This window comes from Pseudomonas sp. NFACC56-3 (assembly GCF_900100025.1).
Classification (GTDB): domain Bacteria; phylum Pseudomonadota; class Gammaproteobacteria; order Pseudomonadales; family Pseudomonadaceae; genus Aquipseudomonas; species Aquipseudomonas fluorescens_AA.
On sequence record NZ_FMTK01000013.1, the window covers coordinates 112,761 to 167,270 of the forward strand.

At 61.7% G+C, this 54,510-nt stretch carries 52 protein-coding genes (1 of these 52 cut by a window edge); 30 read left to right on the forward strand and 22 right to left on the reverse strand.

Annotated elements, in window-relative coordinates; genetic code table 11:
* Positions 1-34, reverse strand: partial view of a hypothetical protein gene (locus BLO80_RS18310; protein WP_092329071.1) — the beginning only. Its footprint begins 521 nt before the window's first position; the window shows 34 of its 555 coding nt (coding positions 1-34); its start codon is at positions 32-34; its stop codon lies beyond the left edge, outside the window.
* Positions 35-193: 159 nt separating this feature from the next.
* Positions 194-1,225, reverse strand: coding sequence for an HTH-type transcriptional regulator GntR (locus BLO80_RS18315; RefSeq protein ID WP_092329069.1), 1,032 nt, complete (start codon positions 1,223-1,225; stop codon positions 194-196).
* A 216-nt stretch (positions 1,226-1,441) separates the two neighbouring features.
* On the opposite strand from BLO80_RS18315, the gene BLO80_RS18320 reads away from it, so the two are divergent.
* Positions 1,442-1,975, forward strand: a complete 534-nt coding sequence (locus BLO80_RS18320; RefSeq protein ID WP_092203878.1) for a gluconokinase — start codon at positions 1,442-1,444, stop codon at positions 1,973-1,975.
* A 90-nt stretch (positions 1,976-2,065) separates the two neighbouring features.
* On the forward strand, positions 2,066-3,418 hold the full coding sequence (locus tag BLO80_RS18325) for a GntP family permease (RefSeq protein ID WP_092329067.1): 1,353 nt from the start codon (positions 2,066-2,068) through the stop codon (positions 3,416-3,418).
* A gap of 167 nt (positions 3,419-3,585) precedes the next feature.
* On the opposite strand, the gene alaC is transcribed toward BLO80_RS18325, so the two are convergent.
* Positions 3,586-4,803: an alanine transaminase gene (gene alaC / locus BLO80_RS18330; protein WP_092329065.1), complete on the reverse strand. Its 1,218-nt coding sequence runs from the start codon at positions 4,801-4,803 to the stop codon at positions 3,586-3,588.
* 208 nt (positions 4,804-5,011) lie between these two features.
* Between alaC and BLO80_RS18335 the strand changes: the two genes are divergently transcribed.
* On the forward strand, positions 5,012-5,674 hold the full coding sequence (locus BLO80_RS18335; RefSeq protein ID WP_092329063.1) for a LysE family translocator: 663 nt from the start codon (positions 5,012-5,014) through the stop codon (positions 5,672-5,674).
* Positions 5,675-5,754: 80 nt separating this feature from the next.
* Positions 5,755-6,243 (forward strand): GyrI-like domain-containing protein, encoded by a 489-nt coding sequence (locus BLO80_RS18340; protein WP_092329061.1) that lies wholly within the window; start codon positions 5,755-5,757, stop codon positions 6,241-6,243.
* Positions 6,244-6,379: 136 nt separating this feature from the next.
* Here the strand turns inward: BLO80_RS18340 and BLO80_RS18345 are convergent, their stop codons facing one another.
* A complete protein-coding gene (locus tag BLO80_RS18345; protein ID WP_092329059.1) occupies positions 6,380-6,865 on the reverse strand; it encodes a GNAT family N-acetyltransferase in 486 nt (161 codons plus the stop codon).
* Between the two features lie 140 nt (positions 6,866-7,005).
* Between BLO80_RS18345 and BLO80_RS18350 the strand changes: the two genes are divergently transcribed.
* The 4 genes from BLO80_RS18350 to BLO80_RS18365 all read left to right on the forward strand — a co-directional run bounded on the left by BLO80_RS18350 (position 7,006) and on the right by BLO80_RS18365 (position 9,262).
* Positions 7,006-7,440, forward strand: a complete 435-nt coding sequence (locus BLO80_RS18350) for a YybH family protein (RefSeq protein ID WP_092329261.1) — start codon at positions 7,006-7,008, stop codon at positions 7,438-7,440.
* A gap of 68 nt (positions 7,441-7,508) precedes the next feature.
* On the forward strand, positions 7,509-7,853 hold the full coding sequence (locus tag BLO80_RS18355; RefSeq protein WP_092329057.1) for a YciI family protein: 345 nt from the start codon (positions 7,509-7,511) through the stop codon (positions 7,851-7,853).
* A gap of 27 nt (positions 7,854-7,880) precedes the next feature.
* Positions 7,881-8,024 (forward strand): hypothetical protein, encoded by a 144-nt coding sequence (locus BLO80_RS18360; RefSeq protein WP_371914582.1) that lies wholly within the window; start codon positions 7,881-7,883, stop codon positions 8,022-8,024.
* Positions 8,024-9,262: an RNA polymerase sigma factor gene (locus BLO80_RS18365; protein WP_092329055.1), complete on the forward strand. Its 1,239-nt coding sequence runs from the start codon at positions 8,024-8,026 to the stop codon at positions 9,260-9,262. The genes BLO80_RS18360 and BLO80_RS18365 overlap by 1 nt, the downstream gene beginning before the upstream one ends.
* 428 nt (positions 9,263-9,690) lie before the next feature.
* Here the strand turns inward: BLO80_RS18365 and BLO80_RS18370 are convergent, their stop codons facing one another.
* The 4 genes from BLO80_RS18370 to BLO80_RS18385 form a co-directional block, all read right to left on the reverse strand.
* Entirely contained in the window at positions 9,691-11,034 is a 1,344-nt protein-coding gene (locus BLO80_RS18370; RefSeq protein WP_092329053.1) for an imelysin family protein, read from the reverse strand.
* Positions 11,035-11,293: 259 nt separating this feature from the next.
* Positions 11,294-13,345, reverse strand: a complete 2,052-nt coding sequence (locus BLO80_RS18375) for a putative bifunctional diguanylate cyclase/phosphodiesterase (RefSeq protein ID WP_092329051.1) — start codon at positions 13,343-13,345, stop codon at positions 11,294-11,296.
* A 294-nt stretch (positions 13,346-13,639) separates the two neighbouring features.
* Positions 13,640-14,236 carry a superoxide dismutase gene (locus tag BLO80_RS18380; protein WP_003198616.1) on the reverse strand — a complete coding sequence of 199 codons (597 nt, stop codon included), beginning with the start codon at positions 14,234-14,236 and terminating at the stop codon, positions 13,640-13,642.
* 175 nt (positions 14,237-14,411) lie between these two features.
* Positions 14,412-15,014 (reverse strand): LysE/ArgO family amino acid transporter, encoded by a 603-nt coding sequence (locus BLO80_RS18385; RefSeq protein WP_092329049.1) that lies wholly within the window; start codon positions 15,012-15,014, stop codon positions 14,412-14,414.
* 97 nt (positions 15,015-15,111) lie between these two features.
* Between BLO80_RS18385 and BLO80_RS18390 the strand changes: the two genes are divergently transcribed.
* From BLO80_RS18390 to BLO80_RS18405, 4 genes are all read left to right on the forward strand, one after another.
* The gene (locus tag BLO80_RS18390; RefSeq protein WP_092329047.1) at positions 15,112-16,020 is read left to right on the forward strand and encodes a LysR family transcriptional regulator ArgP; all 909 of its coding nucleotides are present in this window, start codon (positions 15,112-15,114) and stop codon (positions 16,018-16,020) included.
* A 42-nt stretch (positions 16,021-16,062) separates the two neighbouring features.
* Positions 16,063-17,055, forward strand: a complete 993-nt coding sequence (locus BLO80_RS18395; RefSeq protein WP_092329045.1) for an NAD-dependent epimerase/dehydratase family protein — start codon at positions 16,063-16,065, stop codon at positions 17,053-17,055.
* A gap of 106 nt (positions 17,056-17,161) precedes the next feature.
* Entirely contained in the window at positions 17,162-18,037 is an 876-nt protein-coding gene (locus BLO80_RS18400) for an ATPase (RefSeq protein ID WP_092329043.1), read from the forward strand.
* Between the two features lie 230 nt (positions 18,038-18,267).
* On the forward strand, positions 18,268-19,110 hold the full coding sequence (locus BLO80_RS18405) for a cache domain-containing protein (protein WP_092329041.1): 843 nt from the start codon (positions 18,268-18,270) through the stop codon (positions 19,108-19,110).
* A 143-nt stretch (positions 19,111-19,253) separates the two neighbouring features.
* On the opposite strand, the gene rapA is transcribed toward BLO80_RS18405, so the two are convergent.
* Positions 19,254-22,100 (reverse strand): RNA polymerase-associated protein RapA, encoded by a 2,847-nt coding sequence (gene rapA, locus BLO80_RS18410; protein WP_092329039.1) that lies wholly within the window; start codon positions 22,098-22,100, stop codon positions 19,254-19,256.
* A 230-nt stretch (positions 22,101-22,330) separates the two neighbouring features.
* Here rapA and BLO80_RS18415 point away from each other — a divergent pair, with 230 nt between their 5' ends.
* The 3 genes from BLO80_RS18415 (at position 22,331) to ccoM (ending at position 23,189) form a co-directional block, all read left to right on the forward strand.
* Positions 22,331-22,672, forward strand: coding sequence for a hypothetical protein (locus tag BLO80_RS18415; RefSeq protein WP_060738828.1), 342 nt, complete (start codon positions 22,331-22,333; stop codon positions 22,670-22,672).
* A gap of 94 nt (positions 22,673-22,766) precedes the next feature.
* Positions 22,767-22,928: a hypothetical protein gene (locus BLO80_RS29975; RefSeq protein WP_003184513.1), complete on the forward strand. Its 162-nt coding sequence runs from the start codon at positions 22,767-22,769 to the stop codon at positions 22,926-22,928.
* Positions 22,929-23,072: 144 nt separating this feature from the next.
* Positions 23,073-23,189 carry a cytochrome c oxidase subunit CcoM gene (ccoM, locus tag BLO80_RS30475; RefSeq protein ID WP_025212288.1) on the forward strand — a complete coding sequence of 39 codons (117 nt, stop codon included), beginning with the start codon at positions 23,073-23,075 and terminating at the stop codon, positions 23,187-23,189.
* Between the two features lie 242 nt (positions 23,190-23,431).
* On the opposite strand, the gene BLO80_RS18425 is transcribed toward ccoM, so the two are convergent.
* Complete coding sequence (locus BLO80_RS18425) at positions 23,432-24,907, reverse strand: inorganic phosphate transporter (RefSeq protein ID WP_092329037.1); 1,476 nt, start codon at positions 24,905-24,907, stop codon at positions 23,432-23,434.
* 366 nt (positions 24,908-25,273) lie between these two features.
* Positions 25,274-25,474 carry a hypothetical protein gene (locus BLO80_RS18430; RefSeq protein WP_003184509.1) on the reverse strand — a complete coding sequence of 67 codons (201 nt, stop codon included), beginning with the start codon at positions 25,472-25,474 and terminating at the stop codon, positions 25,274-25,276.
* Positions 25,475-26,046: 572 nt separating this feature from the next.
* Here BLO80_RS18430 and pcaR point away from each other — a divergent pair.
* The 11 genes from pcaR (at position 26,047) to pcaC (ending at position 36,995) form a co-directional block, all read left to right on the forward strand.
* Complete coding sequence (gene pcaR, locus BLO80_RS18435; protein WP_072409756.1) at positions 26,047-26,889, forward strand: pca regulon transcriptional regulator PcaR; 843 nt, start codon at positions 26,047-26,049, stop codon at positions 26,887-26,889.
* A gap of 140 nt (positions 26,890-27,029) precedes the next feature.
* Positions 27,030-28,376, forward strand: a complete 1,347-nt coding sequence (locus BLO80_RS18440; protein ID WP_092253649.1) for a 4-hydroxybenzoate transporter PcaK — start codon at positions 27,030-27,032, stop codon at positions 28,374-28,376.
* 297 nt (positions 28,377-28,673) lie between these two features.
* Positions 28,674-29,534, forward strand: a complete 861-nt coding sequence (locus BLO80_RS18445) for a CoA transferase subunit A (RefSeq protein ID WP_092329035.1) — start codon at positions 28,674-28,676, stop codon at positions 29,532-29,534.
* Positions 29,531-30,310: a CoA-transferase subunit beta gene (locus BLO80_RS18450; protein ID WP_092329033.1), complete on the forward strand. Its 780-nt coding sequence runs from the start codon at positions 29,531-29,533 to the stop codon at positions 30,308-30,310. The genes BLO80_RS18445 and BLO80_RS18450 overlap by 4 nt, the downstream gene beginning before the upstream one ends.
* Entirely contained in the window at positions 30,307-31,512 is a 1,206-nt protein-coding gene (gene pcaF / locus BLO80_RS18455) for a 3-oxoadipyl-CoA thiolase (RefSeq protein ID WP_175459519.1), read from the forward strand. Before BLO80_RS18450 ends, pcaF begins: the two co-directional genes overlap by 4 nt.
* 37 nt (positions 31,513-31,549) lie before the next feature.
* The gene (gene pcaH, locus BLO80_RS18460) at positions 31,550-32,254 is read left to right on the forward strand and encodes a protocatechuate 3,4-dioxygenase subunit beta (protein ID WP_092144292.1); all 705 of its coding nucleotides are present in this window, start codon (positions 31,550-31,552) and stop codon (positions 32,252-32,254) included.
* A gap of 1 nt (position 32,255) precedes the next feature.
* Positions 32,256-32,822 carry a protocatechuate 3,4-dioxygenase subunit alpha gene (gene pcaG / locus BLO80_RS18465; protein WP_092329029.1) on the forward strand — a complete coding sequence of 189 codons (567 nt, stop codon included), beginning with the start codon at positions 32,256-32,258 and terminating at the stop codon, positions 32,820-32,822.
* Between the two features lie 206 nt (positions 32,823-33,028).
* A complete protein-coding gene (locus BLO80_RS18470) occupies positions 33,029-34,327 on the forward strand; it encodes an MFS family transporter (RefSeq protein ID WP_092203838.1) in 1,299 nt (432 codons plus the stop codon).
* An 87-nt stretch (positions 34,328-34,414) separates the two neighbouring features.
* Entirely contained in the window at positions 34,415-35,779 is a 1,365-nt protein-coding gene (locus tag BLO80_RS18475; protein WP_092329027.1) for a 3-carboxy-cis,cis-muconate cycloisomerase, read from the forward strand.
* Positions 35,780-35,791: 12 nt separating this feature from the next.
* Entirely contained in the window at positions 35,792-36,592 is an 801-nt protein-coding gene (gene pcaD / locus BLO80_RS18480; protein ID WP_092329025.1) for a 3-oxoadipate enol-lactonase, read from the forward strand.
* Positions 36,593-36,602: 10 nt separating this feature from the next.
* Positions 36,603-36,995, forward strand: a complete 393-nt coding sequence (gene pcaC / locus BLO80_RS18485) for a 4-carboxymuconolactone decarboxylase (protein ID WP_092329023.1) — start codon at positions 36,603-36,605, stop codon at positions 36,993-36,995.
* 209 nt (positions 36,996-37,204) lie between these two features.
* On the opposite strand, the gene BLO80_RS18495 is transcribed toward pcaC, so the two are convergent.
* Positions 37,205-38,458 (reverse strand): OprD family porin, encoded by a 1,254-nt coding sequence (locus BLO80_RS18495; RefSeq protein ID WP_092340954.1) that lies wholly within the window; start codon positions 38,456-38,458, stop codon positions 37,205-37,207.
* Positions 38,459-39,975: 1,517 nt separating this feature from the next.
* On the opposite strand from BLO80_RS18495, the gene BLO80_RS18500 reads away from it, so the two are divergent.
* Complete coding sequence (locus BLO80_RS18500) at positions 39,976-40,341, forward strand: DUF6124 family protein (RefSeq protein ID WP_092329017.1); 366 nt, start codon at positions 39,976-39,978, stop codon at positions 40,339-40,341.
* A 63-nt stretch (positions 40,342-40,404) separates the two neighbouring features.
* Here the strand turns inward: BLO80_RS18500 and adeC are convergent, their stop codons facing one another.
* Genes adeC through BLO80_RS18515 form a run of 3 tightly spaced genes read right to left on the reverse strand, consistent with a single transcriptional unit; the run spans position 40,405 to position 46,184 of the window.
* Positions 40,405-41,862, reverse strand: a complete 1,458-nt coding sequence (gene adeC / locus BLO80_RS18505; protein WP_092329015.1) for an AdeC/AdeK/OprM family multidrug efflux complex outer membrane factor — start codon at positions 41,860-41,862, stop codon at positions 40,405-40,407.
* On the reverse strand, positions 41,859-45,023 hold the full coding sequence (emhB, locus tag BLO80_RS18510) for an efflux RND transporter permease subunit EmhB (protein WP_092329013.1): 3,165 nt from the start codon (positions 45,021-45,023) through the stop codon (positions 41,859-41,861). The genes adeC and emhB overlap by 4 nt, the downstream gene beginning before the upstream one ends.
* A 3-nt stretch (positions 45,024-45,026) precedes the next feature.
* The gene (locus BLO80_RS18515) at positions 45,027-46,184 is read right to left on the reverse strand and encodes an efflux RND transporter periplasmic adaptor subunit (protein WP_139197040.1); all 1,158 of its coding nucleotides are present in this window, start codon (positions 46,182-46,184) and stop codon (positions 45,027-45,029) included.
* Positions 46,185-46,450: 266 nt separating this feature from the next.
* On the opposite strand from BLO80_RS18515, the gene BLO80_RS18520 reads away from it, so the two are divergent.
* Complete coding sequence (locus tag BLO80_RS18520; RefSeq protein ID WP_060738814.1) at positions 46,451-47,083, forward strand: TetR family transcriptional regulator; 633 nt, start codon at positions 46,451-46,453, stop codon at positions 47,081-47,083.
* A 214-nt stretch (positions 47,084-47,297) separates the two neighbouring features.
* On the opposite strand, the gene BLO80_RS18525 is transcribed toward BLO80_RS18520, so the two are convergent.
* The 4 genes from BLO80_RS18525 to BLO80_RS18540 form a co-directional block, all read right to left on the reverse strand.
* The gene (locus BLO80_RS18525; RefSeq protein ID WP_092329011.1) at positions 47,298-47,813 is read right to left on the reverse strand and encodes a hypothetical protein; all 516 of its coding nucleotides are present in this window, start codon (positions 47,811-47,813) and stop codon (positions 47,298-47,300) included.
* A gap of 321 nt (positions 47,814-48,134) precedes the next feature.
* A complete protein-coding gene (locus tag BLO80_RS18530) occupies positions 48,135-49,184 on the reverse strand; it encodes an alkene reductase (RefSeq protein ID WP_092329009.1) in 1,050 nt (349 codons plus the stop codon).
* 34 nt (positions 49,185-49,218) lie between these two features.
* The gene (locus BLO80_RS18535) at positions 49,219-50,385 is read right to left on the reverse strand and encodes an MFS transporter (protein ID WP_092329007.1); all 1,167 of its coding nucleotides are present in this window, start codon (positions 50,383-50,385) and stop codon (positions 49,219-49,221) included.
* A gap of 17 nt (positions 50,386-50,402) precedes the next feature.
* Positions 50,403-50,705, reverse strand: a complete 303-nt coding sequence (locus BLO80_RS18540) for an ArsR/SmtB family transcription factor (RefSeq protein WP_003198672.1) — start codon at positions 50,703-50,705, stop codon at positions 50,403-50,405.
* Between the two features lie 157 nt (positions 50,706-50,862).
* Between BLO80_RS18540 and BLO80_RS18545 the strand changes: the two genes are divergently transcribed.
* Positions 50,863-51,447: an acyl carrier protein phosphodiesterase gene (locus BLO80_RS18545; protein WP_092204384.1), complete on the forward strand. Its 585-nt coding sequence runs from the start codon at positions 50,863-50,865 to the stop codon at positions 51,445-51,447.
* Between the two features lie 113 nt (positions 51,448-51,560).
* On the opposite strand, the gene BLO80_RS18550 is transcribed toward BLO80_RS18545, so the two are convergent.
* Together BLO80_RS18550 and olsB are read right to left on the reverse strand one after the other, a co-directional pair.
* Positions 51,561-52,352, reverse strand: a complete 792-nt coding sequence (locus BLO80_RS18550) for a lysophospholipid acyltransferase family protein (RefSeq protein WP_092329005.1) — start codon at positions 52,350-52,352, stop codon at positions 51,561-51,563.
* Entirely contained in the window at positions 52,352-53,107 is a 756-nt protein-coding gene (olsB, locus tag BLO80_RS18555; RefSeq protein WP_092204386.1) for an L-ornithine N(alpha)-acyltransferase, read from the reverse strand. The genes BLO80_RS18550 and olsB overlap by 1 nt, the downstream gene beginning before the upstream one ends.
* A 146-nt stretch (positions 53,108-53,253) precedes the next feature.
* Here olsB and BLO80_RS18560 point away from each other — a divergent pair, with 146 nt between their 5' ends.
* Positions 53,254-54,126, forward strand: a complete 873-nt coding sequence (locus BLO80_RS18560) for an acyl-CoA dehydrogenase middle domain-containing protein (RefSeq protein ID WP_092329003.1) — start codon at positions 53,254-53,256, stop codon at positions 54,124-54,126.
* Between the two features lie 51 nt (positions 54,127-54,177).
* Here the strand turns inward: BLO80_RS18560 and BLO80_RS18565 are convergent.
* Positions 54,178-54,510, reverse strand: a 333-nt coding sequence (locus tag BLO80_RS18565) for a transposase (protein WP_139197042.1), incomplete at its 5' end; no start/stop codon positions are given.

Here is a 54,510-nt window from a genome sequence, read left to right on the forward strand (position 1 = left end):
AGACCATCGCTTGCTGTTTGGCACTGACCAACATGATGAACACCTGTAGGTAATGGCTGAGCGATGGGCAGGAGCAATTCCCATGCCGCCTGCGCGATGGCCGTATTCCGAGGGGTGTGGACAAGTGCGCGACGAGGGGGGCGGCCAACCCTTGCCGTTTGACGGCATGGATCGACCGCCTGAGCATGGCGCTTCAGGTGCTTTCGCGAACCTTGAGCTCGAAACCCATGTCCACCACCGGCTGCGCGATGCGGTTGCCGGCCATCAGCGTCAGCATCTGTTCGGCGGCGCGGCGACCGATGGCTTCCCGTGGGGTGCTGATGCTGCTCAGGCGCGGCACCATGTGGGCCGAGGCGGGCAGGTCGTTGAAACCGAGGATCGACACCCGCTCGGGGATCTTGATGCCGCAGCGCAATGCTTCGAGCAGGGCGCCATGGGCCAGGTCGTCGTTGCCGAAGAAGATCGCATCAACGTCCGGGTGACTGGCCAGCAGTTGCAGGAACAGCTCGCCGCCCAGGCCTACCGATGATGGACGCGGCGTCAGTACTTCCAGGTCCGGGTCGTACAACCCGACGTTCTGCAAGGCACGCCGGAAACCCTCGCCGCGCAGCAGGGTGCGCTGGTCCAGTTGCGCGCCGATGTAGGCCAGGCGCTTGCGGCCCTTGGAAATCAGGTGCTCGGCCGCCGTTTCGCCAGCCTTGAGCTGGGAAAAACCGACGCAGTTGAGCCCGGCACCGGGGTCCAGTTCCATCATGTACACGCACGGTATGTTGCTGGCCTCGATCATGCGCCGGGCGCTTTCGGTGCGGTCGAAACCGGTCAGCAGCAGACCCCGTGGCTGATAGGCCATGTAGTTGCGCAACAGGTCTTCTTCCTCGTCCCGGGAGTAGTGGTAGTTGCCGATCACCACTTCGAACCCCTTGGGCCGCAGCACCCGATGGATGGCTTCCAGGGTGTCGATGAACAACAGGTTGGACAATGACGGCACCAGCACCACCACCGAATGGCTCTGGGCCGAAGCCAGGGCGCGGGCGGCGGGATTGACGACGTAGTTGAGTTCCACGGCGGCCTGGCGGACTTTTTCCACCAGTTCCGAGGCGACGGTGCTGACGCCACGCAGGGCACGGGAGGCGGTGATAGGGCTGACACCGGCCAGGCGTGCGACTTCGTTGAGCGTGGGGCGACCGGTGGTGCGAGGATTCTTATCGTTTTTAGGGGCGGTCATCAGGGCGGCTTGCCAAACAAAAATCAAGGCACTAAGGTAGCGCTGTCTCGACGCCGCTGCAAATGCGTGAGCGGGGGTTGCCTGATCCCCCGTCCGTGGGTGTCGTGAACGAACATGCTGCAACCACAAAAATGACAAGAAGGCGTCGGCAACTTCTGCTTTTGCTGCGGTGTCATAACTGGCAAAGGTAGCGCTGTCTGCGCGCTGAGGTGTTACATGAACAATCCCATCTCCGCCCTGGTCATCATGGGCGTTGCCGGTTGCGGCAAAACGTGCGTCAGCCAGGCCCTGTGCCAACTGAGCGGCGCCACCGCCATCGAAGGCGACACGTTCCACCCCGCGGCCAACATCCAGAAGATGAGCGCCGGTATCCCCTTGAACGACGACGACCGTGCCGGCTGGCTCGACAGCCTGTGCGACGAGTTGCGCCGTGTCGATGCCACGGGCGAGCGCCCGGTGCTGACCTGCTCGGCCCTCAAGCACAGTTATCGTGAGCGTCTGCGCAGCGCCTTGCCCGGCCTGGGCTTCGTATTCCTTGAATTGACCCCCGAAGTGGCCGCCGACCGCGTTTCCCATCGTCCCGGCCATTTCATGCCGTCGACCTTGATCGACAGTCAGTTCGCCACCCTTGAATCCCCTGTCGGCGAGCCCCTGACCCTGGCTCTGGACGCGTCCAGCCACAGCGTTGATGAACTGGCACAGCAGGCTTACGTCTGGTGGTTGGCTCACGGTTTGAAGCTGGCCAGCTGAGTTTCAAAAATTTGCGTCAGAAAGATAGCGCTGTCCCGACGACTCATAAATAACTGCTTCAATAACAACAACAAATCAGGAGACACCTCCATGTTCGGCATGTCCCACGAGACGTTTCTACTGCTTGATGCAGTGGTCACGGTGATCGGACTCATCGTCCTCATCACCAAGTTCAAATTCCATCCGTTCATTGCGCTGACCATCGCCGCCGCGTTCCTCGGCCTGACGTCGGGCATGCCGACCGGCACCATCATCAAGGCGTTCCAGGACGGCTTCGGTGGCGTGTTGGGCTTTGTCGGCATCATCCTGGCGCTGGGCACGATGCTCGGCAAAATGATGGCCGAGTCGGGCGGGGCCGATCAGATCGCCCAGACCCTGATCCGCGCCTTCGGCAAGGACAAGGTGCAGTGGGCGATGATGTTCGCCGCGTTCCTGGTGGGCATCCCGCTGTTCTTCGAAATCGGCTTCGTGCTGCTGATCCCGCTGGTGTTCATCGTTGCGCGCCGCACCGGCGTGTCGATCATCAAGATCGGTATCCCGCTGCTGGCCGGTCTTTCCGCGGTCCACGGCCTGGTGCCGCCGCACCCGGGGCCGTTGCTGGCGATTGGCGTGTTTGGCGCCGACATCGGCAAGACCATTCTCTATGGCCTGATCGTCGCGCTGCCGACTGCCATCATTGCCGGCCCGATCTTCGGTACGTTCATTGCCAAGCACATCCCCGGCCATCCGAACCAGGAACTGGTGGACCAACTGGCCCGCGAAACGAGCGCCGCCGAGCTGCCAAGTTTCAGCATCACCCTGGTCACCGTGCTGTCGCCGGTGTTCCTGATGCTGCTCAAGACCTTCGCTGACGTGGCGCTGCCGGACGGCAACCTCTTCCGCGCCTGGATGGACATGATCGGTCACCCGATCTCGGCTTTGCTGCTGGCGTTGTTGCTGTCGCTGTACACCTTCGGCTACAAGCAGGGCATCGGTTCCAGCCAGATGCTCAAATGGCTGGACGCCAGCCTTGCGCCGACTGCCGCGATCATCCTGATCATCGGTGCCGGTGGTGGCTTCAAGCAGATGCTGGTCACCAGCGGCGTGGGCGATGTGATCGGGCACATGGCGGTGAGTGCGCAGATCTCGCCGATCCTGCTGGCGTGGCTGGTGGCCGCGGTGATCCGTATCGCCACAGGTTCGGCGACGGTGGCGACCATTACCGGTGCCGGTATCGTGGTGCCGGTGGTGGGGATGATGCCGGGGGTGAACCGTGAGCTGCTGGTGCTGGCGACCGGTGCCGGTTCGTTGATCCTGTCCCACGTCAACGATGCGGGTTTCTGGCTGGTCAAGCAGTACTTCAACATGACCGTGGCCGAGACGTTCAAGACCTGGACCGCGATGGAAACCATCCTGTCGGTGGTGGGGTTGATCTTTATCCTGCTGCTGTCGCTGGTGGTCTAACCGACAACCTATAACCCCTTGTGGGAGCGAGCTTGCTCGCGATAGCGGGCTTACAGTCGATACTTGGCTGACTGCTGTACCGCTATCGCGAGCAAGCTTGCTCCCACACTGGTTTCGGGTGCTCAGTAGAGCCAGGGCGGGAGCCACCCCCCGCCGCTGGTTTTAGGTCAGGCGTTAGGTTTGCTTACCAACCCATCCGCCCTGAACATCCCACGGATCCCACGCACCGCCTGGCGAATCCGGTCCTGGTTCTCGATCAGCGCAAAGCGCACGTGATCATCCCCATACTCCCCGAACCCCACCCCCGGCGAGACACAGACCCTGGCCTCGGCCAGCAGCTTCTTGGCGAACTCCAGCGAGCCCAGGTGCGCATAGGCCTCGGGGATCTTGGCCCAGACGTACATCGACGCCTTGGGGTTTTCCACCATCCAGCCCAGTTCATGCAGCCCCTTGACCAGCACATTGCGGCGCTGGCGGTACTGCTCGGCGATGTCGCGCACGCATTGCTGGTCGCCTTCAAGGGCGGCGATGGCGGCCACTTGCAGCGGAGTGAAGGTGCCGTAGTCGTGGTAGCTCTTGATCCGCGCCAGGGCGTTGACCAGTTCCGGGTTGCCCACCATGAAGCCGATGCGCCAGCCGGCCATGTTGTAGCTCTTGGACAGGGTGAAGAACTCCACCGCGATGTCTTTCGCGCCCGGCACTTGCATGATCGACGGGGCTTTCCAGCCGTCATACACGATGTCGGCGTAGGCCAGGTCGTGGATCACCAGCACGTCGTACTGCTTGGCCAGGGCGATGACCCGCTCGAAGAAGTCCAGCTCCACGCACTGGGCGGTGGGGTTGGATGGGAAGCCGAGGATCATCATCTTCGGCTTGGGGATCGAACCGCGAATGGCCCGCTCCAGTTCGTCGAAGAAATCCACCCCTGGCACCAACGGCACCGAGCGTACCTGGGCGCCAGCGATCACTGCGCCGTAGATGTGGATCGGATAGCTGGGGTTGGGCACCAGCACCGTGTCGCCCTGGTCCAGGGTGGCCAGCATCAGGTGGGCCAGGCCCTCCTTGGAACCGATGGTGACAATGGCTTCGGTTTCCGGGTCGATGTCCACCTCATAGCGGTCCTTGTACCAGCGCGAAATGGCGCGGCGCAGGCGCGGGATGCCTTTGGAGGTGGAATAACCGTGGGTGTCTTCGCGCTGGGCGACGGTGACCAGTTTTTCCACGATGTGTGGAGGCGTGGCGCCGTCGGGATTACCCATGCTCAAGTCGATGATGTCTTCGCCGCGCCGACGCGCAGCCATCTTCAGCTCGGCAGTGATATTGAATACATACGGGGGGAGTCGATCGATGCGCGCAAAGCGGCGCGGCGAACCTTGTTCGGCCATTGTTGCCTCGAGATACGTGAGCGCCCGGAACCGTCCGAGCGACGTTGGCCACTGCGGTGGCCTGCGGCGCAAGATAATCGGGCGGATGTCGGATTGTCCAGTAGCCGCGGCGAACTATTTTCGACGACACTGTCGCCCTGGCCGCGGCGCCATCGATGGTCGCAGCGGTTTGTTGAACCTGTCTCACCCAATCCTGATGGAACGAATGATGGAATTTTCCAGCGGCTTCCTGCTGAGCCTTTCGCTGTGCCTGGACATTGGCGTGGCCAATATCGCGATGATTACCCTGGCGATGCAGCGCGGCTATTTCCAGGGGTTCGCCCTGGGCCTGGGCACCTGCGTGGGCGATCTGATCTATGCCGTCCTGGCCTTGGCCGGCATGACCGTGCTGCTGCAATACGAAGCGGTGCGCTGGGTGCTGTGGGTCGGCGGCTCGGTGCTGTTGCTGTACTTCGCGGCCAAGATGATCCACTCGGCGATCTATCACAGCGCGGTACTGGCCGAGGCCGGTGAAGTGCAGGGCAACTCTTCGCGCCAGGAGTTCTTGCGCGGGATTTTCCTGGCCATGTCATCGCCCAGTGCCATCCTCTGGTTCGCGGCGGTGGGCGGTACGCTGATCGCCCGTTCGGGCGGCGGAACCTTGCTCAGCTCGGCGCTGTTTCTCAGTGGTTTTCTCTGCGCCGGGCTGCTGTGGTGCGCGGCCTTGTGCCTGGCGGCGACCCAGGGCGGCAAACTGTTGGGGGATAAATTGTTGCGTTATTCCTATTGGGCATCCGCCGCGATCTTCTGTTATTTCGCGGTGTACGTGATTGTTTCTGGCTACAACGAGTTTGTAGGAAGCGCCGTCGCCGGGGCTCTGCCTGGCATCTGATAAGCGAAACGGCCCTGGCAATCACGGTTTGGCTTCTATACTGCCAAACCCGACTTCACGTTTTGCTGGAGTGTTGCCGCATGGAAAAGCCCAAACGCGATTGCACAGCCGTACCACGCTTTGAACAGGGACGTTTTCAGCTCATTGCTGGCTTTGGTGCTCGGTTTACCCAGGACACCGCCCAAGACATCCCTTTGCTCTGGGAAAAGTTCCTGCCCTGGCTCGGCAAGGTGCCAGGGCAGAAAGATGAAGTGACCTACGGTGTGTGTTGCAACCCGGACGGGAAGGGTGGGTTCGAATACATCGCCGGCGTGGAAATCAGCCGGCTCGATGATTTGCCGGAGCAATACCGCTGGATCGAAATCCAGCCAGGCCATTACGCGGTCTTCGAACACACCGGGCCCTTGAAAAAGCTGCCGGATACGTTTCAGTACATCTGGAAAGAATGGCTGCCCCATTCCGGTTACGAAGCGGCGGATGAGCCTGAATTCGAGCGCTACAGCGAAGACTTCAACCCCAGGACCGGCCAAGGCACCCTGGAGATCTGGATTCCGCTCAAGCCAAGCTGATCGTCGCAGGTCCCCCTGTGGGAGCGAGCCTGCTCGCGATAGCGTCAGGTCAGCCACTTTGATGTTGACTGAAACACCGCTATCGCGAGCAAGCTCGCTCCCACATTCAGCGCCTATCGATCATTGATTCTGTTTGTCAGAACAGCAACCCCATCCGCCGCTCATAACCGATGCGGCCCTTGTAGGCCTCGCCACTGTCGACCCAACCCATTCGGGTGTACAAGCCGATGGCCGAGTCATTCTCGGCGTCGACCGAAAGCTCCAATCCACGGATCTCCGGCCAGGCGGCCCGCGCCACGGCGGGCAGCGCCTCCAGGCACGCCTTGCCATAACCTCGGCCCTGGGCCCGGTGGTCGACTTGCAGGGCATGCAAGGTGGCGCTGTGTTCGTTGGCCCAGGCGGGCAGTGCCGGCGGGCGCTTGAGCAGCAGGAAGGCCACTGGCACCTCCTCAGCCAATAGCGCAAAGCCTTTGACCCCCGGGCCGGGCCGGGACAGCAGCATGTGCAGGGCGCCATGGATATCGCCGGAGAACTTGATCTGTTCGGGGTGGAGTTCGATAGCGCTGACTTGTTCGCGTTGCAGCGCGGTCAGGTCTTCGTAGGGGGTGAGTTGAGCGGTCACAGAAACGTCCAATGTTGCCGGCAGAATAAGACTGGGATTCTAGCCAATTTTTCTCCTTGAATTATTTTTGTTGGATGGTCGATTCGCTGTTTCTCCAAACGACAAAGGGTGTCTTCAACAAAAAACTGCGGAGAATCACCATGAATACCCAAACCACTGAAACCGAAATCCAGGCCCTGATCGACACCTATCGTCAAGCCGTGATGGCCAAGGACGTCGAACAAGTCATGGCGCTCTATGACGAGAACATTGTCTCGTTCGATGCCATCCAGGCCCTGCAATTCAAGGGCAAAAGCGCTTACCGGGCCCATTGGCAAGCCTGCATGGAAATGTGCCCCGGCCCGCACAAGTTCGACTTTCATCAGGTCAAGATCACCCCGGCCGACAACATCGCCTTCGCCCACTGGTTGGCCTATTGCGGTGGTACCAACGAAAAAGGCGAGGAACAGGCCTGCTGGATGCGTGTGACAGCCTGCTACCAGCGTGTAGCCGGACAATGGCGGATCGTCCATGAACATTGGTCCGCTCCGTTCGACCCGATGGCCGGGACGGCGCTGTTCGACCTGCAACCCTGATCGTCGGTTTTTTTCGCCGAGCGTCATTCTGCCGTCCATAGTTGATCAGTCCGAACACGGAGCCTTCCATGAAGTACCTATGCCTGGTGTATAGCAACGAACAGACGCTGCACGACTCGCCCGACAGCCCGGAGGACGCCGAGTGCATGGCCTATGCCGAATCGATCCAGGGCAGTGGGCGCATGCTGGCCGCCGAAGCCCTGGAGTCGGTACAGACCGCTACCACGGTGCGCATGCGTGGCGGCAAGCTGTCGATCACCGACGGCCCGTTCGCTGAAACCAAGGAGCAGCTGGCGGGCTTCTACCTGATCGACGCCAAGGACCTCAACGAAGCCATCCAGGTCGCCGGCCATATCCCGGCGGCCCGGGTCGGCTGCGTTGAAGTGCGACCGGTACGCCAACTGAACCCCTGAACAACAAGCACAAACAGGATTTCATTCATGAACCTCACCGCTGCCCCTTGCGCGTTATCCATCAGCCGGGTCATCGATCGCCAGACACACGACGCCATGGGTTTCCCCGAGGGTTGGGGCCAGGGCCTGGACCGGTTTGAGACGCTGGTTGCCCAAGGCATGCCCGACTGATGTCGGTCGAAACGGTCAAGGCGCGGGTCGAGCAGGTTTATCGGCAAGACTCGCGGCGGATCCTGGCGACGCTGATTCGCCTGCTGGGTGATTTCGAACTGGCGGAAGAGGCCTTGCACGAGGCCTTTTTCATCGCGGTCGAGCGCTGGCAGCGCGACGGTGTACCGGACAACCCGCGGGCCTGGCTGGTGTCTGCCGGGCGCTTCAAGGCCATCGACAGTTTGCGCCGGCGCGCGCGTTTCGCCGCGTCCCAACCGATGTTGATCGCTCAACTCGAGGCGCTGGAGCAGGATCCGTGGAGTGACGAAGACGTGGAAGACGATCGCCTGCGGCTTATTTTTACCTGTTGCCACCCGGCCCTGGCGGCGGATGCCCAGGTGCCCCTGACGCTACGGGAAGTCTGCGACCTGACCACTGAACAAATCGCCCGGGCCTTTCTCGCCGCACCGGCGGCCATTGCCCAGCGCATCGTGCGGGCCAAGGCGAAAATCCGCGATGCCAGGATCCCCTATCAGGTGCCGTCCCGCGCGGAACTGCCGGAGCGGCTGGACAGCGTGCTGCGGGTGATCTACCTGGTGTTCAACGAAGGGTATTCGGCCTCGATGGGGGCCGAGTTGACTCGCGAAGACCTCACGCGCGAAGCCATCCGTCTCGGGCGTCTGCTGATGGAGTTGCTGCCCGAGGCCGAGGTCATGGGGTTGCTGGCGTTGATGCTGCTGCACGAATCCCGGCGCCCGGCGCGAACGTCTTCGACCGGCGAACTGATCCTGCTGGATGAGCAGGTGCGATCCTTATGGGATGCCGAGCTGATTGCCGAGGGCTGTGCGTTGGTGGAAGCCGCGCTGAAAACCCGACGGTTCGGGCCGTACTGCCTGCAAGCGGCGATTGCGGCGGTGCATGCCGAAGCGCCGACGGCTGAGCAGACCGATTGGCCGCAGATCGTCGGGCTTTACGATGTGCTGCTGCGGGCCGTGCCGTCGCCGGTGATCGAACTCAACCGCGCCGCCGCCCTGGCCAAGCGCGACGGACCACAGGAAGGGCTGCGCCTGGTTGACGGAATACTCGCCAGGGGGGATTTGACGGACTATCACCTGGCCCACTCGGCGCGGGCGGAGTTCTGTCGGCAGTTGGGGCGGGTGGACGAGGCGAGGGCCGCGTACCGACGCGCGCTCGAACTGACGCAGCAACTGCCGGAACGACGGTTTATCGAAGGGCGGCTTGCCGGGTTGCAGCCATGAACCACAGTGACGCCCCTTGTGGGAGCGAGCTTGCTCGCGATACCGGTAGACCAGCCAACATCAATATCGACTGATAGACCCCTATCGCGAGCAAGCTCGCTCCCACAAGGGTAGTGATGACTGATCTCGCATTTTCGAAACACCAGAAAGCACTGTGGGAGCGAGCTTGCTCGCGATAGCGGTAGACCAGCCAACATCAATATCGACTGATAGACCCCCATCGCGAGCAAGCTCGCTCCCACAAGGATAGTGATGACTGATCCCGCATTTTCGACACACCAGAAAGCACTGTGGGAGCGAGCTTGCTCGCGATAGTGGTAGACCAGCCAACATCAATGTCGACTAATAAGATCCCCATCGCGAGCAAGCTCGCTCCCACAGGTTTTGTGGCTTGGCTGGCTGCGTTAACCCTCAGCCAGCCGGTTCGATCAGAACTCGTGATCAGCGTTGTCCGGGTTCAGGTCACTGATGCCCAGTTTGCCCGCAGCCTGCTCGATCGAACCGGTCTGCTTGACCAGTGCGGCGATGGCGTCGCGCACGATCTGGTTACCGGCAGTGTTGCCGGCGGCGATCAACTGGTCGTAGTGCTCACCCTTGTTGGCATGATCGACCATGACCTGGATCTTGGCCTCGGTGTCGGCCAGGTCGGCCTTGAGCGCGGTGTCCGTGGCCGGGTCGGCCTTGGCGACCAGGGACGACAGGCTGGCGCCGGTCATCTTGGTGCCGTCGACACGGGTGTATTCGCCCAGGTACACGTTACGTACGCCCTTGGCATCGTAGAAATGCGAGTTGTGGGTGTTGTCGCTGAAGCAATCCTGTTCGTCTTCCGGCGAGTTGGCTTCCAGGGACACCTTCATACGCTCGCCCGCCAGTTCACCCAGGGACAGGCTGCCCATGCCGAACAGCATCTTGCGCAGGCCGCTTTCGGCAGGTTCCGCTTCCAGGGTGGCGCGGTAGTTGTCGGCCACGTTCGGCTTCCAGTTGCCGACCATTTCTTCCAGGTCGCTGACCAGCAGTTGGGTCACGGACTTGAGGTAGGCACGACGACGGTCGTTGTGGCCGCCAGTGGCGCCGGCGCCTTCCAGGTAATCCGAAGCGGGGCGATTGCCGGCGCCCGGGCCGGTGCCGTTGAGGTCCTGGCCCCACAGCAGGAATTCGATGGCGTGGTAGCCGGTGGCGACGTTGGCCTCGGAACCGCCCAGCTCGTTCAGGCTGGCGAGTTTTTCCGGGGTGATGTCCTTGACGTCGACCTTGTCTTCGCCAACCTGGATTTCGGTATTGGCGATGATGTTGGCGGTGGCGCCCGGGTTACCCAAGGCGTGCTCGTAGGACTTGTCGACGTAGTCGATCAGGCCTTCGTCCAGGGGCCAGGAGTTCACTTGGCCTTCCCAGTCGTCGACGATGGTGTTGCCGAAACGGAACACTTCGCTTTGCAGGTACGGCACGCGTGCGGCGACCCAGGCAGCCCTGGCGGCTTTCAAGGTGTCGGCGTTCGGCTTGGCCAGGAACGCGTCGACGGCGGTTTGCAGGGTCTTCGCAGTGGATTCGGCATCGCTGTAGACGGCATAGACGATGTCGGCATAGTGCGCGACAACGGCCTTGGCGGCGGCTTCGTCGACTTTGCCGGCGGCAGCAGGGGCGACCGGTGCCGAGGTGCTGGCGGCCGGCGTTGGCGCTTGCGGCGCGGCGGCCTTGTCTTTGCCTTCGCCGCAACCGGCGAGGGAAATAGCGATGGCCAGCAGACTGGCGGTAGCCAGGGGCATACGAATCATGGCGAACATCCTGCTTCGGTGATGGATGGGACAGGCGCGAGGGTGCGCAAAAACTGCGACATAATGCGAAAGATTTGCATTATGTGTAAAGGGTTATGCTTGTAAATATTTCTTATTTAATGAAGGGATCGGCAGCGTCCGTAGGAGCTGCCTCGCGAAGCGAGGCTGCGATCTTCCCACTGCCAATCGAGTCTGGAGCGAAAGATCAAAAGATCGCAGGCTTCGCCAGCTCCTGCAGGAACGTGGCAAAAGAGAGGAATCAGAGGATGGACACCTTGCTGCGCTCGGCCTGCTTCAGGTAAAGACCCAATTCCCGCGCCGGTAGCGGCTTGCTGTAGTAGTAGCCCTGACCTTCGTGGCAGCCCTCGGCGATGATGTAGGCTTCCTGCTCGACCGTCTCGACGCCCTCGGCAATGACCTGCATCCCCAGGCTCTTGCCCAATTGGATGATGGCCCGGACGATGGTTGCGTCATCTTCGTCGTCGAGCAGGTCCTGGACGAAGCTCTTGTCGATCTTGATCTTGTCCAGCGGCAGGCTCTTGAGGTAGCTCAAGGACGAATAGCCGGTGCCGAAGTCATCGATGGCAATCAGCGCTCCAGAGCGACGCAGGCTCAGCAGGTGCTGGGCCGCGGTGGTGATGTCTTCCATCAGGCCGGTCTCGGTGACCTCCAGCTCCAGGCTGCGCGGCGGCAGCCGGTATATCTGCAGGAGATTGTTCACCACCCGTGGCAGTTCGGCGTGGTGCAGTTGCACGGTCGACAGGTTGACCGCCATGCGCAGGTCGACGAAGCCCTGGTCGTGCCATTCGCGCAATTGCCTGCACGCCTGGTCCAGCACCCATTCACCGATGGCGATGATGGTGCCGTTCTGCTCGGCCAGTGGAATGAACAGGTCCGGCGGCACCAGGCCGTGCTCGGGATGGTGCCAGCGGATCAGGGCTTCGGTGCCCACCACCCGCAGGTCGCGGTAGCTGATCTGTGGCTGGTACACCAGGGAGAACTGCTCGCGGGCCAGGGCCTCGCGCAGGTCTTTTTCCAGCTCGCGGCGGCGGCGCATCTCGCTGTCGACGCTGGCGATGTAGAACTGGTAGCGATTGCGCGAGCGGCTCTTGGCCAGGGTCATGGTCTGCTCGGCTTTCTGCAGCAGTTTCTCGGTGCTGTCGCCGTCTTCGGGGAAAAGGGTGATGCCGATGGTGGCCCGCAGGCGAATTTGCTGATCGTCGATGGCGAACGGCGCTTCCAGGTCATCGAGGATGCTCTGGGCCAGTTCGGCGGCCTCGTAAGGCTGTTCGATGTCGGCCTGGACCAGGGCGAACTGGTCGCCCCCCAGCCGCGCCAGTGCGCCAAGCCGCCCACTGTGGGCCCGCAGTCGATCGGCCAGGGCCAGCAGCAACTGATCGCCGGTCTGATAGCTGAACTGTTCGTTGATGCCCTTGAAATCATCCAGCCCTACACACAACACCGCCACCCGACGTTGCAGGCGTCCGGCGTCCACCAGGATCTTGTCCAGTTGTTGTTGAAGTTGCTGGCGGTTGGGCAGACCGGTGAGAAAGTCGTACTGGGCCATTCGTAGCAGACTGTTTTCCGCTTCGTGACGCAGGTGCGTGTTGCGCTCGATGGATTCGAGCAGTTGGTTGGCCGTGTTGATCCACAGGCCCAGTTCGTTTTGCTCGTGGCCGCGCAATTGCGGGATCTTGTGGGCGCTGGGGCGATCGGGGTTGATTTCGGTCAGGTGCTCGATGATCCGCGACAACGGCTTGGTCAGCAGCCAGTGATAGACCAGGTACAGCACCAGGCCCATGGCCAGGGCCCGCAGCATCCCGGAGATGAAGATGATCACCGAGCTGACGATGAAACCCTCGCCGTAGGTGGCCGTGTCGAGGGTAATGCTCAGGTCGCCGTAATATTCGCTGTAGGGGCCACGTCCCACCAGTTGCGTAGTGAAGGTGCGCTCCTTGCCCAGGATCAGGTCGGTCAGCCAGCGGCTTTCGGAGTGCTGCAAGGGGCGGGCCTTTCCGGCGAGCATGGTTTCGCGGGGATGGCCGATGGAGGCCATGCGCACGGCTTGGTCCTGGAACAGGCCTTCGATCACTTGCATGCCCATTTCCCGGTCCAGGCTGTAGACGGCCTGGGTCGATGGATCGCGGAACATGTCGAGGATACGCTGGGCGTCACTGGCGACGGCCTGGTTGGTTTTGTAGGCATCGAACACGATCTGGGCGCAGCTCAAGACCATGCCAACGATCAATGCCGAGAGGAGCACGACCCGGAGCAACTTCACAGACAAGCTGTTCTTGAGTTCCAGCTTCAAAGAGTGGTTCCTTGTTCCGTGCGGGTAGCGTCAAGTTGCCATGAGTATTGGCAATCCTGTGATGTCAGTCAAAGGGACAATCAAACACAAGGGTTTTCGCTTGAAACCTGGCCGATGTACGTTTTTTCCAGAGTGATTGCTCTACGACCATTGTGTCGGTTGGAAGGCACCGCAACTTGAGGCCTGCCGGGATTTTTTCTTGGGTTCCAGACACGGGGTATTTGGCTTGCGATCAATTCTGTTACGCAAAAAAAACCCGGCACGGCGCCGGGTTTCCTTTGTCTGGCATCGAGCTTAGGCAGTGAAGGCTTTGCCTTCGAACTGCTCGGCGACGAATTTCCAGTTGACCAGGTTCCAGAACGCTTCGACGTATTTCGGACGAACGTTGCGGTAGTCAATGTAGTAGGCGTGTTCCCACACGTCGCAGGTCAGCAGCGGGGTGTCGCCGCTGGTCAGCGGGTTGCCGGCGCCGATGGTGCTGGCCAGGGCCAGGGAACCGTCAGCTTTTTTCACCAGCCAGCCCCAGCCGGAACCGAAGGTGCCGATGGACGTCTTGCTGAATTCTTCCTTGAACTTGTCGAACGAACCGAATGCCTTGTTGATGGCTTCAGCCAGGGCACCGGTTGGTTGACCGCCGGCGTTTGGCGCCAGGCAGTTCCAGTAGAAGGTGTGGTTCCAGACCTGAGCGGCGTTGTTGAAGATACCGCCCGAGGAGGTCTTGACGATTTCTTCCAGGGTCTTGCCTTCGAACTCGGTGCCAGGCACCAGGTTGTTCAGGTTCACGACATAGGTGTTGTGGTGCTTGTCGTGGTGATATTCCAGAGTCTCTTTGGAGATGTGCGGCTGCAGTGCATCGTGTGGATAGGGCAGCGGCGGCAATTCGAAAGCCATGGTGATTCTCCTAATCAGGTCAGTTGCGGTGAGCGCAAGGCCGATCACGGGCGGCCAGACTAGCGCCGGGGAGTTTGTACTCTTTGCGGCGCAGGAGTCGGATCATAGCACCGGGGGTGCGGCATAACCACGCAACAACTGTGTGGAATAGAGGTTCCAGAGCGGTTTGGAATAATCAGCCGGCGACAATCAATTGCATCGCCACGGTAAACATCATCACCGCCACCAACAGGTCCAGGATCCGCCAGGTGCTTGGACGGGCCAACCAGGGGGCCAGCCAGGCGGCACCGATGGCCAGGGTGAGGAACCACAGCAGCGAGGCACTGGCCGCGCCCACTACATAGGCGCCGGGCACGCTCTGCTGGGCACCGAGGGAACCGATCAGCAGCACGGTGTCGAGGTAGACGTGGGGGTTGAGCAGCGTCACCGCCAGCGCGCTGAGCAACACGGCCCGCAGCGAGCGCGCAGCCTGGTTCTCACCCTGTTGCAGACTCTGCTTCGAACAGGCCCGGCGCAAGGCCAGGCTGCCGTACCAGAGCAGGAACGCCGCGCCGCCCCAACGGGCAATCGACAGCAGTAACGCACTCTGGGCCAGCAAGGTCGCCAAGCCGAACACCCCGGCGGCGACCAACAGGGCGTCGCAGGCGATACACAGCGCCGCGACCGGCAAGTGGTGCTCGCGGCGCAGGCTCTGGGCCAGCACGAATGCGTTCTGGGCGCCGATGGCCATGATCAGCCCGAGAGCCACCAGAAGCCCGTTCACATAGCTTTGCCACATCGTTTTATCCCCGGTCAGTTGATGAATTGCTGGCCATTCTCCTGTGGCGAGTTGTATAAGAAAAACCAATATTGCTGATTGCTCATTAGGGAAACTGATGTTCGATTACAAATTGCTCTCCGCCCTGGCCGCCGTAGTCGAGCAGGCTGGTTTCGAGCGCGCGGCCCAGGTGCTGGGTTTGTCGCAATCGGCCATTTCCCAACGGATCAAGCTGCTGGAGGCGCGTATCGGGCAGCCCGTTCTGGTGCGTGCCACGCCGCCAGCGCCCACGGAAATCGGCCGTCGGTTGCTCAACCATGTGCAACAGGTGCGGCTGCTCGAGCGCGACCTGCAGAGCCTGGTGCCGGCGCTGGATGAAGAGGGGCTGCCGGAGCGTCTGCGCATCGCCTTGAACGCCGACAGCCTGGCAACCTGGTGGGCCGCTGCCGTGGGGGATTTCTGCGCCGACCATCACCTGTTGCTCGACCTGGTGGTAGAAGACCAGACCGTGGGCCTCAAGCGCATGCGCGCCGGTGAAGTGGCGGCCTGTGTCTGCGCCAGCGAACGCCCGGTGGCGGGTGCTCGCAGCGTGCTGTTGGGGGCGATGCGCTACCGGGCGTTGGCCAGCCCGGCCTTCATCGCCCGGCACTTTCCCGACGGCGTGCGCGCCGATCAACTGGCGCGTACGCCGGCATTGGTGTTCGGCCCGGATGATTTCCTGCAGCATCGCTACCTTGCGTCCGTAGGCGTGGAGGGCGGTTTCGAGCATCATTTATGCCCCTCGTCCGAAGGTTTCATCCGTCTTGCCGAGGTGGGGTTGGGCTGGGGGCTGGTGCCCGAGCTGCAAGTGCGCGAACAGCTGGAGCGAGGCGTGCTGGTGGAATTGTTGGCAGATAAACCGATCGATGTGCCGCTGTACTGGCATCATTGGCGCAATGGTGGGCAGTTGCTCGGCTTATTGACTGAGCGATTGATCGCAGCGGCAAGCAGCACGCTGCAAGCGGTAAGTGAAAAGCGCTTGGCTTGAAGCTTGTGGCTTGTAGCTCGAATCTGATTTTTAGGAGCATGCATGAAGATTTTGGTCACCGGCGCAAGCGGCTTCATTGGCGGGCGCTTTGCGCGTTTCGCTCTGGAGCAGGGCCTGGATGTACGGGTCAACGGTCGCCGGGCCGAGAGTGTGGAACACCTGGTGCGTCGCGGTGCGCAGTTCGTCCAAGGCGACCTGAACGACCCTCTGCTGGCCCGCGACCTGTGCCTGGATGTCGAGGCCGTGGTGCATTGCGCCGGCTCCGTAGGGCTGTGGGGCCGCTACCAGGATTTCCACCAGGGCAATGTCCAAGTCACGGAAAATGTCGTCGAAGCCTGTCTCAAGCAGAAGGTGCGCCGCCTGGTTCATCTGTCCTCGCCGTCCATTTACTTCGACGGCCGTGACCACCTCGGGTTGACTGAAGAACAGGTGCCCAAGCGCTTCAAGCACCCTTACGCCGCCACCAAGTACCTGGCCGAGCAGAAAGTCTTCGGTGCCCAGGAGTTCGGCCTCGAAGTGCTGGCCCTGCGCCCGCGTTTCGTGACCGGTGCCGGTGACATGAGCATTTTTCCGCGCCTGCTGAACATGCAGCGCAAGGGGCGACTGGCCATTGTCGGCAACGGGTTGAACAAGGTGGACTTCACCAGTGTGCAGAACCTCAACGAAGCGTTGCTCAGCAGTCTGCTGGCCACCGATTCAGCCCTGGGCAAGGCTTACAACATCAGCAACGGGGCACCGGTCCCGCTGTGGGATGTGGTCAATTATGTGATGCGCCAGATGGAAGTCCCACAGGTCCGACGTTATCGTTCCTACGGCTTGGCCTACAGCCTCGCTGCCCTGAATGAAGGGTTCTGCAAGTTATGGCCAGGCCGTCCCGAGCCGACGCTGTCGCGCCTGGGCATGCAGGTCATGAACAAAAATTTCACCTTGGATATCAGTCGCGCCCGGCATTATCTCGATTACGATCCGCAGGTCAGCCTGTGGACCGCCCTCGATGAATTTTGCGCCTGGTGGGGTGTCCAGACAGCCCGCTGATCGGCCCATCATGAACCGAGTGCCAGGTTCGGGGTCAATCGGTGCGGCGGGCGAGGGGGTTATACTCGCCGCATCAAGCCATTATCGGTTTTCCAAAGGTCGAACCATGCCCATGCGTAACGATGCCAATGACGACTTCGACGATGTTCCGAGCCTGCGGATGCGGGCCGACATTCCCGATGACGATGATTTCATGCCCAGCCGCCAGCCTCACGTGCAAGCGCGCTCGGCGCCCGTTGCCGCGGCCAAGGTCAAAGGACCCAGCACCGGGCCGCTGTGGGCATTGGTCGGCGCGCTGCTGTGTGCATTCGGTTTCCTGGCCTGGTGGAGCTTCCAGCAGATTTCCCTGATGGAGCAGCAACTGGTGGCGACCCAGGAAAGCTTCGCCCGGATCAGTGAGGATGCGGCAGGGCGCTTGCAGGACATTTCCGGCAAGGTGGTCGCCGGGCAGTCCAACGTCATGAGCGACAGTGAAGCCTTGAAGCTGCAGATCAAACAGTTGGACAACAAGCTGCAGGAACAGGGGCGGCAATTCGACGGCAAGCTGCAGGAACAGTACAAACTACAGCAGGCCACGTTCGGTCCATCTGCCGACCTGGACAAGGAACTGGCCCAGCTCATCGCCCAGGCCTCGGAACAGCAGAACACCAACACGCAGTTGCAAGCGTCCAACAAGGAGCTCCAAGCCCAGGTCAAGGCGCTGGCGGCAGAAGTGACCGCCCTGAAGAGCCAGGGCGAGGGTGGTGCCTTGGATGCCCAGCTCAAGAGCATCGGCGCTGACATCACCGCCCTGAAAAGAGCCACCTCCAACTCCGCCATCGACCGCCTGGAACAGGAGGTGATCGTGCTCAAGAGCCAGCAGGACAAGGGCGGCAACACGGCCGAGTTTGACGCTTTCCGCGGCCAGGTCACCCGTAACATCAACACGTTGCAGGCGCAGATCCAGAACTTGCAGCAGCAACTGCGCGCTGGGGCTCAATAAGCCGTTTGTGCGCGCATCATTTCTGGATGTGCCGCCGCTATCGCGAGCAAGCTCGCTCCCACACCGGAGGGTGCTGACCCTGTGGGAGCGAGCTCGCTCGCGATGACGTCCTGTCAGTCAATATCAATACCACTGGCTCACCCAGGCTCCCCAGCAATTCCCTGAATACTCCAACATCACCCCACGCCGTCTACGCTCTTGAAACACCAACAAGAACGAGGGGCGCACGCATGGGGTTTTTTCACAGGATGGCCTGGCTGGGTGCAATGCTCATGCTGGGGCTAGCTCAGGCCCAGGCGGCCACTGCGGACGATGGCCAGGCGGCCCGGGCGCTGCTGGAGAAGGCCTTGGCCTATTACCACGACAACGGCGACAAAGCCTTTGCCGCGTTCAGTCGCCAAGGGGAATTCGTCGACAAGGATCGCTACGTGTTCGTGGTGGACACCCAAGGTGTGATGCTCGCCAGCGGCGGGCCGTCCTCGGCGTTGATCGGGCGAGACGTGTCCGACGTGCTGGGGCCGGATTTGCGCAAAGCCTTCAAGGACGCCTTGAAAACCCCCGAGGCCAGTGGCATCCAGCAAGCCGAGTACCGCTGGCAGAACTGGATGGACGGCAAGGTCGAGCGCAAGCATGTGTATTTCCAGCGTGTCGGCGAGCGAATCCTGGCTGTCGGCTACTACCTGCCCCGGGCTTCCGCCGAACAGGCCAGGGCGTTGCTGGACAAGGCCTCGAATGACCTGCTGAAAAACGAGAAAGCCACGCTGACGGCGGTCAACTCCCTCAAGGGCGGTTACCTGCAGGATGACTTGTATGTCTTTGTCGTCGACCTCGATACCCGGCGCTATGTCGGCCATGGCACCAATTTGCGCTTGATCAATACCGACTTCGCCAAGGTCAAGGACCCGGATGGCAAACCGGTGGGCGAGCCGATCCTGGCGTTGATCGGCAAACAGGGCGAGGGAGAGTACGAGTACCGTTGGAAGAATCCGGTGACCGGCAAGGTCGAGGATAAACACGCGTACCTGAAGAAGGTCGGGCATTTCCTGGTGGCGGTGGGGTATTACAGTCCTTGATGCGAGGCGCTGGACATTGTGGCGAGGGCACTTGCTCCCGCTGGAGTGCGCAGCGCTCCCCAAAAAAGGGGGCTGCTACGCAACCCAGCGGGAGCAAGCGCCCTCGCCACAGGTGAATCCCAACAGCTTTCAGGCGGTGGCAATCAGCCCGCCACCAGCACCCGAATCGCCTCCAGGCGCAACGCCGCCTTCTCAAGCATCGCCAAGCCTTGCTCGCGCTGTTGGCGCAGGGCCACCAGCTCGCTGTCGCGCACGGTCGGGTTGACCGCTTGCAGGGCGGTCAGGCGGGCCAATTCCTCGTCGGTATCGGCGGCCAGGCGGCGCTGGGCCTCGGCCACGCGTTCGGCGTGACGCGGGGCGATCTTCTCTTCGCCAGCGTTGATCCGTGGCGTGAGCTGGTCGCGCTGGGCCTGGATGAACTTGTTGGCGCTGGCGCGGGGCACGCTTTCGAGTTGGTCGTTCAGGGTTTCGAACGAGACCCGGGCGGCCAGGTCGTTGCCGTTGGCGTCCAGCAGGCAACGCAGGGCGGCCGGCGGCAGGTAGCGGCCCAATTGCAGCGAGCGCGGGGCGACCACTTCACTGACGTAGAGCAGCTCCAGCAACACGGTGCCGGGCTTTAGGGCCTTGTTCTTGATCAGCGCCACCGCGGTGTTGCCCATGGAGCCGGACAACACCAGGTCCATGCCACCCTGCACCATCGGGTGCTCCCAGGTGATGAACTGCATGTCTTCGCGTGACAGCGCCTGGTTGCGGTCGTAGGTGATGGTCACGCCTTCGTCGTCGCCCAGTGGGAAGCTGGCGTCGAGCATCTTTTCGCTCGGCTTGAGGATCAGCGCGTTTTCCGAATGGTCCTCGCTGTCGATACCAAAGGCGTCGAACAGGGTTTCCATGTAGATCGGCAGGGCAAACTGGTCGTCCTGCTCGAGAATGGCCTCCACCAGCGCATCGCCTTCACCGGCGCCGCCGGAATTGAGTTCCAACAGACGGTCGCGCCCGGTGTGCAGCTCGGCTTCCAGGCGCTCGCGTTCGGCGCGGGCCTCGTCGATCAGCGCTTGCCACTGGCCATCGTCGGCTTCTTCCAGCAAGGGCAGCAGGCGCGGGCCGAACTGGTGCTGCAAGGCGTTGCCGGTCGGGCAGGTGTTGAGGAAGGCATTCAGGGCTTCGTGATACCACTGGAACAGCCGCGCTTGCGGGCTGGTTTCCAGGTAAGGCACATGCAGCTCGATGGTGTGCTTCTGGCCGATCCGGTCCAGGCGGCCGATACGCTGTTCCAGCAGGTCCGGGTGCGCCGGCAGATCGAACAGCACCAGGTGATGGGCGAATTGGAAGTTGCGGCCTTCACTGCCGATTTCCGAGCAGATCAGCACTTGGGCGCCGAACTCTTCGTCGGCGAAATAGGCCGCCGCACGGTCACGCTCCAGGATATTCATGCCTTCGTGGAACACCGTGGCCGGGATGCCGGAGCGCACGCGCAAGGCATCCTCCAGGTCCATGGCCGTTTCGGCGTGGGCACAGATCACCAGCACCTTGGTGCGCTTGAGCATTTTCAGGGTGTCAATCAGCCACTCAACCCGCGGGTCGAAACGCCACCAGCGCTCCTCCTCGCTGGCGTCCGGCTGGGCCTGGAAGCTGACTTCCGGGTACAGCTCGGCGTGATCGCCCAACGGCAATTCGAGGTATTCGTCCGGGCAAGGCAACGGGTAGGCGTGCAGCTTGCGCTCCGGGAAGCCCTGCACGGCGGCGCGGGTGTTGCGAAACAGCACGCGGCCGGTGCCGTGGCGGTCCAGCAGCTCGCGCACCAGGCGGGCACTGGCTTCGGCATCGCCATCATTGACGGCGGTCAGCAAGGCTTCGCCTTCATTGCCCAGGAAACCCTGGATGGTCTTGTGGGCTTCGGGCGAGAGGCGGCCTTTGTCCAGCAGCTCCTGCACGGCTTCGGCCACCGGGCGATAGTTTTCGCTCTCGGCGCGGAAGGCCTTGAGGTCATGGAAGCGGTTCGGGTCCAGCAGGCGCAAGCGGGCGAAGTGGCTGTCCTGGCCCAACTGTTCCGGGGTCGCGGTGAGCAGCAACACGCCTGGGATGGTTTCGGCAAGCTGCTCGACCAGGGCGTATTGCGGGCTGACCTGGTCTTCGTGCCACACCAGGTGGTGGGCCTCGTCGACCACCATCAGGTCCCAGCCGGCGGCGAACAGCGCGTCCTGGGCCTTCTCATCGTCCACTAGCCACTCCAACGCCACCAGGGCCAATTGGGTGTCTTCGAACGGGTTGCTGGCATCGCTTTCGATGAAGCGTTCTTCGTCGAACAGCGCGACCTGCAGGTTGAAGCGCCGGCGCATTTCCACCAGCCATTGGTGCTGGAGGTTTTCCGGCACCAGGATCAGTACGCGGTTGGCGCGGCCGGACAGCAACTGACGGTGGATGACCAGGCCGGCCTCGATGGTCTTGCCCAGGCCCACTTCGTCGGCCAGCAACACCCGCGGTGCAATGCGGTCGGCCACTTCACGGGCAATGTGCAGTTGATGGGCAATGGGCTGGGCACGTACGCCGCCCAGGCCCCAAAGCGAAGACTGCAACTGGCGACTGGTGTGTTCCAGGGTGTGGTAGCGCAGGGAGAACCAGGCCAGCGGGTCGATCTGGCCGGCGAACAGACGGTCGCTGGCCAGGCGGAACTGGATGAAGTTCGACAGTTGAGTCTCGGGCAGGGTGACGACTTCGTTCTGCCCGTTGAGGCCGTGGTAGACCAGCAGGCCATCGACGTCATCGACTTCGCGCACGGTCATTTTCCAGCCTTCGAAGTGAGTGATCACGTCGCCCGGCGAAAACCGTACACGGGTAAGTGGCGCATTCCGTAGCGCGTACTGGCGGGTGTCGCCAGTGGCCGGATAGAGCACGGTCAATAAGCGGCCGTCCTGTGCCAGAACGGTGCCTAAACCCAGCTCGGCTTCGCTGTCACTGATCCAGCGTTGCCCCGGTTGATACTGCTGCGCCATGCTGCCTGACTCCCGCCTTGAAAAAGCCGGTTATCTTAACGGAAGGATCCTTCAGACCAAAGGATTTACGTACGCTGATTCATTACCAACGGCATGGAACTTACGCTTGCCCAGCGATCAAACAAGCTCGGCCCTGGTGAACGGTGCAATTGCCAACTGGGTCACAAGTTTCGGACCGGCGGTTCAAGCTGCCCCTTTAGCCGCCGACAACCTGAAGACAGGAGAACTTTATGTTGCCACCCATGCTCCCTTTGAGCGCCGTACCCATCACCGCTCAACAGGATCCGGTTCGCCAGCGACCGGACATACCGCCCGTGGTCCCGGTGCAGCAAAGCTCCAATGAAAGCACCATCGACCTGCAAAAACGCGACCCGGAAGAGACCGCGCTGCTGTTGCGCGAGGAGCAGCGTCGCCAGCAGGAGCGCGACCGACGCCGCCGCGAGGCCGATGAAGACCCGGAAGTACACCTCGCCGTACCGGGTACCGAGCTCAACGCCGACAACACCGTGCCAGTGGTGCCGCTGATAGACGACGAGACGCGCCAGGGCCTGTGGGTCGATATCCAGATCTGATCCAGGCCCCTGCCTGCACGCACAGGCTGGTCAACGCCGCCAACAGCCCGCATCATGGGCGCATCCGCAATTCACTGCACGATGCCCACACGCCATGAGCCAAGACGACAAGCTGATCGACCTCAGTGCCGAGCGCGCCAAGCGCGTTCACGACCTCAACGAAAAACGCCTCAATGAAGTCCGCCAGGCTTTCGAGCAGGCCATGCCGTTGGGTAAGCCCAAGAAAAAGCCGAAAAACAAACCGAAAAAGCGCTGAACCCCCTCGATCCATTGATGCAGATCAGTTATTTCCCCGCCTTTGCGCCCCGTCGCGGGCGTTATTGACCCCGGTCAATTTTCATCCAGGCCTGATTGGTTACCTTGAACCCATCGCAACAGGGGCAAGACCAGGAGGTCGGTCATGTTTTTCGATAATGTGGTGTTTGCCGGGGTGTTGACGGTCGGCCTCATGTTCGTGTTTTTCGCAGGCTTCGGATTATTCATCTGGAAAGACGCACACAAGCGGAAAAAACCGTAGGTCTTTCCGGCTACAACGAGCACGCAAGGCATTTTGGGCGACTTCGGTCGCCCTTTTTTTGCCGATTTCCGGTATATACAAATCAAAATGTGGGAGCGGGCTTGCTCGCGAAGGCGTTGTGTCAGTTACTCATACATTGACTGACACACCGCCTTCGCGAGCAAGCCCGCTCCCACATTGGTTTTGGGCATAAAAAAAGGTGCGAACCGCAAGGGTCGCACCTTTTTTGTCAGCCGCTGGAATCAGCTGCCGAGGGCCTTCGATGCCAGCCAGAACAAGCCGGCCGACAGGGCCACCGTCGCCGGCAGGGTCAGCACCCAGGCCAGCAGGATGTTGCGCACGGTGCCACCTTGCAGGCCGCTCTTGTTGGCGACCATGGTGCCGGCCACGCCCGAGGACAGGACGTGGGTGGTGGAAACCGGCAGGCTGAAGACGTTCGCCGCGCCAATCATGCACGCGGTGGTGATCTGGGCCGACATGCCCTGGGCGTAGGTCATGCCTTGCTTGCCGATCTTCTCGCCGATGGTCAGCACTACGCGCTTCCAGCCGATCATGGTGCCCAGGCCCAGCGCCAGTGCGACGGCCAGGATCACCCAGAACGGGGCGTATTCGGTGGTGGCGGTCAGGTCCTTGCGCAGCTTGTTCAGGTCGTCCTTCTCACGAGCTGCCAGGCCTGGCAACTTGCCAACCTTCTTCGCCGTGTCGTCCAGGCAAAGCAGGTAGCGACGAACCTCGATGCGTCGTTCCGACGGCAGCGAATGGTAGTCCGCCACGCCTTTGAGCGTGTCGAGCAGGGCATTGATGGTCGGTTCGGTCTGCTGCGGGTTGCAGCGGAATTTCTCCGGCAGATCGCCTTCCACGCTTTTGCCCAGCGCCAGGAATTCACCCAGGGACTCGTTGTTGCGTTGGTAGAACTGGCTCAAGTGCAGCGTCGCGTCTCGGGTCCGCTCGATCTGGTAGGTGGTGCTGCCCAGGTCGAGTACGAACTGCGCCGGCACGATACCGATCAGCACCAGCATGATCAGGCCGATACCTTTCTGGCCATCGTTGGAGCCGTGGACAAAGCTGACGGCCATGGCCGAGATCACCAGTACCAGGCGATTCCAGAACGGCGGGTGCTTCTTGTCGTCGATCTGGCGGCGCTGTTCCGGTGTCTTGTGCATCTTCGACAGCGGGCGCCACCATTTCAGGCCGATCAGCACCAGGGCGGCGATCAGGAAACCGGCCATGGGCGAGAACACCAGGGAGGCGCCGATATCGATCGCCTTCTGCCAGTTCACCCCGTCGGCCAACGGGATATCGTTGATCAGCGCATTGGCCAGGCCCACGCCGAGGATCGAACCGATCAACGTGTGGGAACTGGACGCCGGGATACCGAAGTACCAGGTGCCCAGGTTCCAGGTGATGGCCGCTGCGAGCAGCGAAAACACCATGGCCAGCCCGTGTCCGGTGTTCACATTGATCAGCAGCTCCACGGGCAGCAGGTGAACGATGGCGTACGCCACCCCCACGCCGCCCAGCAGCACGCCGAGGAAATTGAACACACCGGAAAAGAACACCGCCAGGTGAGGCGGCATGGCTTTGGTGTAGATAACAGTGGCAACCGCGTTAGCGGTGTCATGAAAGCCGTTGATGAACTCGAAGGCGAGGACAAAAGCCAGGGCGAGCAAGAGGCTCACAAGCACCCAAGCATCCAGTCCGCTGAATAAATCGATCATGAAGGTTTTCTGACCCGGTCGTAAGGGGGCGCGATTATGCCAGAAAACCTCGGTAATCGATGCACTGCCTGCTCACCGGTAACATTCTTCAACGAAATAATTTGTAGGAAAGCCTCAAGCCCGAGGTTTTCCGCGGGGTGCGTAACCCCTTGATTCAGGGGCGCAAAGCGCATCCGAGCAGGATCGCCGCCAGCTATAGGACGCCTCGAGGAATTGTATGAAATATCTGAAAAAGAGGTCGGCCAAGCCCCTTCCCGATTGTCGGACGGGGAGTGGATGGCGGCCCGCTCATGGCGGGCGTGCGCTATGGCCTCCGGCCAGGGTGGCGGCCGGAGACCTCTTCACAAGAACGTCGGCCCCGGAGCGTCACTGCTCTTCGGCTTTGAGTTCTTTTTCCATTTTCTGAAGTTCCTGGGTGAAGGCCTGGTCCTGAACGGTGGCGCGCTTACGCCAGGGTTTGCGTTCCGGTTCAGGTTGCGCGGCGTAGGTGGTGACTTCTCCGCCGTAAACTTCCTTGTAACGTTGTTCCTGGCGCTCAAGTTCCGCGCGCAGTTCGTCTTTCGTCACAGTTTTACCTAAATTAATTGAAGTTGAATCTGGTGATACGCACTGCATGTGGACATGCAGACGGCCACGGCACCAGAGCTGACAGCTGACGTAGCATCAGGGCTTCGCGTTGTTGCCAAACAGGGGAAGCGACCATGAAGGTGCCTCGGGCACCAGGGTCGCGACCACGATGCCTGCGTACGAATACGGTCGATTGGCCGTACCGTCGCTGTTTTGCATTATAGCGACCCAGCCGAATAACACTATCGGGAAAAAGTAAAAGGCGTTGTTGTTGTGTGAACTCATGTTTGTATGTGCAACTTGTACGGCCGCTCGCAGAAGATACCGGCTAGTGCCCTATCCAGATGCCGTTCCCGCCGACTAGTTCAATATGGCTAACATCGTCACGTCAAACCCTGTGTTGTTTCCCGCAAACTTACTATCGATCACGTCTGCGGCAGGCGCTTATTCGGGCCTGGCCTGATTGCGATTATCGGTCGACGGTTCGATAATCGAACGATCTTGGCCGGCGGCCCTTGCTTGCCCATCGGGCAGCCGCTTGAATAGCCGTCACTCCCGGGGAAGGATCAGACATGAACGACCAATTGCGCAATGCCTTCACTTCAGTCGCGCCACCGATCGTCGCCTCGCCAGCCAAGCGGATCCAGGCCCTGACCGGTGATCCAGACTTCATGACGTCCCTGGCCCGCGGGTTGGCGGTGGTTCAGGCCTTCCAGGAGCGCAAGCGGCACCTGACCATCGCCCAGATCAGCCACCGCACGGAAATCCCCCGCGCCGCCGTCAGACGTTGCCTGCATACCTTGATCAAGCTTGGCTACGCCACCACGGACGGGCGCACCTATTCGCTGCTGCCTAAAGTGCTGACCCTTGGTCACGCCTATTTGTCCTCCACGCCCCTGGCCGTTTCTGCCCAGCCGTACCTGGACCGCATGAGCGAGCAACTGCACGAAGCCTGCAACATGGCCACGCTCGAAGGCGACGACATTCTCTACATCGCCCGCTCCGCCACCACTCAGCGTCTGATTTCGGTTGACCTGTCGGTGGGCGGACGCCTGCCAGCCTATTGCACCTCGATGGGCAGGATTCTCCTGGCGGCCCTGGATGATGCGTCGCTGCGCGATTACCTCGATCACGCCGACCTGCAAGCCAAGACCAGCCGCACGTTGCACACCCCCCAAGCGTTGCTCGAGTGCCTGCAACAGGTGCGGCAACAGGGCTGGTGCATCGTCGACCAGGAACTGGAACAGGGCCTGCGTTCGATTGCCGTGCCGGTGTACGACGCTTCCGGTCAAGTGGTGGCCGCGCTCAACGTCAGTACCCATGCCGGGCGGGTCAGTCGCAATGAGCTGGAACAGCGCTTCCTGCCAGGCCTGCTGGGAGCCAGTCGCGACCTGAGTGCACAACTGTTCACTTAAGCTGTTCGATAAACGCACACAGTCGGCGGCGATGAATTGACGGTATTTGTCTGGGCTCATTAATGTCGCGCAGCGTCATCCGGCGTATTTCGCCGGTCTCTGATCGTTCGCCTGCGTTTCTTGCGTGGAATAAAAATAAAATGAACCAGCCTCAGACCTCCGTAGGCCACTGCCTCGATGTGCAGTCCTTCATCAATGCCCAACCCATTTCGCGCTATCAGTGGCGGGTGGTGATTCTCTGTTTCCTGATTGTGTTCCTCGACGGCCTCGACACTGCCGCCATGGGGTTCATCGCTCCGGCCTTGTCCCAGGACTGGGGCATCGATCGCGCCAGCCTCGGCCCGGTGATGAGTGCCGCGCTGATCGGCATGGTGTTCGGTGCGCTGGGCTCTGGGCCGTTGGCTGACCGCTTCGGGCGAAAAGTCGTACTGGTGGGCGCGGTCCTGCTGTTTGGCGCTTTCAGCCTGGCGTCGGCCTACAGCACCAACGTCGATCAATTGCTGGTATTGCGTTTCCTGACCGGCCTGGGCTTGGGCGCCGGGATGCCGAACGCCACCACCTTGCTCTCGGAATACACCCCGGAACGCAAGAAGTCCCTGCTGGTGACCAGCATGTTCTGCGGCTTCAACCTGGGCATGGCCGGCGGCGGATTCATCTCCGCCAAGCTGATACCGGCGTTTGGTTGGCACAGCCTGCTGCTGATTGGCGGGATCCTGCCGTTGATCCTGGCAGTGGTGTTGCTGTTCTGGCTGCCGGAGTCGGCGCGTTACCTGGTGGTGCGCAATCGCGGTACCGACAAAGTGCGCAAGACCCTGGCACCGATCGAGCCACACACGGTGGCCCAAGCGGCGAGCTTCAGTGTGCCGGAACAGAAAACCGTGAAAGCCCGCAACGTGCTGGCGGTGATTTTCTCCGGCACCTACAGCGCCGGCACCTTACTGCTGTGGCTGACCTATTTCATGGGCCTGGTGATCGTCTACCTGCTGACCAGCTGGTTGCCGACCTTGATGCGCGACAGCGGCGCGAGCATGGAACAGGCCGCGTTTATCGGCGCGTTGTTTCAATTCGGCGGCGTGTTGAGTGCCGTCTTCGTCGGTTGGGCAATGGACCGGTTCAATCCGCACAAGGTCATCGGCCTTTTCTATCTGATGGCCGGGTTGTTTGCCTACGCGGTGGGGCAGAGCCTGGGCAACATCACTTTGCTCGCCACCCTGGTGCTGGTGGCCGGCATGTGTGTCAACGGCGCGCAATCGGCGATGCCTTCCCTGGCGGCACGTTTCTACCCGACCCAGGGCCGGGCCACCGGTGTCTCGTGGATGCTGGGCATCGGTCGCTTCGGGGCGATCCTCGGGGCCTGGATGGGCGCGACCCTGCTGGGCCTGGGTTGGAACTTCGAGCAGGTCCTGACGGCCCTGGTCATTCCGGCGGCCCTGGCGACCACGGCGGTGGTGATCAAAGGCATGGTCAGTCATGCGGATGCGACCTGAGCCAGAGCTTAAGCCTGTAAGCAACCCTGTGGGAGCGAGCTTGCTCGCGATAGCAATGTATCAGCGACTGATGTCTGTCTGATCCACCGCCATCGCGAGCAAGCTCGCTCCCACAGGGTGGGCGCTGTGTGTTTGGATAAATCGATAGCCAAACAACAATCTGTTCGATAAACGAACACTCAGTCGATTATCGGATTGTTTGGCTTTTTCCCGAAGCTTAATCTTCCAGTCACTCCGGCGCTTAACCTCGCGCCTTTTTTCTTCATGTCGGTCTACTGGAAAACGGGAGCCTGCCCCATGGCTGAAATCCTTTCGCTGCACGACGCGGTGAAGCAATTCGTCAACGACGGCGATACCGTCGCGCTCGAAGGCTTCACTCACCTGATTCCTACGGCGGCGGGTCATGAAATCATTCGCCAGGGCAAGAAAGATCTGACCTTGGTGCGCATGACACCTGACCTGATCTATGACCAGTTGATCGGCGCCGGTTGTGCTCGCAAATTGATTTTCTCCTGGGGCGGCAACCCTGGCGTCGGGTCGTTGCACCGCTTGCGCGATGCCGTGGAAAAACAATGGCCGCACCCGCTGGAGATCGAGGAGCACAGCCACGCCGACCTGGCCAACGCCTACGTCGCCGGCGCCTCCGGCCTGCCATTCGCGGTGTTGCGGGCCTACGCCGGCTCCGACCTGCCGAAGGTCAACCCCCTGATCAAGAGCGTAACCTGTCCCTTCACCGGTGAAGTATTGGCCGCCGTGCCTTCGGTGCGCCCTGATATCACGGTGATCCACGCCCAGAAAGCCGACCGCAAGGGCAACGTGCTGCTGTGGGGCATTCTCGGTGTGCAGAAAGAAGCCGCCCTGGCCGCCAAGCGTTGCATCGTCACCGTGGAAGAAATCGTCGACGACCTGAATGCGCCGATGAACGCCTGCGTGCTGCCGACCTGGGCGCTGAGCGCGGTGTGCCACATACCGGGCGGCGCCCATCCGTCCTACGCCCACGGCTACACCGAGCGTGACAATCGTTTCTACCAGGCGTGGGATCCGATCGCCCGCGACCGTGAGACGTTTACCGCATGGATCAATGAATACATCCACGGCACTCGGGATTTCAGTGAATTCCAGGCCAGACTGGCAGCCGCTTCGCAGGTGAAACCATGACCTACTCCACCCACGAAATGATGACCGTCGCCGCGGCGCGTCGCTTGAAAAACAATGCCGTGTGCTTCGTTGGCATCGGCCTGCCGTCGAAAGCGGCCAACCTGGCGCGGCTGACCTCGTCGCCAGACGTCGTACTGATCTACGAGTCCGGCCCGATCGGTGCCAAACCCAGCGTATTGCCGCTGTCCATCGGCGACGGTGAGCTGGCGGAAACCGCCGATACCGTCGTACCGACCAGTGAGATTTTTCGCTACTGGCTGCAGGGCGGGCGTATCGACGTCGGTTTCCTTGGCGCGGCCCAGGTCGACCGTTTCGGCAACATCAACACCACGGTGGTGGGCGACTACCATCAGCCGAAAGTCCGCCTGCCGGGTGCCGGTGGCGCACCGGAAATTGCCGGCTCGGCCAAGAGCGTGTTGATCATTCTCAAGCAGTCGGCGCGTTCGTTTGTCGACAAGCTGGATTTCATCACCTCGGTCGGCCATGGCGAAGGTGGCGATTCGCGCAAGCGTCTCGGTCTGCCGGGCGCAGGGCCCGTGGGCATCATCACCGACTTGTGCATCATGGAGCCGGAAGCCGGCAGCCATGAATTCGTGGTCACCGCGCTGCACCCCGGCGTGACCCGCGAGCAAGTCATTGCGGCCACCGGGTGGGCGATCCGTTTCGCCGACCAAGTGCAAACCACCGCCGAGCCAACCGAGGTGGAGCTGCGTGCACTGCGCGACCTTGAAGCTCGCACCGCGGCGGCCCACGGCCAGGCACCGGGAGAAGCCTGATGCGCGACGTTTATATCTGTGATGCGATTCGAACCCCCATCGGTCGATTTGGCGGCGGTTTGTCCGCGGTCCGCGCCGATGACCTGGCGGCTGTGCCGATCAAGGCGCTGATGGAACGCAACCCGTCGGTGGACTGGAACGCGGTGGACGAGGTGTTTCTCGGCTGCGCCAACCAGGCGGGCGAAGACAACCGCAACGTGGCGCGCATGGCGCTGCTGTTGGCGGGCCTGCCGCAGAGCATTCCCGGTGTGACCCTCAATCGTCTTTGCGCCTCGGGCATGGACGCCATCGGCACCGCGTTCCGCGCCATCGCCAGCGGCGAGATGGAACTGGCGATCGCTGGCGGCGTGGAGTCGATGTCCCGTGCGCCGTTCGTGATGGGCAAGGCTGACACCGCGTTCTCGCGCAACATGAAACTGGAAGACACCACCATCGGCTGGCGCTTCATCAACCCGTTGATGAAAGCCCAGTACGGTGTGGACGCGATGCCGCAGACCGCCGATAACGTGGCCGATGACTACGCCGTGTCCCGCGCCGACCAGGACGCTTTCGCCTTGCGCAGCCAACAGCGCACGGCGGCGGCCCAGGCGGCAGGTTTTTTCGCCGAAGAAATCGTGCCGGTGCGCATCGCCCATAAAAAAGGCGAAACCGTGGTCGAGCAGGACGAGCACCCGCGCGCCGACACCACGCTGGAAACCTTGAGCAAACTCAAGCCGGTCAACGGGCCGGACAAGACCGTCACCGCCGGCAACGCGTCGGGTGTGAACGACGGTGCGGCGGCATTGATCCTGGCCTCGGCCGAGGCGGTGAAAAAACATGGCCTGACGCCTCGCGGCAAAGTGCTGGGCATGGCCAGTGCCGGCGTCGCGCCCAGGGTGATGGGCATCGGCCCGGTACCGGCGGTGCGCAAGCTCACTGAGCGCCTGGGCCTGGCGGTCGCCGATTTCGATGTGATCGAACTCAATGAAGCGTTTGCCAGCCAGGGCCTGGCGGTGTTGCGTGATCTGGGGCTGGCGGACGATGCGCCGCAGGTCAACCCGAACGGCGGCGCCATCGCCCTCGGCCATCCGCTGGGCATGAGTGGGGCGCGGTTGGTGCTGACGGCGCTGCACCATCTGGAAAAGACCGGCGGCAAGAAAGGCCTGGCGACCATGTGTGTCGGCGTCGGCCAGGGTCTGGCATTGGCCATCGAACGCGTCTGACGCGTCGCTCTACTAATAAGAAACAGAGGAATGCTTCATGACTGACAAGCCTGGTTATCGTCGCCCCCAAGCGGGCACCCAGCCGGAGTATCTGCACCCGCCGTACCAGTCCACCAACCTGCGCTCGCCGTCCAAGCCATTGGTGTTCCTGCCGCATTCGTTGTCGGAAATTACCGGCCCGACTGTCGGCGCCGACCGCGTGCAGGAAAAGGATCATGACCTGACCGCCCAGCATGCCGGCGAGCCACTGGGTGAGCGGATCATCATTCACGGGCGCGTGCTGGATGAGCACGGCCAGCCGGTGCCAGGCATCTTGGTGGAAATCTGGCAGGCCAACGCCGCCGGTCGCTACAACCATGACCGTGACAACCATGACGCGCCGCTGGACCCGAATTTCACCGGCACCGGTCGCACCGTCACCGACGCCGACGGCTGGTATCAGTTCCAGACCATCAAGCCCGGCGCTTATCCGTGGGGTAACCATCACAACGCCTGGCGCCCGGCGCATATCCATTTCTCACTGTTCGGGCCGAGCATTCTGACGCGGCTGGTGACGCAGATGTACTTCCCTGGCGATCCGTTGCTGGAATACGACCCGATCTACAACTGCGTGCCGGACACGAGTGCCAAGGAGCGCCTGATCGCCCGTTTCGACCTGGAAAAAACCGTCCCTCACTACGCCCTCGGTTACCGCTGGGACATCGTCTTGCGCGGCCGCGATGCCACGCCGATGGAGAAATAAGATGACCCTCACCGCTACCACGTCCCACACCGTCGGCCCGTACTACCACATCGGCCTGACCTGGCTGAACCGCGAAGACCTGACCGTCGCCGAAACCCTCGGCCAACGCGTGGCGATCACCGGGCAGGTGGTCGATGGCAACGGCCAGTTCGTCAACGACGCGATGCTGGAAGTCTGGCAGGCCAACGCCGCCGGCAAATACGCCCACCCGGAAGACGACCAGGACAAACCCCTGGATCCGCATTTTGATGGCTTCGGCCGGGTGCCGGTGGATGCCGAAGGGCGTTTTCGCTTCACCACCATCAAGCCGGGCACCGTGCCGGGATTGGGTGGCACGACCCAGGCACCGCACCTGGTGGTGCTGGTGTTCGCTCGCGGGTTGGTCAAGCACTTGCTGACGCGCATCTATTTCGACGGCGAACCGGCCAACGAAACCGACCCGCTGCTGGCCTGCGTCCCCGAAGAACGTCGCGGCACAATCGTGGCCAAGCCTGATGCGTCGGGCGTGTACCAGTGGAACGTGATCCTTCAGGGCACGGATGCCGAGACGGTGTTCTTCGATTACTGAGTGAGCCAACAGTGGCGCCATCGCGGGCAAGCCTTGCTCCCACAGGGGGACCCGACATGCGGTGGGCAATGGCAACAACCCTTGTGGGAGCGAGCTTGCTCGCGATGGCGTCCACACAGGCGCTATCGCTTCAACGTCTGTTTGCGGAACGGGTCTGTTACGAAGTGTGTCTAGACTTTGTCCATTCCCCAACGAGTGAATAATCCATGGCCACCCCAATCATCAGCCACTACACCGGCGAAGAACGCAGCAAGCGCATCTTCGCCATCGTCGGCGCTTCATCCGGCAACCTGGTCGAATGGTTCGACTTCTATGTCTATGCGTTCTGCGCGATCTATTTCGCGCCGGCATTCTTCCCGTCCGACAACCCGACGGTGCAACTGGTCAACACAGCCGGTGTGTTCGCCGCCGGGTTCCTGATGCGACCCATCGGTGGCTGGATTTTCGGCCGAGTGGCGGACCGTCACGGGCGCAAGAATTCGATGATGATCTCGGTGCTGATGATGTGTTTCGGCTCGTTGCTCATTGCCTGCCTGCCCACCTACAAGGACATCGGCGTCTGGGCGCCGGTGCTGCTGTTGTTCGCACGCCTGCTGCAAGGCTTGTCGGTGGGCGGCGAGTACGGCACCACCGCCACCTACATGAGCGAAGTCGCCCTCAAGGGCCAGCGCGGTTTCTTCGCCTCGTTCCAGTACGTGACGTTGATCGGTGGGCAACTGCTGGCAGTGTCGCTGGTGGTGATCCTGCAACAGTTTCTCAACGAAGATGAACTGCGTGCCTACGGCTGGCGGATCCCGTTCGTGGTCGGCGCCGTGGCCGCACTGATTTCGCTGTTCCTGCGGCGGTCCCTGAAAGAAACCAGCAGCAAGGAAATGCGTGAGAACAAGGACGCTGGCAGCATCGCGGCGCTGTTTCGCGACCACAAGGCCGCGTTCGTCACCGTGCTGGGCTACACCGCCGGCGGTTCGCTGATTTTCTATACCTTCACCACGTATATGCAGAAATACCTGGTGAACACCGCTGGCCTGCACGCCAAGACCGCCAGCTACATCATGACCGGCGCGCTGTTCCTGTACATGTGCATGCAGCCGTTGTTCGGCATGCTGGCGGACAAGATCGGCCGACGCAATTCCATGCTCTGGTTCGGTGCCCTGGGGGCGTTGTGCACGGTGCCGATCCTGCTGACCCTCAAAAGCATCAGCAGCCCGTTCCTGGCGTTTATCCTGATCACGTTGGCGCTGGCGATCGTCAGTTTCTACACCTCCATCAGCGGCCTGGTGAAAGCGGAAATGTTTCCACCCGAAGTCCGGGCGCTGGGGGTAGGGTTGGCCTACGCGGTGGCCAATGCCGTGTTCGGCGGCTCGGCCGAATACGTCGCCTTGAGCCTGAAAGCCCAGGGCATGGAGAACGCCTTTTATTGGTATGTCACGGTGATGATGGTCGTCGCATTCCTGTTCAGCCTGCGCCTGCCTAAGCAACCGGCGTATTTGCATCACGACCTTTGAATCCACCTGATCATTTGAGGCTTGTTTGAGTCATTGTGGCCACAGCAATCTCTGGCCACAGGACATCTACCTTCCCAAGGACTGTTTATGAGCGAACGACCGGGCAATCAGCTATTCGATGCCTACTTCACTGCCCGTGACATGCGCGAGGTGTTCTGCGATGCGGGCCGGGTCCAGGCCATGCTTGACGTCGAAGCCGCCTTGGCCCGGGCCGAGGCGCGGGTCGGGGTGATTCCGCAAAGTGCCGTGGCGCCGATCGAGCAGGCTTGTCGTGCGCAGCTGTACGATTTTTCGGCACTGAGCGAAGCGATCGCCAGCGCTGGTAATTCGGCAATTCCGTTGGTCAAGGCGTTGGGCAAGCGCATCGCCGCCGAGGATGCCGAAGCCGAGCGCTACGTGCACCTGGGCGCCACCAGTCAGGACGTGATGGACAGCGGACTGGTGCTGCAACTGCGCCAGGCATTGGGGCTGATCGACGGCGAGCTGGCGCAACTGGCCGCCATCCTGGCCCGACAAGCCGAACGCTACGCCGCCACACCGTTGGCCGGGCGCACTTGGCTGCAACACGCCACGCCGGTGACCCTGGGGATGAAAATCGCTGGTTGGCTGGGGGCGGTCACCCGCAGTCGCCAACGCTTGAAGGAGCTCAAGCCACGCTTGCTGGTGCTGCAATTCGGCGGCGCCTCCGGGACGCTCGCCGCGTTGGGCGACCAGGCGCTGCCGGTCGCCGAAGCCTTGGCCGCCGAACTGCAACTGACCCTGCCGGAGCAGCCGTGGCACACCCAGCGTGATCGTTTGGTGGAGTTTGGCGCGGTACTGGGGTTGATCGCCGGCAGCCTGGGGAAACTGGGTCGTGATATCAGCTTGCTGATGCAGACCGAGGCCGGCGAAGCGTTCGAACCCTCCGCGCCCGGCAAGGGCGGTTCGTCCACCATGCCCCACAAGCGCAACCCGGTGGGCGCGGCGGTGTTGATCGGCGCGGCGACGCGAGTACCCGGTTTGTTGTCGACGCTGTTCAGCGCCATGCCCCAGGAACACGAGCGCAGCCTGGGCCTGTGGCACGCCGAATGGGAAACCTTGCCGGAAATCTGCTGCCTGGTCTCCGGTGCCTTGCAACAGGCGCGACTGCTGGCCGAAGGGCTGGAAGTGGATGCGGTGCGCATGGCCCGCAATCTGGAACTGACTCAAGGGCTGGTGCTGGCCGAAGCGGTGAGCATTGTCCTGGCCCAGCGTGTCGGGCGCGACACGGCCCATCATTTGCTGGAGCAATGCTGCAAGCGCGCCGTGGCCGAACAGCGGCATCTGCGCGAGGTACTGGGAGACGAAGCCCAGGTCAGCGCGCAGCTATCGGCGACCGAGCTTGATCATCTGCTCGACCCGGCGCACTACCTCGGCCAAGCCAAGACCTGGGTCGCCCGAGCCGTTGCCGAACACTTTGCCTTGAACATCTGAAAGGAGATTGTTGTGGGATTCGTCAAACTCGCCGAGGGCGATCTGAATTACCTACTGGACGGGCCGCAAGACGCCCCGGTGTTGATGCTCTCCAACTCACTGGGCACTGATCTGCACATGTGGGACGAGCAGGACGCGGCCTTCAGCGAACACTTTCGCGTGCTGCGCTTCGACACTCGCGGCCATGGTCAATCGCTGGTCACCGAAGGCCCCTACAGCATCGAACAGCTGGGTCGCGACGTGCTGGCGGTGCTCGATCAGTTGAACATCGATAAAGTGCATTTCTGTGGATTGTCCATGGGCGGGTTGATTGGCCAGTGGCTGGGGATCAATGCCGGCGAGCGCCTGCACAAACTGGTGGTGTGCAACACCGCCGCCAAGATCGGCGACCCGTCGGTGTGGAACCCGCGCATTGAAACCGTGCTGCGCGACGGCAAGGATGCGATGGTGGCGTTGCGCGATGCTTCGATCGCCCGCTGGTTTACCGCGGATTTTGCCGAGGCTCATCCTGCGAAGGTGAAGAAAATCACCGACATGCTCGCTACCACATCGCCCCAGGGCTACGCGGCCAACTGTGCGGCCGTGCGTGATGCCGATTTTCGTGAGCAATTGTCGTTGATCCGTGTGCCGCTGTTGGTGATCGCCGGTACCGAAGATGCGGTGACGCCGCCGTCGGGGGGGCATTTCATCCAGGCGCGGGTCAGCGGGGCCGAGTATGCCGAGTTCCATGCCGCGCACCTGTCCAACGTCCAGGCCGGCGCTGCGTTCAGCACCCGGGTGTTGGATTTCCTGCTTGATTCCAACCGCGCCTGAGGAGTTTTTTGTGGACGAGAAACAACGTTACGATGAAGGCATGCAAGTACGCCGCGCGGTACTGGGCGATGCCCACGTCGACCGCAGCCTCGATGCCCTGACCGAGTTCAACAGCGAATTCCAGGAGATGATCACCCGCCATGCCTGGGGCGACATCTGGACCCGCCCGGGCCTGCCGCGCCACACCCGCAGCCTGATCACCATCGCCATGCTGATCGGCATGAACCGCGCCGAAGAACTCAAGCTGCACCTGCGCGCCGCTGCCAACAACGGCGTGAGCCGCAGCGAGATCAAGGAAGTGATCATGCAGAGCGCCATCTACTGCGGTATCCCGGCAGCCAACGCCACCTTCCACTTGGCCGAATCGGTCTGGGATGAGCTCGGGACAGAATCCCGAACTTAAGACTGCTGCAAAACCCCTGTGGGAGCGGGCTTGCCCGCGAAAGCGGTGGGTCAGTCGGCGAGGATGCTGACTGTGCCGCCGCCATCGCGAGCAAGCCCGCTCCCACCCTGGATCGTCAGTGAGCACAAATTTTGTGCGCGGCACTGATCCGCTGTGGGAGCGAGCTTGCTCGCGATGACAGTGGTACAACCTCCATCCATGTTTGCCTTCTACAGCAGGCTGATCGGATAGCTGACGATCAACCGATTCTCATCAAACTCGTTGGTGCTGTAGTCCCGACGCATCGTCGAGTTACGCCACTTCACGTTGAGGCTCTTCAACGCGCCGCTCTGCACGGTGTAGGCCAGCTCACTTTCCCGACCCCACTCCTTGCCATCGTCGACCGTGGCGGTGTGCACGTTGTCACCGCTGATGTAGCGGTTCATCAGGGTCAGGCCCGGGACGCCGACGGCGGCGAAGTTGAAGTCGTGGCGCAGTTGCCAGGATTTTTCCTTGGCGTTGTCGTAGCTGGAGTTGTAGCTGTCGTTGGCCAGGGTGCCGCCGCTGGTGCCGTTGACGCGCATCCAGGCGTCGTCGCCGCCGACTTTCTGCAGGCCGACGTAGAAGGTGTTGCCGCCGTATTTGGCCGAGAGCATGGCAAACGCGGTTTTGTTGTCCAGGTCGCCGGCCAGGGCGCTGCCGTCTTCCTTGCCAATGAAGTAGCCGAGGTTGGCGCCCAGGGTCCAGTCGCCGATGGGCTGGCTGTGGGTCAGGTTGAAATACTGCTGCTGGTAGATGTCGGACAGTTCCGCGTACCAGACACCGACCTGGGTGCGTTTTTCATTGAAGGCGTATTCACCGCCACCGAAATTGAAACGGTCGGAGGTGAACGCACCGCGGCCGTTCATGGACATGTCTTCCATGCTCGCGTCATTGCGCGGGCTGTTGCCACGGAACTGGCCGCCGTAGAGGCTCAGGCCGTTGATTTCGGTGGAGGTCACCTGGCCGCCACGGAAGGTTTGCGGCAGGGAGCGGCCGTCGTCGGAACGCAGGATCGGCAGCACCGGCATCCATTCACCGACCTTCAATTCAGTCTTCGACACCTTGGCCTTCAGCGCCACGCCCAAACGGCCGAAGTCATCAGCCGGACGACCGTCGTCATGCACCGGCAACAATTGCGTGCCCGCCGTGCCACGGCCGCCATCGAGCTTCACCGAATACAGGCCCAGCACATCCACACCGAAACCAACCACACCCTGGGTGAAGCCGGACTTGGCGTCGAGGATGAAGTTCTGGGTCCATTCCTCGGCCTTGCCCTGGGCGTTGTTCGGGTTGGTGAAGTTGCGGTTGAAGTAGAAGTTGCGCAGGTTCAGCGTGGCCTTGGCGTCTTCGACAAACCCCGATTCCGCCGCCAGGACGGGCAGGGCGGTACTGGTCAGGGCGACGGCAATGAGGCTGGGGAACAAGTGCTGTGAGGGCTTCATGGGCGTTGTCTCTATTTTTTGTGGACGAAGCGGGTCGTTGCCGCACGTTTTTGAAGTGCAGGCGCTAAGGGTGGAGCCAGGGGCGTCAGGGCGATCGGGGATCAGCCGGGTGAGGCGGGGCGTAGGGGCATGGCGTCGAACCTGTTGTTATTGGTTTTGTGCGAGGGATGGTGAAGGGCGGCCCGGGATCGGTTCAATTGCCGTTTGCGGGTTTTGGGCGATTATCGAACAGCAAAAAATTGCTTCGGCGGATGCGATTCCTGTGGGAGCGAGCTTGCTCGCGAAGGCGGCCTTACGGTTAATCAAGGTTTTTTTGACCGTGTACATATCCATTGCTGCGGTAACGGCGGCTTATGGTTCCGCTCTTACAGCGGCTCACTTTTGAGAAGCGCAAAAGTAAGCAAAACGCTTTTTGCCCCACCACTCGGTGCCTCGCTTAGGCTCGGCATGCCCGAACGAAGGCATTGCTCCGTGGGCCCGCCGCGAAGGGCCATCCATGGCCCAGCGCGGCTATCCCGGCATCCATGCCGGGTTGCCCACTGCGCAATGCCTGCGTTCGGCCATCGTGGTTAACGGGGCGCCGAGATCAACGTCCGACGCGAGGCGGCCTTAGAGCCGACCTGGCTCTTCCGGTCGTACACCCATCAGACCTGTGGGAGCAAAAGCTTGCTCGCGAAGGCGGACTTACAGCCGACCTGATTCTGGCATCTGGACTCCGATCCAATGTGGGAGCGAGCTTGCTCGCGAAGACGGCGGCACATCCAACGCTGATGCAGGCTGATCCACCTCCATCGCGAGCAAGCTCGCTCCCACAGGAATTTGCGGTGCCCGCAAATCCATAGGTCGTCACTGAGCCAATGTGTGCGAGCTTGCTCGCGAAGACGATGGCACAGTCGTTGGAGATGTTGAATGCTCCGGCCTCTTCGCGAGCAAGCCCGCTCCCACAGGGAAAACGCGGTCCTACCAAGAACCAGGTCGGCTACTAGGCCGCCTCGCGGTGGACGTTGATCTTGGCGCCCCGTTAACCACGCTGGCTGAACGAAGGTATTGCGCAGTGGGCAACCCGGCATGGATGCCGGGTTAGCCGCGCTGGGCCATGGATGGCCCTTCGCGGCGGCCCACGGAGCAATGCCTGCGTTCAGGCATGCCGAGCCTAGGCGAGGCACCGAGTGGTGGGGCAAAAGCGCTTTGCTTACTTTCGCGCTCTTCGAAAGTGAGCCGCCGTCAGGGCGGAACCCTAAGTAGCCGTTACCGCAGGAATGGATATGTACTCGATCAACAATTTTCTGGCCGTAAGGCCGCCATCGCGAGCAAGCTCGCTCCCACAGGACTCATGGCCGGTCTGACAGACGCGGCGATTTTTCCGACGAGGTTTTAAGGTTGCTGCTCGGAAGCGGAATCTCTAGCTTGTTTGGGTCGCTGCCAATCCAGCGACCGGGTCTGCAAGCCCGCCGAATTCGTTAGGCGCCAGCGCCCGGGCCCACGTCTCGGGCTCCAATTGATTCAGGAGCGCCGTTATGAAAAAACATCATCCTTCTTCGCCATCAGAGAGCACTTTCCCCTACAACGACCCCGATCCAGAAAAGCTCCAAGAGGCCGCAGACCGGGCACTCGATTACCATCTGGGCACTCACCCTGATCCCAAACCCAAAACCTCAACACAAGTCTTCACCGTCATCGATACCATCGACACGGAGTGTCTCCTGGCCAATCTCAGCGAAACCCTGGCCTCCGCCAATGCCATGGTCAGTGACTTGGCGTTCGAGTTGGAGGGTTCTCGGCGGCATGTCGCGCTAGGCGTGGCGCAGATGATTGAATTGAGTGAGTTGTTGGCCAATCGTGCGCTGGATATCGTCGACCCGCGTTCGCCAAGTCGGAGTTGAAGCAGGCACAAACAAAAAAGCCCACCTTCCGGTGGGCTTCGTGTTTCAGCGGTCAGGCATCCATCAGAACAACTTCATCTTCGGCGCTTCTTCTTTCACCGGTTCGTTCTTGCCCGTCTCGGCATTCCAGCCACCACCCAGTGCCTTGTACAAATTGACCTCGCTGGTCAGTTGCGCAAGGCGATCGGTGATCAGCGACTGTTGTGCGCTGAACAACTGGCGCTGGGCATCGAGGAAGGTCAGGTTGCTGTCGACGCCGATGCGGTAGCGACGCTCGGCCAGGCGGTAGTAGTCCTGGTTGGCGGCGACGAAGTCGGTCTGGGCCTGCAACTGTTCGTTGTAGGTCTGGCGCGCGGCCAGGCCGTCGGAGACTTCCTGGAACGCGGTTTGAATCGACTTCTCGTAATTGGCGACGTTGATGTCTTTCTGGATCTTGGCGTAGTCCAGGCTTGCCCGCAGGCTGCCGGCGTTGAAGATGGGCAGGTTGATTTGCGGTGCGAAGGACCAGGTGCCCGAACCGCCCTTGAACAGGCCGGACAGGTCCGGGCTCAAGGTGCCGGCGTTGGCCGTCAGGCTGATGCTCGGGAAGAACGCGGCCCGCGCGGCGCCAATGCTGGCGTTGGCGGCCAGCAGGTTGCGTTCGGCCTGGAGGATGTCTGGACGACGTTGCAGCAGGTCCGACGGCAACCCGGCCGGCACTTCGCTGAGCAGGTCATCGCTCAACGGTTGTGGGTTCAGGTTGGCCGGCAGGCCGGTGCCCAGCAGCAGGGTCAGATTGTTTTCGTCCTGGGCGACCTGGCGAGTGTAGCGGGCCAGTTGCACACGGGCGTTTTCCACAGCGGTACGCGCCTGGCTCAGGTCCAGGGCCGAGGCCACGCCGACTTCGGCGCTGCGCGAGGTCAGCTTGAAGCTTTGCTCATAGGCCCCGAGGGTATCCTGGGTCAGCTTGAGCAGTTCCTTGTCGGCCTGCCAGGTCAGGTAGGCATTGGCGACGTTGGCCACCAGGCTGATCTGGGTGCTGCGGCGGGCTTCTTCGGTGGCGAAGTAGCTTTGCAACGCTTGCTCGCTCAGGCTGCGAACCCGACCGAACAGGTCCAGTTCATAGGCGCTGATGCCCAGGGTGGCCGAGTAGGAACTGCTGATGGACGCTTCACCGCTTTGCGAAGCCCGGGCCGGCAGGCGCTGGCGGCTGCCGGAACCGGTGGCCGAGACCGCCGGGAACAGGTCAGCGCGCTGGATGCGGTATTGCGCGGCGTAGGCATCGATGTTCAGCGCCGCGACGCGCAGGTCGCGGTTGTTTTCCAGGGCGACCTGGATCAGCTGCTGCAACGCCGGGTCATGGAAAAACTGCTTCCAGCCTTGCTCGGCGGCGGCCTGGCCGGGCGCCTTGGCTGCCTCGTAGGCCGGCCCTTGCGGGTATTGCGCCGCGACCGGTGCTTCGGGCCGCTGATAGTCGGGGATCAGCGAGCAACCGCTGAGCACGACGGCGGCGATGGTCAGGGAGAGGAGCGACTTGCTCATTGGCCAGCCTCTTTAGAAGTTTCAGGAGTATCGTCCTGGTCCGCATTTTTGCGGCGACCTATCGACGACACGGACACGAAGAACAAGGGCACCCAGAAAATCGCCAGGATGGTAGCGGTCAACATGCCGCCGATTACACCGGTACCAATGGCGTGCTGGCTGCCCGAGCCGGCGCCGGTGGAAATCGCCAGCGGGACCACGCCGAGGACGAATGCCAGCGAGGTCATGATAATCGGCCGCAGACGCATCCTACAGGCTTCGATGGCGGCTTCCACCAGCGTTCGCCCTTGTTCGTGGAGTTCCTTGGCGAATTCCACGATCAGAATGGCGTTTTTCGCCGCCAGGCCGATGGTTGTCAACAGGCCCACCTGGAAGTACACATCGTTGGACAGGCCGCGCAAGCTGGTGGCCATCAAGGCACCGATGATCCCCAGTGGCACCACGAGCATGACCGCGATCGGAATCGACCAGCTTTCATACAGCGCCGCCAGGCACAGGAACACCATCAGCAGCGACAAGGCATACAACGCCGGTGCTTGGGAACCCGAGAGGCGTTCCTCATAGGACAGGCCCGTCCAGGAAATACCCACGCCGGCCGGCAGCTTCTTGGCGATGGCTTCGACTTCGGCCATGGCTTCACCGGTGGAATAACCCGGTGCCGGGGTACCGAGGATCTCCATCGCTTCCACGCCGTTGTAACGCGCCAGTTTCGGCGAGCCGTAGACCCACTCGCCCTTGGCGAACGCAGAGAACGGCACCATGGTCCCGGCGCTGTTGCGCACGTACCACTTCTTCAGGTCCTCGGGGCTCATGCGCGAGTTCGGCTGGCCCTGGACGTACACCCGCTTCACCCGACCACGGTCGATGAAGTCGTTCACATAGTTACTGCCCAGTGCAATCGACAGGGTGTTGTTGATCTCCGAGAGCGTGATGCCCAGCGCGCTGGCCTTCTCGTCATCGATTTCCAACTGGTATTGCGGTTCATCGTTCAGACCGTTCGGACGGACCTGGGCCAGCACCTTGCTCTGGGACGCCATGCCGAGGAACTGGTTACGGGCTTCCATCAGCTTGTCGTGGCCGATGCCGGCACGGTCCTGCAGGAACACGTCGAAACCGGTGGCGTTACCCAGTTCCATCACCGCGGGCGGGGCGAAGGCGAACACCATGGCGTCGCGGAAGGTGAAGAAGTGTTGCTGGGCGCGGCCAGCGATCTTGAACACGGTGTTGTCAGCGTTACGCTCTTCCCACGGCTTGAGCATGATGAACGCCAGGCCCGAGCTTTGGCCACGACCGGCGAAGTTGAAGCCGGTCACGGTGAACACCGAGGCCACACCGTCGCCTTCGCCGCCGTCCTTGCTGGGGCGCAGTAGGAACTCGCGCATATTGTCCACCACCGCCTGGGTGCGCTCGGCACTGGAGCCGGCCGGTGTCTGTACCTGGGCAAACAACACGCCCTGGTCTTCTTCCGGCAGGAACGCCGTCGGGATGCGGGTGAACAGCCAGACCATGCCGACCACGATGATCACGTAGACCAGCAGGTACGGGGCCTTGTGCTTGAGCATGTTGCCCACGCCACGTTCGTAGCTCTTGACGCCACGGTCGAAGGTGCGGTTGAACCAGCCGAAGAAGCCGCGTTTCGGCGTGCCGTGCTCGCCTTTCGGAATGGCCTTGAGCATGGTGGCGCACAGGGCCGGGGTGAAGATCAGGGCTACCAGTACCGACAGGGCCATGGCCGAGACGATGGTGATGGAGAACTGCTTGTAGATCACACCGGTGGAGCCGCCGAAGAACGCCATCGGCAGCAGTACCGCCGAGAGCACCAGGGCGATACCCACCAAGGCCCCCTGGATCTGCCCCATGGATTTCTTGGTGGCTTCCTTGGGCGACAGGCCTTCTTCGCTCATCACCCGTTCGACGTTTTCCACCACGACGATGGCGTCGTCCACCAGCAAGCCGATGGCCAGCACCATGCCGAACATGGTCAGGGTGTTGATGCTGAAGCCGAATGCCGCGAGGATCCCGAAGGTGCCCAGCAGTACCACCGGCACGGTCATCGTGGTGATGATGGTGGCGCGGAAGTTCTGCAGGAACAGGAACATCACCAGGAACACCAGCACGACCGCTTCGACCAGGGTCTCCACCACGCCCTTGATCGACTCGCTCACCACCGGGGTGGTGTCGTACGGGAACACCACTTCCAGGCCTTGCGGGAAGAATGGCTTGAGGTCGTCGACGGTCTTGCGCAGGGCCTTGGCCGTGTCGAGGGCGTTGGCGCCGGTGGCGAGCCTCACCGCCAGACCGGAAGCCGGGGCACCGTTGAACTGGGCGTTGATGCTGTAGTTTTCACCGCCGAGGGCCACATCCGCCACGTCGCCGACACGCACTTGCGAGCCGTCCGGATTGACCTTGAGCAAGATGGCCTTGAACTGCTCGGCGGTCTGCAGGCGGGTCTTGCCGATGATGGTGGCGTTCAGTTGCTGGCCGGGCACGGCAGGCAGGCCGCCGAGCTGGCCGGAGGCGATCTGGACGTTCTGCGCGGAAATGGCCGTGCTCACATCCACCGGGGTCAGGTTGAAGTTGTTCAGCTTGGCCGGGTCGAGCCAGATCCGCATGGCGTACTGGGCGCCGAAGACCTGGAAGTCACCGACACCGGCAGTACGCGAGATCGGGTCCTGCATGTTGGACACGATGTAGTTGGACAGGTCTTCCCGGGTCATGCTGCCGTCACGCGACACCACGCCGATCACCATCAGGAAGTTTCGCACTGACTTGGTGACGCGGATGCCCTGCTGCTGCACTTCTTGCGGCAGCAATGGAGTGGCGAGGTTCAGCTTGTTCTGGACCTGGACCTGGGCGGTATCGGAGTTGGTGCCCTGCTCGAAGGTCGCGGTAATGGTCATGCTGCCGTCGGAGTTACTTTCCGAGGACACATAACGCAGGTTGTCGATACCGTTGAGCTGTTGCTCGATCACCTGCACCACGGTGTCCTGCACGGTTTGCGCGGACGCACCCGGGTAGGTCACTTGAATCGCAATGGCCGGCGGCGCGATGCTCGGGTACTGGTTGATCGGCAACTTGAGGATCGAAAGGGCCCCGACCAGCATGATCACCAGGGCGATCACCCAGGCGAAAATCGGACGGTCGATAAAAAATTTCGACATGGTTTACTCCCCTTTGCCGCCGGCGGCTGTATCAGCTGCCTTTGCGGGGGCCGGGTTCTTGGTGCCAACGTTGGTGGCCTCGGTGGCGTTGACTACCACGCCAGGGCGGACGAACTGCAACCCTTCGGTGATCAGGCGATCGCCGGCCTTGAGCCCGTCTTCGATCAGCCACTGGCTGCCGACGGTGCGGCTGGCCTTGAGCTGGCGCAGCTCGACCTTGTTGTCCGCACCCACCACCAGGGCGGTTGGGGTGCCCTTGAGGTCGCGGGTCACGCCTTGCTGCGGTGCCAGGATCGCCGCGCTGTTCACACCGGCCTGCAATTGCGCGTGGACGAACATGCCCGGCAGCAGGGTGTGATCAGGGTTGGGGAACACGGCGCGCAAAGTCACGGAGCCGGTGGTCTGGTCAACCGACACTTCAGAAAATTCCAACTTGCCTTCGTGCGGATACTGGCTGCCGTCTTCCAGGGTCAGCTTGACCATGGCCGCGTTCTCGCCGGCCTTTTGCAAACGGCCGCTTTCCAGTTCGCGGCGCAGTTGCAGCAGCTCGACCGAGCTCTGCGTCACGTCGACATAGATCGGGTCCAGTTGCTGAATGGTCGCCAGGGCATCAGTCTGGCCGTTGCTCACCAGCGCACCCTCGGTGACCGAGGAGCGGCCGATGCGACCGGAAATCGGTGCGTAGACCTTGGTGTAGCGCACGTTGATCTGAGCGGTCTGCAGGTTGGCTTCCGATTCCAGGCGATTGGCCACGGCGGTATCGTATTCCTGACGGCTTACCGCCTGTTCATCCACCAGCTGTTTATAGCGGTCGGCAATCGACTTGGTGGAGCGCAGGTTGGCCTCGGCGCTCTTGAGGGTCGCTTCGTAGACCGCAGGGTCGATCTGGTACAGCTGCTGGCCGGCCTTGACGTCGGCGCCTTCCTTGAACAGGCGCTTGAGAATGATGCCGTTGACCTGTGGCCGTACTTCGGCGACGCGGAACGCGCTGGTGCGGCCCGGCAGTTCCGAGGTCAAGGTGAAGGGCTGGGTCTTGAGGGTTACGACGCCGACCTGAGGAGGGGGCGCTGCAGGTGCAGCCTCTTCCTTTTTGCATCCGCTGAGCAGCGATGCCAGGGCGATGGCGGTAACCAGAGCAGTAACAGCTGGCTTGAATTGCATGGAAATCCTCGGGTCCAGGCGCGCAAGGGGGCGCACTCGAAGGTGGAAGGTAAAAAGCAGCAGTAATTCAATTAGTAGGATGCTAAGAAATATACTTACGTACACGGTTGTTTGTAAACAGCCAAATTGCGTAATATCCGGATTTACAAAAGCCTGACAAAGGGCACGAGTAGATCGGGGACGCGCTTCAAGCGACGTCGCCTCATATGTTGTTCTGCTGATTCTTACGCATTGCTGACGCAATCCTGATTGAGGTGTTTACTGCCATGGTCCGTCGTACCAAAGAGGAAGCCCAGGAGACTCGCAGCCAGATAGTCGAAGCGGCCGAAAAGGCGTTCTTCGAGCGAGGCGTGGCCCGCACCACTCTGGCGGATATCGCGACGCTGGCCGGCGTGACGCGCGGTGCCATCTATTGGCATTTCAGCAACAAGGCGGACCTGCTCCAGGCCATGCTCGATACCCTGCATGAGCCGCTCGATGACTTGGCCCGCGCCAGTGAGAATGAAGAGGAGCTTGACCCGCTGGGCTGTACGCGCAAGCTGCTGGTGCAATTGTTTCAACAAGTTGCCCTGGACCCGAAGACCCGACGCATTAATGAGATTCTGTTCCATAAGTGTGAATTCACCGATGAAATGTGCGACCTGCGCCAGCAGCGGCGCCAAGTCAGTCTCGACTGTAATGTGCGTATTGCCTTGTCGTTGCGCAATGCGATGAATCGCGGCCAGCTACCGGCGGACCTGGAGCCGGAAAGGGCGGCGATTGCCCTGCATGCCTATGTCGACGGTATTCTTTATCAGTGGCTGCTGGCCCCCGATAGCTTCCCCCTGGCCGGTGAGGCTGAGCGCTGGGTGGATATCGGGCTGGACATGCTGCGCCTGAGCCCTAGCCTGCGCAAATGAAACAAAATGAGTAATTGCTTCAGCTTGTTTCGTGACAAGTGTTCGAAATAGCTTTTATAAACTGAATGCTGTCGTGGTTGAAAGGCAATCATGAACAAATTTTGTAGGGGATTTGTTTCGTGACCGGCAGCGACTCCGTCGGCTCCCGATCCCCACGGAGTCAGCTTGCGGGAGAACCGCAGGCTCATGTCAATGTCTTGGCGGGGCCGCAGGCTCACCGACCTGGTTCGATAATGAGGCGAACGGTGTAGTTGAAGGGGGGCTCAAGCATCTTCCGGGAAATTTCCGAGCGGCACGTGTATTCGCCATTGCCGGTGTAAGTCGTGTTGCTCTTCCACGTCGGCTTATAGCTGGGTTCCAAAGCGCCAGGCACGATGGAGACCTGCAAGCGCGTGTGCATTTGACATTCAAAGTTGAAATGGCTCATTTCATAATTAAGGACCAGTTCGACAGGTTTGACTTTTTTTAATGTCGGGCGCCAGCCAGGTCCGGGGTAGGTGTAATCCCTGAAGTGCTCGATATGGAATCTATAAGTTGATTTCGGATCGATGTCATGGGCGCTCAAGGAGAAATCCTCGGCCAGGGGTGGGTCGGTTAACAAGTTGTTCATTTTCATTGTGCCGCGGGTGTTATTGGCAATCTCCACGGTCACTTCGGTATTGGCCTGGCTGTGGGCAACCATGGCGGGGCCCAGCAGGAGAGCGATAATGAAGTTTTTCAGGATGTTCATGGTGAGGCATCTCTCATAAATACACGGCTCGCTGGCGTTCGCCTGCAAACTGATGGTGTTTGGTTAGTTAGTGTTGCCGGAGTGTTCAAGTTCTTAGTATGGGGTTGAATGAGCTGTAAGTTTCAGTCCTTTGTTTAAGTGAGTGGTGCGTTCGGGTGTTATTATTAGCGCCGTTGCGTGATTGAATCCATGCCGGATGAAAGTTGCCTTGTTATTTAATGTTGCTGTTCGCGATGACTGAGTGTGGTTGAAGTTTTGCGGGTATAAAAAAGCCCCGGCTCTTTCGAGTCGGGGCTTTTTTATAGAGAGGCTGGTGCGAGCTTACATTACGGGATAATCAATGTACCCCACTGGGCCTTTTCCATAGAACGTTTCAGGATGCGGCTCGTTCAACGGTGCATTGGCCTTCAGGCGTGCCGGCAAGTCCGGGTTGGCAATGAACGGAACCCCGAAGGCGACCGCGTCAGCCTTGCCAGCCGCCAGCCAGGCGTTGGCGCTGTCCTTGGTGAAGCGTTCGTTGGCGATGTACGGGCCGCCGAAGGCTTGCTTGAGTTGCGGACCGATGCTGTCATCGCCTTCTTTCTCACGGGAGCAGATGAAGGCGATGCCGCGCTTGCCCAGTTCACGGGCCACGTAGCTGAACGTCTCCAGACGGTTTTCGTCGCCCATGTCATGGGAGTCCGCCCGTGGTGCCAGGTGCACGCCCACTCGGCCGGCGCCCCAGACTTCAATGGCTGCGTCGGTCACTTCCAGCAGCAGGCGGGCACGGTTTTCCAGGGAACCGCCGTACTGGTCGGTGCGCTGGTTGGTGCTGCTTTGCAGGAACTGGTCGAGCAGGTAGCCGTTGGCGCCATGGATTTCCACACCGTCGAAACCAGCGGCCTTGGCATTCTCGGCACCGACACGGTAGGCGTCGACAATATCGGCGATTTCAGCGGTTTCCAGTGCGCGCGGCGTCGGGTAGTCGGCCAGCGGACGGACCAGGCTCACGTGGCCCTTGGGCTGGATCGCGCTGGGCGCCACCGGGGTTTCGCCATTGAGGTACGACGGATGGGAGATCCGGCCCACGTGCCACAGTTGCAGGAAGATCTTGCCGCCGGCGCCGTGGATCGCCTTGGTGATATTGGCCCAGCCGCGCACTTGGTCGTTGGACCAGATGCCCGGGGTGTCCGGGTAGCCCACGCCCATCGGCGTGACGGAAGTGGCTTCGCTGAGGATCAGGCCGGCGGAGGCGCGTTGCACGTAGTACTCGGCCATCAACGCGTTGGGGACGCGGCCTGCGTCGGCGCGGCAGCGGGTGAGTGGGGCCATGATGATGCGGTTCTTCAGCTCGATGTCGCCGAGTTTGATGGGGTCGAAAATAGTCGCCATGAAGATAAAACCTCGAAAGTGGAAGGATTAAAAGTCAATGAGTGGCCGGGGCCAGGTCGGCATTGCCGCCCTGGCGGAAAGTGATCAGGGTGACCAGCAGCGCCAATACGGCTAGCGCGCCGGCAGCCAGGGGCACGGAGGTCAGGCCCAGGCCATGGTCGATGACGCTGCCGCCGACCCAGGCGCCCAGGGCGTTGCCGATGTTGAAGGCGCCGATGTTCAGGGTGGACACCAGGTTGGGTGCATCTTTGCCAAAGGTCACCACGTTGACTTGCAGGGCCGGAACGGCAGCGAAGCAGGCGGTGGCCCAGAGGAACAGGGTGATTTCACTGGGGATCAGCGCCACGCTGGTCCAGCTCAGTACGGTGGACACCACGGCCATGGTGAGGAAGACGCCCATCAGGGTGTTCGCCAGGCTCTTGTCCGCCAGCTTGCCGCCGATGATGTTGCCCAGGGTCAGGCCCAGGCCGATCAGCACCAGGGTCCAGGTCACGCCACGGGGCGACACGCCGGTCACTTCGCCCAGCAACGGGGCGACGTAGGTGAACAGGGTGAACACCGAGGCGGAGAACAGCGCGGTCATGCTCAGGGACAACCACAGGCCGGCGCCTTTGAGCGCTACCAGTTCCGAGCGCATGTCGAGTTTTTCTTCATCGCGTTTGGCCGGCAGGAAGCGGATCAGGCCGATCAGTGCCACCACGCCGATGACGGTCACGGCCCAGAAGGTCGAGCGCCAGCCGGCTTCCTGGCCCAGTGCGGTGCCCAGCGGTACGCCGAGCACGTTGGCCAGGGTCAGGCCGGTGAACATCAGGGCCACGGCCGAGGCGCGCTTGTTGGGCGCCACCAGGCCGGCGGCCACCACCGAACCGATACCGAAGAACGCGCCGTGGCACAGGGCGGTGACGACCCGGGCGAACATCAGCACGTTGTAGTCGCTGGCGATGGCGCAGAGCAGGTTGCCGACGATGAAAATCCCCATCAACACCACCAGGGCGGCCTTGCGGGGCAGCCGGGCGGTGGCCAGGGCCATGAACGGTGCACCGATGGCCACGCCCAGGGCGTAGCCGGTCACCAGCCAGCCGGCGCCGGGAATCGACACGCCCAGGTCGGCCGCCACATCGGGCAACAGGCCCATGATGACGAACTCGGTGGTGCCGATGGCGAAGGCGCTCAGGGCCAGGATCAGGAGTGAGAGGGGCATGATGGGTCCTTGTCGAGTCAGAGCTCTTGGCTCATTTGCTTGAGGAACTGCTGGATCACTTCCTCGTTGCGTTTGAAGAAGTGCCATTGACCGACCTTCTGGCTGGTGATCAGCCCCGCCCGTTGCAACACCGCCAAGTGCGCAGACACCGTGGATTGCGACAGGCCGCAACGCTGGTCGATCTGCCCGGCGCAAATGCCGAACTCGTGGTTGTGCAACTGCTCGGGGAACTGGACCTTGGGGTCCTTGAGCCAGTTGAGGATGTCTCGCCGTACTGGGTGCGCCAGGGCTTTTATTATTTCGTCGAGGTCGAGGGTCATGGGTGGCAAGCTCAGGGTGAGTAAAACGCTATATCGCGATAGAGCGAACCTTAAATCGTTATTTCGCGATACACCAATATGGATTTGATCTGAATGCCGAACAAATCGCTATATCGGGTTATAACGATATGGGCGCAGGGGTGCTAAGCTGCGGGCCATGAATTATCTCGCGCACCTGCACCTCGGCGGCCCTGGCCGGGAACAACTGCTCGGCAGCCTCTACGGCGACTTCGTCAAAGGGCCGTTGCAAGGGCAGTACGATCCGCAGATCGAAGCGGCGATTGCCCTGCATCGGCGCATCGACATGTACACCGACCGCCATCCCTTGGTGGACATTGCCCTGTCGCGTTTTTCCACGGTGCGACGGCGCTATGCCGGGATCGTGCTCGACGTGTTTTTCGACCACTGCCTGGCCCGGGACTGGGCGTTGTACGGCGAAGGACCGCTGGTGGATTTCACGTCCCGTGTCTACCAGATACTGCGCACCGAACCGCAGTTGCCAGGGCGCCTGGCACAGATCGCGCCGTATATGGCGGCGGATGACTGGCTGGGGTCTTATCGGGAATTCGACGTGCTGGGTCAGGTACTGCGCGGCATTTCCCGCCGCCTGTCGCGACCCGAGGAACTGGCCGGGGCGATGGCGGAGTTGATCGAGCTTTATGAGCCGCTGAGCGAAGACTTCGGCTTGTTCTACCCTCAGCTTCAGGATTTTGCCCAAAACCAAGTCACGCCGCAGATCTAATTGTGGGAGCGAGCTTGCTCGCGATAGCGGTCTATCAGCCAGCTCATTTGCTGAATGTTAAGCCGCTATCGCGAGCAAGCTCGCTCCCACAAGGGATCTCCACAAGATCCGGTTCAAGCCGCGATGGCAGGCCGCATCGGCGCTTGCTGTTTCTCGGGAATCGTCCCGAACAACGCCTTGTGCACCGCCTGTTGCGCCTGGAATGCCAGTGCCGCGCGCTCCTGGCCGTGGCAGGCGATGGGTTGCAGCAGGTGAATGTGCACGTCGCCCCGATCATTGGCGAACAGGCGCATCAGGTGCGACAGCAAATCATCATCGCCAATGAACGGTGCCAACGAATCCGGCTCACCGTTGCGCAGGTAACGGATCGCCACCGGCTGCAATGCGACATCGGCATCGATGGCCGCCGACAACAAGCGACCGTGGAAGGTACGCAGGGATCGGCCATCGGTGGTGGTGCCTTCCGGGAACATCAGCAGCGGATGGGCCTGTTCCAGGTGGCGGCTCATTTGTTTGCGGATCAGTTGGCTGTCACCCGACCCGCGCCGGATAAACAGGCTACCGGCCTTGGCGGCCAGCCACCCGGCCACCGGCCAGGTGCGCACTTCGGCCTTGGACAGGAATGACATCGGCGTGAGCATGCCCAGCAACGGGATGTCGGTCCAGGACACATGGTTACTGACCCACAGCATCGGCCGTTGCGGCAGTTGACCATGGACGGTGACTGAAAAGGGCAGGGCGTGGCTCAGCCGCGCCATGAAGAACCGCGACCAGCGCTGGCGGCGGACCATCGAGTTGGCAACCCCCAGGCGTTCGAACAGGCCGAACACGCTGGCCATGCTCAGGCCCAGGGTCACCACCAGCAAGACTCGCGCGATACGCGCGTACACCCGTAGCCGGCTCATCACACGGCTGCCTTGAAGTGGCGGGCATAGCGCGGGCAGAGTTCGTCGCGCTTGAGCAGGATGAACACGTCGGCCACCTGGAAGTCCTCGTCCCAGCACGGCTCGCCGCAAATTTTCGCGCCCAGGCGCATGTAGGCCTTGAGCAGCGGTGGCATTTCGGCGATCACGTTGGACGGCACGTCCAGGGTCGGCAATGGTTTTTTCGGCACGGCTTGCAGGTGTTCGGTGCACAGGTAGCGTTCGCGCAGGCGCTGCATGATTGCCTGGGCCTGGATGCCGCCATCCTGCATCGGAATGCTCGCGCAGCCCATCAGGTAGCTGTAGCCGCCTTCGTTCAGGACTTCGGCCAGTTCGCCCCAGAGCACCGCGATGGTGCCGCCGTTGCGGTAGGCCGGGTCGACGCAGGTACGGCCGATTTCCAGAATCGGGCCCTTGAGATGGACCAGGCCGTGGAGGCTGAATTCTTCTTCGCTGTAAAACCGGCCCAGGCTGCTGGCGGCCTGGTGGTCGAGCAGGCGCGTGGTCGCCACGAGGCGGCCGGTGTTCAGGTCGCGTACGCCGATGTGGGCGCAGTGAACATCATAGTCATCCATGTCCAGACCCACTTCCGCGCCTTTGAGCTTGGCGTTGAATTCGCCGCTGAAGACGTTGAAGCGCAGGGCCTGGGCTTCTTGCAAGGCGTGGGCGCCGATCAGGCGTTCGGCTTGCAGGCGGCGTTCATTGCCGGTGTCGCTGATGCGGGCGATCTGGGTCATAGCGAATCTCCGTGCGGGCTGTTCAGTTGCAGCCTGTCGACTTTCTTTATGCAGCCATGTTGTGCAAAGTCAGGCTATGTAGCCCCGGTGTCATCGCCATGAAGCTTTGGTGATGCTTATATGACAGCCTTCAAGGAGCCCCTCTCATGCCCTGGCACACCCTGATCGAACGTGGCGAGCGTCTGCCCACTTATCCGGACCTGGCTGAAGGTTATGCCGCGTTGTTGCAACGCCTGGGGCCGGTGACGCCGTTCGAGTTGGCCGTGGTCGGGGCTCGGTCGATGGCCACGCCGGGGCTGGCGTTCCTGGTGGGGTACCAGGCGGCGCTGCGGGTGCTTTGGCCGAGCGCGCCCCAGAGCCTTGGCGCCTTGTGCGCCACCGAACAACGCAGCCTGCGCCCGGCGGATATGCAAACCCGCCTCGACGACTTGCGCCTGAGCGGGCGCAAGGATTTCGTCACCGCTGGCGACGCCGCCGAGTGGCTGTTGATTGCCGCTCGCAGCGAAGCGCCCGGCGAAACGCCACGGCTGAACCTGGCCGTGGCCTATGCGGGCGAGCCCGGCGTGACCCTGGAAAAACTCCCCGCCATGGGCCTGATGCCGGACATCAGCCATGGCCGCGTGCGGCTCGAAGGCGCGCTGTGTGAGTTGCTGGCCGGTGATGGCTGGGACGCCTACGTCAAGCCGTTCCGCACCCTGGAAGACCTTTATGTACTCAGCGCGATGACGGCCTGGTTGTATGGCGTCGGGCAGGAATGTGCCTGGCCCCAGGTGTTGCAACTGCGCCTGCTGGCGTTGCTGGCCGGCTGCGCGGAGGTGAGTCGCCACAACCCTTCCAGTCCTGCCGGGCATGTGCTGCTGGGCGGGTTGTTCGCCCAGTTCCAAGGGCTCGACGGCGAACTCGACGCTGCCCTGGCCGCCGGGCCTGCGGTGTGGCGCGAGATGTGGACGCGGGATAAAGGGGTGATGGAGCTTGCGGCGGGGGCGCGGGCCAAGCGGTTGGCCAAGGCGTTGGGATAGCCCTCCAAACGACCACCCCTTGTGGGAGATTCTATGGTGCAGGGCTACCCCCTAAATGCCTTTCGGTAAGTATTCGCTCTGATTCTTCAGCAGGGCGAATACCACTCGGGCAAGCTTGCGGGCCAGTGCTACTAATGCTTCGGTTGTGCTGAGTCCCCGGGCCCTTAGTGCCTCATAAAAACCCTTCCATGCCGCTGTGCGCCTCGCCGACATCGCGGCGTTATGCATCAATCGACGGGCCTCTGGGTCACCTCGCTTAGACAGGCAGCGGCGTCCCTTCTTTTTCCCTGAGTCCGATATACGCAGGTCTAGCCCCAGAAAAGCGATGAAGGCATCGGCATTTCTGAAATCCCCACGCTGAAACGACGTGAGCAAACGGGCACC

Coding starts and splice junctions, on each gene's coding strand:
- BLO80_RS18315 (WP_092329069.1), bottom strand. CDS start 1,225: ATGACCGCCCCTAAAAACGATAAGAATCCTCGCACCACCGGTCGCCCC.
- BLO80_RS18320 (WP_092203878.1), top strand. CDS start 1,442: ATGAACAATCCCATCTCCGCCCTGGTCATCATGGGCGTTGCCGGTTGC.
- BLO80_RS18325 (WP_092329067.1), top strand. CDS start 2,066: ATGTTCGGCATGTCCCACGAGACGTTTCTACTGCTTGATGCAGTGGTC.
- alaC (WP_092329065.1), bottom strand. CDS start 4,803: ATGGCCGAACAAGGTTCGCCGCGCCGCTTTGCGCGCATCGATCGACTC.
- BLO80_RS18335 (WP_092329063.1), top strand. CDS start 5,012: ATGGAATTTTCCAGCGGCTTCCTGCTGAGCCTTTCGCTGTGCCTGGAC.
- BLO80_RS18340 (WP_092329061.1), top strand. CDS start 5,755: ATGGAAAAGCCCAAACGCGATTGCACAGCCGTACCACGCTTTGAACAG.
- BLO80_RS18350 (WP_092329261.1), top strand. CDS start 7,006: ATGAATACCCAAACCACTGAAACCGAAATCCAGGCCCTGATCGACACC.
- BLO80_RS18355 (WP_092329057.1), top strand. CDS start 7,509: ATGAAGTACCTATGCCTGGTGTATAGCAACGAACAGACGCTGCACGAC.
- BLO80_RS18360 (WP_371914582.1), top strand. CDS start 7,881: ATGAACCTCACCGCTGCCCCTTGCGCGTTATCCATCAGCCGGGTCATC.
- BLO80_RS18365 (WP_092329055.1), top strand. CDS start 8,024: ATGTCGGTCGAAACGGTCAAGGCGCGGGTCGAGCAGGTTTATCGGCAA.
- BLO80_RS18370 (WP_092329053.1), bottom strand. CDS start 11,034: ATGATTCGTATGCCCCTGGCTACCGCCAGTCTGCTGGCCATCGCTATT.
- BLO80_RS18380 (WP_003198616.1), bottom strand. CDS start 14,236: ATGGCTTTCGAATTGCCGCCGCTGCCCTATCCACACGATGCACTGCAG.
- BLO80_RS18385 (WP_092329049.1), bottom strand. CDS start 15,014: ATGTGGCAAAGCTATGTGAACGGGCTTCTGGTGGCTCTCGGGCTGATC.
- BLO80_RS18390 (WP_092329047.1), top strand. CDS start 15,112: ATGTTCGATTACAAATTGCTCTCCGCCCTGGCCGCCGTAGTCGAGCAG.
- BLO80_RS18395 (WP_092329045.1), top strand. CDS start 16,063: ATGAAGATTTTGGTCACCGGCGCAAGCGGCTTCATTGGCGGGCGCTTT.
- BLO80_RS18400 (WP_092329043.1), top strand. CDS start 17,162: ATGCCCATGCGTAACGATGCCAATGACGACTTCGACGATGTTCCGAGC.
- BLO80_RS18405 (WP_092329041.1), top strand. CDS start 18,268: ATGGGGTTTTTTCACAGGATGGCCTGGCTGGGTGCAATGCTCATGCTG.
- rapA (WP_092329039.1), bottom strand. CDS start 22,100: ATGGCGCAGCAGTATCAACCGGGGCAACGCTGGATCAGTGACAGCGAA.
- BLO80_RS18415 (WP_060738828.1), top strand. CDS start 22,331: ATGTTGCCACCCATGCTCCCTTTGAGCGCCGTACCCATCACCGCTCAA.
- BLO80_RS29975 (WP_003184513.1), top strand. CDS start 22,767: ATGAGCCAAGACGACAAGCTGATCGACCTCAGTGCCGAGCGCGCCAAG.
- ccoM (WP_025212288.1), top strand. CDS start 23,073: ATGTTTTTCGATAATGTGGTGTTTGCCGGGGTGTTGACGGTCGGCCTC.
- BLO80_RS18425 (WP_092329037.1), bottom strand. CDS start 24,907: ATGATCGATTTATTCAGCGGACTGGATGCTTGGGTGCTTGTGAGCCTC.
- pcaR (WP_072409756.1), top strand. CDS start 26,047: ATGAACGACCAATTGCGCAATGCCTTCACTTCAGTCGCGCCACCGATC.
- BLO80_RS18440 (WP_092253649.1), top strand. CDS start 27,030: ATGAACCAGCCTCAGACCTCCGTAGGCCACTGCCTCGATGTGCAGTCC.
- BLO80_RS18445 (WP_092329035.1), top strand. CDS start 28,674: ATGGCTGAAATCCTTTCGCTGCACGACGCGGTGAAGCAATTCGTCAAC.
- BLO80_RS18450 (WP_092329033.1), top strand. CDS start 29,531: ATGACCTACTCCACCCACGAAATGATGACCGTCGCCGCGGCGCGTCGC.
- pcaH (WP_092144292.1), top strand. CDS start 31,550: ATGACTGACAAGCCTGGTTATCGTCGCCCCCAAGCGGGCACCCAGCCG.
- pcaG (WP_092329029.1), top strand. CDS start 32,256: ATGACCCTCACCGCTACCACGTCCCACACCGTCGGCCCGTACTACCAC.
- BLO80_RS18470 (WP_092203838.1), top strand. CDS start 33,029: ATGGCCACCCCAATCATCAGCCACTACACCGGCGAAGAACGCAGCAAG.
- BLO80_RS18475 (WP_092329027.1), top strand. CDS start 34,415: ATGAGCGAACGACCGGGCAATCAGCTATTCGATGCCTACTTCACTGCC.
- BLO80_RS18495 (WP_092340954.1), bottom strand. CDS start 38,458: ATGAAGCCCTCACAGCACTTGTTCCCCAGCCTCATTGCCGTCGCCCTG.
- BLO80_RS18500 (WP_092329017.1), top strand. CDS start 39,976: ATGAAAAAACATCATCCTTCTTCGCCATCAGAGAGCACTTTCCCCTAC.
- adeC (WP_092329015.1), bottom strand. CDS start 41,862: ATGAGCAAGTCGCTCCTCTCCCTGACCATCGCCGCCGTCGTGCTCAGC.
- emhB (WP_092329013.1), bottom strand. CDS start 45,023: ATGTCGAAATTTTTTATCGACCGTCCGATTTTCGCCTGGGTGATCGCC.
- BLO80_RS18515 (WP_139197040.1), bottom strand. CDS start 46,184: ATGCAATTCAAGCCAGCTGTTACTGCTCTGGTTACCGCCATCGCCCTG.
- BLO80_RS18520 (WP_060738814.1), top strand. CDS start 46,451: ATGGTCCGTCGTACCAAAGAGGAAGCCCAGGAGACTCGCAGCCAGATA.
- BLO80_RS18525 (WP_092329011.1), bottom strand. CDS start 47,813: ATGAACATCCTGAAAAACTTCATTATCGCTCTCCTGCTGGGCCCCGCC.
- BLO80_RS18530 (WP_092329009.1), bottom strand. CDS start 49,184: ATGGCGACTATTTTCGACCCCATCAAACTCGGCGACATCGAGCTGAAG.
- BLO80_RS18535 (WP_092329007.1), bottom strand. CDS start 50,385: ATGCCCCTCTCACTCCTGATCCTGGCCCTGAGCGCCTTCGCCATCGGC.
- BLO80_RS18540 (WP_003198672.1), bottom strand. CDS start 50,705: ATGACCCTCGACCTCGACGAAATAATAAAAGCCCTGGCGCACCCAGTA.
- BLO80_RS18545 (WP_092204384.1), top strand. CDS start 50,863: ATGAATTATCTCGCGCACCTGCACCTCGGCGGCCCTGGCCGGGAACAA.
- BLO80_RS18550 (WP_092329005.1), bottom strand. CDS start 52,352: ATGAGCCGGCTACGGGTGTACGCGCGTATCGCGCGAGTCTTGCTGGTG.
- olsB (WP_092204386.1), bottom strand. CDS start 53,107: ATGACCCAGATCGCCCGCATCAGCGACACCGGCAATGAACGCCGCCTG.
- BLO80_RS18560 (WP_092329003.1), top strand. CDS start 53,254: ATGCCCTGGCACACCCTGATCGAACGTGGCGAGCGTCTGCCCACTTAT.